The sequence below is a fragment of the Chromohalobacter sp. HP20-39 genome (assembly GCF_033052815.1).
Taxonomy (GTDB): Bacteria; Pseudomonadota; Gammaproteobacteria; order Pseudomonadales; family Halomonadaceae; genus Chromohalobacter.
On sequence record NZ_JAWHTP010000004.1, the window covers coordinates 228,160 to 285,830 of the forward strand.

The 57,671-nt window shown below is 63.2% G+C and carries 45 protein-coding genes (2 of these 45 only partly in view); 21 read left to right on the top strand and 24 right to left on the bottom strand.

What is annotated here, in order from left to right; translation table 11 throughout:
• The 3 genes in view from RVY79_RS10580 to RVY79_RS10590 are tightly spaced (at most 58 nt apart) and all read left to right on the top strand, a layout consistent with a single transcriptional unit that may run on beyond the window.
• Positions 1-329 carry the 3' end of a zinc-dependent alcohol dehydrogenase family protein gene (locus RVY79_RS10580; protein WP_317464098.1) on the top strand. Its footprint begins 700 nt before the window's first position, so 329 of the gene's 1,029 nt are visible here — the last part of the coding sequence; its start codon lies beyond the left edge, outside the window; it ends in the stop codon at positions 327-329.
• 35 nt (positions 330-364) lie between these two features.
• Positions 365-3,046, top strand: coding sequence for a bifunctional acetate--CoA ligase family protein/GNAT family N-acetyltransferase (locus RVY79_RS10585; RefSeq protein WP_317464099.1), 2,682 nt, complete (start codon positions 365-367; stop codon positions 3,044-3,046).
• A gap of 58 nt (positions 3,047-3,104) precedes the next feature.
• Positions 3,105-5,837, top strand: a complete 2,733-nt coding sequence (locus RVY79_RS10590) for an HAD-IC family P-type ATPase (RefSeq protein ID WP_317464100.1) — start codon at positions 3,105-3,107, stop codon at positions 5,835-5,837.
• Positions 5,838-5,922: 85 nt separating this feature from the next.
• Here the strand turns inward: RVY79_RS10590 and RVY79_RS10595 are convergent, their stop codons facing one another.
• From RVY79_RS10595 to RVY79_RS10605, 3 genes are all read right to left on the bottom strand, one after another.
• On the bottom strand, positions 5,923-6,354 hold the full coding sequence (locus tag RVY79_RS10595; protein ID WP_317464101.1) for a hypothetical protein: 432 nt from the start codon (positions 6,352-6,354) through the stop codon (positions 5,923-5,925).
• A 110-nt stretch (positions 6,355-6,464) separates the two neighbouring features.
• The gene (locus RVY79_RS10600; protein WP_317464102.1) at positions 6,465-7,229 is read right to left on the bottom strand and encodes an anti-sigma factor domain-containing protein; all 765 of its coding nucleotides are present in this window, start codon (positions 7,227-7,229) and stop codon (positions 6,465-6,467) included.
• Positions 7,226-7,828: a sigma-70 family RNA polymerase sigma factor gene (locus RVY79_RS10605; RefSeq protein WP_317464103.1), complete on the bottom strand. Its 603-nt coding sequence runs from the start codon at positions 7,826-7,828 to the stop codon at positions 7,226-7,228. Before RVY79_RS10605 ends, RVY79_RS10600 begins: the two co-directional genes overlap by 4 nt.
• A gap of 392 nt (positions 7,829-8,220) precedes the next feature.
• On the opposite strand from RVY79_RS10605, the gene RVY79_RS10610 reads away from it, so the two are divergent.
• Positions 8,221-10,314: a methyl-accepting chemotaxis protein gene (locus tag RVY79_RS10610; RefSeq protein WP_317464104.1), complete on the top strand. Its 2,094-nt coding sequence runs from the start codon at positions 8,221-8,223 to the stop codon at positions 10,312-10,314.
• 149 nt (positions 10,315-10,463) lie between these two features.
• Here the strand turns inward: RVY79_RS10610 and RVY79_RS10615 are convergent, their stop codons facing one another.
• Positions 10,464-11,858: a PLP-dependent aminotransferase family protein gene (locus RVY79_RS10615; RefSeq protein WP_317464105.1), complete on the bottom strand. Its 1,395-nt coding sequence runs from the start codon at positions 11,856-11,858 to the stop codon at positions 10,464-10,466.
• A 99-nt stretch (positions 11,859-11,957) separates the two neighbouring features.
• Here RVY79_RS10615 and RVY79_RS10620 point away from each other — a divergent pair, with 99 nt between their 5' ends.
• The 3 genes from RVY79_RS10620 to RVY79_RS10630 all read left to right on the top strand — a co-directional run bounded on the left by RVY79_RS10620 (position 11,958) and on the right by RVY79_RS10630 (position 14,156).
• On the top strand, positions 11,958-12,557 hold the full coding sequence (locus RVY79_RS10620; RefSeq protein ID WP_317464106.1) for a LysE family translocator: 600 nt from the start codon (positions 11,958-11,960) through the stop codon (positions 12,555-12,557).
• A gap of 140 nt (positions 12,558-12,697) precedes the next feature.
• On the top strand, positions 12,698-12,943 hold the full coding sequence (locus RVY79_RS10625) for a hypothetical protein (protein ID WP_317464107.1): 246 nt from the start codon (positions 12,698-12,700) through the stop codon (positions 12,941-12,943).
• 223 nt (positions 12,944-13,166) lie between these two features.
• Entirely contained in the window at positions 13,167-14,156 is a 990-nt protein-coding gene (locus RVY79_RS10630) for a TerC family protein (protein WP_317464108.1), read from the top strand.
• A 27-nt stretch (positions 14,157-14,183) separates the two neighbouring features.
• Here the strand turns inward: RVY79_RS10630 and RVY79_RS10635 are convergent, their stop codons facing one another.
• Complete coding sequence (locus RVY79_RS10635; protein ID WP_317464109.1) at positions 14,184-15,770, bottom strand: alkaline phosphatase; 1,587 nt, start codon at positions 15,768-15,770, stop codon at positions 14,184-14,186.
• A gap of 120 nt (positions 15,771-15,890) precedes the next feature.
• Here RVY79_RS10635 and RVY79_RS10640 point away from each other — a divergent pair, with 120 nt between their 5' ends.
• The 4 genes from RVY79_RS10640 to RVY79_RS10655 all read left to right on the top strand — a co-directional run bounded on the left by RVY79_RS10640 (position 15,891) and on the right by RVY79_RS10655 (position 19,473).
• Entirely contained in the window at positions 15,891-17,660 is a 1,770-nt protein-coding gene (locus RVY79_RS10640) for an SLC13 family permease (protein ID WP_317464110.1), read from the top strand.
• Positions 17,661-17,781: 121 nt separating this feature from the next.
• Complete coding sequence (locus RVY79_RS10645) at positions 17,782-18,456, top strand: alpha/beta hydrolase (protein ID WP_317464111.1); 675 nt, start codon at positions 17,782-17,784, stop codon at positions 18,454-18,456.
• Positions 18,456-19,088, top strand: a complete 633-nt coding sequence (locus RVY79_RS10650; RefSeq protein WP_317464112.1) for a DUF938 domain-containing protein — start codon at positions 18,456-18,458, stop codon at positions 19,086-19,088. Before RVY79_RS10645 ends, RVY79_RS10650 begins: the two co-directional genes overlap by 1 nt.
• A 142-nt stretch (positions 19,089-19,230) precedes the next feature.
• Positions 19,231-19,473: a hypothetical protein gene (locus tag RVY79_RS10655; protein WP_277811894.1), complete on the top strand. Its 243-nt coding sequence runs from the start codon at positions 19,231-19,233 to the stop codon at positions 19,471-19,473.
• A 123-nt stretch (positions 19,474-19,596) separates the two neighbouring features.
• Here RVY79_RS10655 and RVY79_RS10660 read toward each other — a convergent pair whose 3' ends face one another.
• The 4 genes from RVY79_RS10660 to RVY79_RS10675 form a co-directional block, all read right to left on the bottom strand.
• Complete coding sequence (locus RVY79_RS10660) at positions 19,597-21,009, bottom strand: PhoH family protein (protein ID WP_317464113.1); 1,413 nt, start codon at positions 21,007-21,009, stop codon at positions 19,597-19,599.
• Between the two features lie 234 nt (positions 21,010-21,243).
• Positions 21,244-22,152 (bottom strand): NAD(P)-dependent oxidoreductase, encoded by a 909-nt coding sequence (locus RVY79_RS10665; protein WP_317464114.1) that lies wholly within the window; start codon positions 22,150-22,152, stop codon positions 21,244-21,246.
• A 145-nt stretch (positions 22,153-22,297) separates the two neighbouring features.
• Positions 22,298-24,340, bottom strand: a complete 2,043-nt coding sequence (locus RVY79_RS10670) for a CocE/NonD family hydrolase (RefSeq protein WP_317464115.1) — start codon at positions 24,338-24,340, stop codon at positions 22,298-22,300.
• 39 nt (positions 24,341-24,379) lie between these two features.
• The gene (locus tag RVY79_RS10675) at positions 24,380-25,681 is read right to left on the bottom strand and encodes an acetyl-CoA carboxylase biotin carboxylase subunit family protein (RefSeq protein ID WP_317464116.1); all 1,302 of its coding nucleotides are present in this window, start codon (positions 25,679-25,681) and stop codon (positions 24,380-24,382) included.
• Between the two features lie 350 nt (positions 25,682-26,031).
• On the opposite strand from RVY79_RS10675, the gene RVY79_RS10680 reads away from it, so the two are divergent.
• Genes RVY79_RS10680 through iadA form a run of 3 tightly spaced genes read left to right on the top strand, consistent with a single transcriptional unit; the run spans position 26,032 to position 30,688 of the window.
• Entirely contained in the window at positions 26,032-26,886 is an 855-nt protein-coding gene (locus RVY79_RS10680) for a cyanophycinase (RefSeq protein ID WP_317464117.1), read from the top strand.
• The gene (gene cphA, locus RVY79_RS10685) at positions 26,883-29,522 is read left to right on the top strand and encodes a cyanophycin synthetase (protein ID WP_317464118.1); all 2,640 of its coding nucleotides are present in this window, start codon (positions 26,883-26,885) and stop codon (positions 29,520-29,522) included. The genes RVY79_RS10680 and cphA overlap by 4 nt, the downstream gene beginning before the upstream one ends.
• Entirely contained in the window at positions 29,519-30,688 is a 1,170-nt protein-coding gene (gene iadA, locus RVY79_RS10690) for a beta-aspartyl-peptidase (protein WP_317464119.1), read from the top strand. Before cphA ends, iadA begins: the two co-directional genes overlap by 4 nt.
• 36 nt (positions 30,689-30,724) lie before the next feature.
• On the opposite strand, the gene nirD is transcribed toward iadA, so the two are convergent.
• The 3 genes from nirD to RVY79_RS10705 all read right to left on the bottom strand — a co-directional run bounded on the left by nirD (position 30,725) and on the right by RVY79_RS10705 (position 35,041).
• The gene (nirD, locus tag RVY79_RS10695) at positions 30,725-31,087 is read right to left on the bottom strand and encodes a nitrite reductase small subunit NirD (protein WP_317464120.1); all 363 of its coding nucleotides are present in this window, start codon (positions 31,085-31,087) and stop codon (positions 30,725-30,727) included.
• A 26-nt stretch (positions 31,088-31,113) separates the two neighbouring features.
• Positions 31,114-33,663 carry a nitrite reductase large subunit NirB gene (nirB, locus tag RVY79_RS10700; RefSeq protein ID WP_317464121.1) on the bottom strand — a complete coding sequence of 850 codons (2,550 nt, stop codon included), beginning with the start codon at positions 33,661-33,663 and terminating at the stop codon, positions 31,114-31,116.
• Between the two features lie 136 nt (positions 33,664-33,799).
• Positions 33,800-35,041, bottom strand: coding sequence for an NAD(P)/FAD-dependent oxidoreductase (locus tag RVY79_RS10705; RefSeq protein WP_317464122.1), 1,242 nt, complete (start codon positions 35,039-35,041; stop codon positions 33,800-33,802).
• A gap of 592 nt (positions 35,042-35,633) precedes the next feature.
• On the opposite strand from RVY79_RS10705, the gene RVY79_RS10710 reads away from it, so the two are divergent.
• Positions 35,634-38,330, top strand: coding sequence for a nitrate reductase (locus RVY79_RS10710; RefSeq protein WP_317464123.1), 2,697 nt, complete (start codon positions 35,634-35,636; stop codon positions 38,328-38,330).
• Complete coding sequence (gene cobA / locus RVY79_RS10715) at positions 38,296-39,195, top strand: uroporphyrinogen-III C-methyltransferase (protein WP_317464124.1); 900 nt, start codon at positions 38,296-38,298, stop codon at positions 39,193-39,195. Before RVY79_RS10710 ends, cobA begins: the two co-directional genes overlap by 35 nt.
• Before the next feature lie 312 nt (positions 39,196-39,507).
• Here cobA and RVY79_RS10720 read toward each other — a convergent pair whose 3' ends face one another.
• Both RVY79_RS10720 and RVY79_RS10725 read right to left on the bottom strand, forming a co-directional pair.
• Positions 39,508-39,732 carry an addiction module protein gene (locus tag RVY79_RS10720; protein ID WP_317464125.1) on the bottom strand — a complete coding sequence of 75 codons (225 nt, stop codon included), beginning with the start codon at positions 39,730-39,732 and terminating at the stop codon, positions 39,508-39,510.
• Between the two features lie 78 nt (positions 39,733-39,810).
• Complete coding sequence (locus tag RVY79_RS10725; RefSeq protein WP_317464126.1) at positions 39,811-40,746, bottom strand: LysR substrate-binding domain-containing protein; 936 nt, start codon at positions 40,744-40,746, stop codon at positions 39,811-39,813.
• 139 nt (positions 40,747-40,885) lie between these two features.
• On the opposite strand from RVY79_RS10725, the gene RVY79_RS10730 reads away from it, so the two are divergent.
• Complete coding sequence (locus RVY79_RS10730; RefSeq protein ID WP_317464127.1) at positions 40,886-41,788, top strand: DMT family transporter; 903 nt, start codon at positions 40,886-40,888, stop codon at positions 41,786-41,788.
• Here the strand turns inward: RVY79_RS10730 and RVY79_RS10735 are convergent.
• Positions 41,772-42,716, bottom strand: coding sequence for a LysR family transcriptional regulator (locus RVY79_RS10735; RefSeq protein WP_317464128.1), 945 nt, complete (start codon positions 42,714-42,716; stop codon positions 41,772-41,774). The two genes, RVY79_RS10730 and RVY79_RS10735, sit on opposite strands and share 17 nt — an antisense overlap.
• A 169-nt stretch (positions 42,717-42,885) precedes the next feature.
• On the opposite strand from RVY79_RS10735, the gene RVY79_RS10740 reads away from it, so the two are divergent.
• Positions 42,886-44,229: an aspartate aminotransferase family protein gene (locus RVY79_RS10740; RefSeq protein WP_317464129.1), complete on the top strand. Its 1,344-nt coding sequence runs from the start codon at positions 42,886-42,888 to the stop codon at positions 44,227-44,229.
• Positions 44,230-44,433: 204 nt separating this feature from the next.
• Positions 44,434-45,924 carry a CoA-acylating methylmalonate-semialdehyde dehydrogenase gene (locus tag RVY79_RS10745; RefSeq protein WP_317464130.1) on the top strand — a complete coding sequence of 497 codons (1,491 nt, stop codon included), beginning with the start codon at positions 44,434-44,436 and terminating at the stop codon, positions 45,922-45,924.
• Positions 45,925-45,980: 56 nt separating this feature from the next.
• Here the strand turns inward: RVY79_RS10745 and RVY79_RS10750 are convergent, their stop codons facing one another.
• The 4 genes from RVY79_RS10750 to RVY79_RS10765 all read right to left on the bottom strand — a co-directional run bounded on the left by RVY79_RS10750 (position 45,981) and on the right by RVY79_RS10765 (position 49,227).
• Positions 45,981-46,412: a GFA family protein gene (locus tag RVY79_RS10750; protein ID WP_317464131.1), complete on the bottom strand. Its 432-nt coding sequence runs from the start codon at positions 46,410-46,412 to the stop codon at positions 45,981-45,983.
• Between the two features lie 54 nt (positions 46,413-46,466).
• Positions 46,467-47,480 (bottom strand): serine hydrolase, encoded by a 1,014-nt coding sequence (locus tag RVY79_RS10755; RefSeq protein WP_317464132.1) that lies wholly within the window; start codon positions 47,478-47,480, stop codon positions 46,467-46,469.
• A 364-nt stretch (positions 47,481-47,844) separates the two neighbouring features.
• Positions 47,845-48,609, bottom strand: coding sequence for an SDR family oxidoreductase (locus tag RVY79_RS10760; RefSeq protein WP_317464133.1), 765 nt, complete (start codon positions 48,607-48,609; stop codon positions 47,845-47,847).
• Positions 48,610-48,750: 141 nt separating this feature from the next.
• The gene (locus tag RVY79_RS10765; protein WP_317464134.1) at positions 48,751-49,227 is read right to left on the bottom strand and encodes a peroxiredoxin; all 477 of its coding nucleotides are present in this window, start codon (positions 49,225-49,227) and stop codon (positions 48,751-48,753) included.
• Between the two features lie 183 nt (positions 49,228-49,410).
• On the opposite strand from RVY79_RS10765, the gene RVY79_RS10770 reads away from it, so the two are divergent.
• On the top strand, positions 49,411-50,031 hold the full coding sequence (locus tag RVY79_RS10770) for a TetR/AcrR family transcriptional regulator (protein ID WP_317464135.1): 621 nt from the start codon (positions 49,411-49,413) through the stop codon (positions 50,029-50,031).
• 66 nt (positions 50,032-50,097) lie between these two features.
• On the opposite strand, the gene preA is transcribed toward RVY79_RS10770, so the two are convergent.
• The 4 genes from preA to RVY79_RS10790 form a co-directional block, all read right to left on the bottom strand.
• Entirely contained in the window at positions 50,098-51,396 is a 1,299-nt protein-coding gene (gene preA / locus RVY79_RS10775) for an NAD-dependent dihydropyrimidine dehydrogenase subunit PreA (RefSeq protein WP_317464136.1), read from the bottom strand.
• Entirely contained in the window at positions 51,396-52,772 is a 1,377-nt protein-coding gene (locus RVY79_RS10780; RefSeq protein ID WP_411161724.1) for an NAD(P)-dependent oxidoreductase, read from the bottom strand. The genes preA and RVY79_RS10780 overlap by 1 nt, the downstream gene beginning before the upstream one ends.
• Before the next feature lie 82 nt (positions 52,773-52,854).
• On the bottom strand, positions 52,855-54,297 hold the full coding sequence (gene hydA, locus RVY79_RS10785; RefSeq protein WP_317464137.1) for a dihydropyrimidinase: 1,443 nt from the start codon (positions 54,295-54,297) through the stop codon (positions 52,855-52,857).
• 112 nt (positions 54,298-54,409) lie between these two features.
• A complete protein-coding gene (locus RVY79_RS10790) occupies positions 54,410-55,276 on the bottom strand; it encodes a nitrilase-related carbon-nitrogen hydrolase (RefSeq protein ID WP_317464138.1) in 867 nt (288 codons plus the stop codon).
• Between the two features lie 620 nt (positions 55,277-55,896).
• Here RVY79_RS10790 and RVY79_RS10795 point away from each other — a divergent pair.
• Positions 55,897-57,402: an NCS1 family nucleobase:cation symporter-1 gene (locus RVY79_RS10795; RefSeq protein ID WP_317464139.1), complete on the top strand. Its 1,506-nt coding sequence runs from the start codon at positions 55,897-55,899 to the stop codon at positions 57,400-57,402.
• A 98-nt stretch (positions 57,403-57,500) separates the two neighbouring features.
• On the opposite strand, the gene RVY79_RS10800 is transcribed toward RVY79_RS10795, so the two are convergent.
• Positions 57,501-57,671, bottom strand: the final stretch of a protein-coding gene (locus tag RVY79_RS10800; RefSeq protein WP_317464140.1) for an MFS transporter. It continues 1,185 nt past the right edge of the window; only the last 171 of its 1,356 coding nucleotides appear in the window; its start codon lies beyond the right edge, outside the window — the gene reads right to left on this strand; the stop codon is at positions 57,501-57,503.

A 57,671-nucleotide genomic window follows, 5' to 3' on the forward strand; every position in this document is an offset into this window, starting at 1 on the left:
ACGTGGCCATGGAGGCGGTGGGCATCCCCGAGTCGTTCGATACCTGCCAGCGCATCCTGCGTCCGGGCGGGCGGCTTGCCAACATCGGCGTGCATGGCCGCAGCGTCGAATTGCGCCTCGAGGAGCTGTGGATCAAGAACGTCACGGTCCGTACCGGGTTGGTGAACACCAATACCATTCCCGTGCTCATGCGCTTCCTCGAGGCCGGCGGCATCGATGCCGAAAGCCTGATCACCCATCGTTTCGCGCTGGACGAGATCGAAAAGGCGTACGAGGTGTTCTCGCGTGCCGCTTCGGAAAAGGCCATCAAGATGCTGCTGACCGCCTGATGGCCGCCGCTCGCTGAACGGACCGGAGAGGCCCGATGTCGATTCGCAATCTGGATGCGTTGTTCGCCCCGGCCACGATCGCCCTGATCGGGGCGAGCAACCGGCCGGGCTCGGTAGGGGCGGTGCTGGCGCGCAATCTGCTGGAGGCCGGTTTCGCGGGGCCCATTCTGACCGTGAACCCGCACGCGCGGGCCATCCGCTCGACCCTCAACTACCACAGCATCGCCGAGCTGCCGCTGGCCCCGGATCTGGCGATCATCGCCACGCCGGCGGAGAGCGTGCCGGAGCTGATCCGCGAGCTTGGCGAGCGTGGCTGCCGCGCGGCGGTGGTGATCTCGGCGGGCTTCGGCGAGGGCGCGCGCCCCGAGGGCATGGCGCTCAAGCAGGTGATGCTCGATGCCGCCAAGCCTTATCTGATGCGCATCGTCGGGCCCAATTGCCTGGGGATCCTGGCGCCGCACATGGGCATCAACGCCAGTTTCGCGCATCTCACGCCTGCCAAGGGCGATGTCGCCTTCGTGACCCAGTCCGGCGCGGTGGCGACGTCCATTCTCGACTGGGCCTCGGCGCGCGGCATCGGTTTTTCGCACGTCGTCTCGCTGGGGGCGATGAGCGATGTCGATTTCGGCGACATGCTCGACTACCTGGCCCTGGACCCCAAGACCCGCTCGATCCTGCTCTACGTCGAGGCGGTGACCGAGGTGCGCAAGTTTCTCTCGGCGGCGCGCATGGCCTCGCGCAACAAGCCGGTGGTGGTGGTCAAGGCCGGCCGCAGCGCGGCGGGAGCCAAGGCGGCGCTATCTCATACGGGGGCGCTGGCCGGAGCGGATGCCGTCTACGACGCGGCGTTTAGGCGTGCGGGAATGCTGCGGGTGGCGACGCTGGACGAGCTGTTCCAGGCTGCGGGTACGTTGGCCACCGGCATCCGTGTGAAGAGCAGCCGGCTGGCGATCCTCACCAATGGCGGCGGCATCGGCGTGCTGGCGGTGGATGCGCTGGCCGCCGTGAACGGGCACCTAGCCGAACTCGCCGAGACGACGCGGGTGCGGCTGAACGGGGCGCTGCCCGAGGCGTGGTCGCATGCCAATCCCGTGGACATTCTGGGCGATGCGCCGGGGAGGCGCTACGCGCTCGCCCTCGAGGCCCTGCTCGATGAGCGCGGCGCGGATGCGATTCTGGTCATGAACTGCCCGGCGGCGGTCGCCGATAGCCTGGACGCGGCCCGAGCGGTGGTCGAGACGCTCGGCACGCGGCAGGCGGCGGTGCTGACCTGCTGGCTGGGCGAGGGCGCGCCCGACGAGGCGCGGCATCTGTTCGCCGCGCAGCGCCTGCCCACCTACGAGGCGCCTGAGCAGGCCATCCGGGCCTTCTCGCACCTGTTCAGCTATCGCCGCAATCAGCAGGCACTGATGGAAACGCCCCCGGCGCTGGCCGAGGCCGTCATCCTCGACTCCGCCAAGGCGGAGGCGGTCATCGACGGCGTGATCGCGGCGGGGCGGCGCGTGCTGACCGAGCCGGAGGCGGTGGCGGTGCTCGCGGCCTATGACATCCCCACGGTGCCCGCCATCGTGGCGCGGACCCCGGCGGAGGCCAGCCAGGTGGCGCAGCGGCTGGGTTTTCCGGTAGTGCTGAAGATCCTCTCGCCGGATATTTCGCATAAATCGGATGTCGGTGGGGTGCAGTTGAATCTGGCCTCGCCCGGCGCCGTGACGCAGGCCGCCGAGGACATGCTTGCGGCGGTGCGGCGTGCCCAGCCAGAGGCCCGCGTGGAGGGCTTCAACGTACAGCCGATGATTCGACGGCCGGGCGCGCATGAGTTGATCGTGGGCGTCGCCGAAGACAGCCTCTTCGGGCCGGTGATCGTGTTCGGCCAGGGCGGCACGGCGGTCGAGGTCATCGGCGACCGGGTGGTGGGGCTGCCGCCGCTCAATCCACTGCTGGCGCGGGACATGATCGCCTCGACGCGCGTGGCGCGGTTGTTGCGCGGCTATCGGGACCGCCCGGCGGCCGATCTCGAGGCAGTGACGTCGACGCTCATCAAGGTCTCGCAACTGGTCAGCGACCTGGCGCGCGTGGTCGAGCTCGACATCAATCCGCTGCTGACGGATGCCGACGGGGTGATCGCCCTGGATGCGCGCATTGTGGTCCGCGCCGAGGGTGATCAGCGAAAACCCTTGGCGATTCGGCCGTATCCGCAGCAGCTAGAGGAAGAAATAGAAACGCGGGCCGGGCAGCGCTACGGCCTGCGGCCCATTCGCCCCGAGGACGAGGGCGCGCTGGTCGAGATGCTGCGCCATTCCTCGCCCGAGGATGTGCGGCTGCGTTTCTTCGCGGCCATCAAGCCTTTCGATCATGCCTTCGCCGCGCGCCTGACGCAGATCGACTACGACCGCGAGATGGCCTTCGTGGCGACCGCGCCGGGGGAGTCGGCCATCGTCGGCGTGGTGCGGCTTTCCGCCGATCCCGACAAGGAAAAGGCCGAGTTCGCGATCATGGTGCGTAGTGACATGAAGGGCACCGGCCTCGGTTATCGGCTGATGGAGCAGATTATCGGCTACGCCCGCGAGAGCGGCATCCGTCAGATCTTCGCCGACGTGCTGCGAGAAAACCACGCCATGCGGCAAATGGCGGCGGAACTGGGCTTCGTGACGCAGCCCGCCGGCGACACCGTGGATACCGTGACGCTGAGTCTCGATCTGACACGACCCGCGCCGTAACGATCCGATCCATGGCGACAAGCGGCCGGGCGCCCTGGCCGATCCTCGAGGAGACAAGATGCAGGCACCTTCGGCGACGCGAGGCGGCACGACCTCGCCCGATGACACCCTCGCGGCGCCCCATGCGCAGGCGGTCGATGACGTGCTGGCGGCGTTGGCGAGTTCGCCCGAAGGCCTCGCGCCGGACGAGGCGGCCCGTCGCCTGGCCAGCCACGGCCCCAATCGGCTGCCCAGCGTGGCGGGTCGGTCGCCACTGGGCCGCTTCCTGGCGCATTTCCACAACGCTTTGATCTACTTTCTGCTGGCGGCGGCCGGGGCGGCGGCATTGCTGGGGCACCTGGTCGATGCGGCGGTCATCGTCAGCGTGGTGCTGGTCAATGCACTGGTAGGGTTCATCCAGGAAGGCCGGGCGGAAAAGGCGCTGCAGGCGATTCACGAGCTCATCGCCGCGCAGGCCCATGTGCTACGCGACGGGCGGCGCATGCAGGTGCCGGTCGAGACGCTCGTCCCCGGCGACATCGTGCTGTTGGAAGCGGGCGACCGGGTGCCGGCGGACGTGCGTCTGGTGCGGGTCAGGGCGCTGCGCATCGAGGAGGCGGTGCTGACCGGGGAGTCGGTGGCGGCGGAAAAGCAGGCGGCGCCGGCACCGGCGACGGCCGCGCTCGGCGAGCGGCATTGCATGGCGTACTCGGGCACGCTGGTGGCGACCGGGCAGGCTACCGGGGTCGTCGTGGCCACGGGTCGCGAGACCGAGATCGGGCAGATCAGCGCGTTGCTGGGCGACGTGGCGCCCTTGACCACGCCGCTGCTGCGTCAGATCAATCGCTTCACCTGGATCACCCTGGGCGTGGCCGCCGCCTTGTTCGCCTTCGCGGTGCTGGCGCGTGGCCTTGCCTGGCCGGAGGCCCTCATCATCGTGGTGGCCCTGGCGGTGGGAGCCATCCCCGAGGGCCTGCCGGCGGTCATCACCATCACGCTGGCGATCGGCGTGCAGCGCATGGCGCGCCGCAACGCGGCGATCCGGCAACTGCCCGCCGTGGAAACGCTGGGCGCCACCTCGGTCATCTGCTCCGACAAGACCGGCACCCTGACGCGCAACGAGATGACGGCGTGCCGGCTGGACGTGCCAGGTGGCGCGATCACGGTGAGCGGTGCGGGCTATGCGCCGGTGGGGCGGCTGACGACCGAGCCGGAGGCCGAGAACGTCGAGCAGTGGCGGGCGGATGCCGAGCGGCTCATCCTGGCCGGAGTGCTGTGCAACGATGCCCGGCTGCACCAGGTCGAGGGCGAGTGGCATGTGGTGGGCGATCCGATGGAGGGCGCGCTGGTGGCGCTGGCGCTCAAGGCGGGGCTGGCGCCGGGGGAGCTGCGCCGAGAGTGGACGCGCCTCGATGCGATTCCTTTCGATGCCCGGCATCGCTTCATGGCCACGCTCGACCGTCATGCGGCGGGCGGCTGCCGGATCTTCGTCAAGGGCGCACCCGATGAGCTGCTGGCGCTGTGCACGGCGCAGGCATCGGGGGAGCAAAGCGTGGCGCTGGACCGTGACGCCTGGGCCGCGCGCATCGCGCAAGCGGCCAGCGAGGGGGAGCGGGTGCTGGGGATCGCTGTCAAGCCGGTGCCGGCGGGGACCCATACGTTGCAGTTCGCCGACCTCGATGAGGGCCTGTGCTTTCTCGGCCTGGTGGGCTTCATCGATCCGCCCCGAGAGGAGGCCATCGCGGCCATCGCCGAGTGTCGCGCCGCCGGCATCGCGGTGAAGATGATCACCGGCGATCACGCCGCGACGGCGGCGGCCATTGCGCGCCAGCTCGGTCTCGGGGAGGCCCCGCACGTGCTGACCGGACGCGAGCTCGACACCATTCCGGACGACGCCCTGCCCGGCAGGGTCGTCGAGACCGCGGTCTTCGCCCGCACCACGCCGGCACACAAGCTGCGCATCGTTCGGGCGCTACAGTCGACCGGCGCCATCGTGGCGATGACCGGGGACGGCGTGAACGACGCGCCCGCCTTGAAGCAGGCGGATGTAGGGATCGGTATGGGCCACAAGGGCACCGACGCGGCCAAGGAGGCCTCGCGCATGGTGCTGCTCGACGACAACTTCGCCTCCATCGTGGCCGCCGTGCACGAGGGAAGGGTGGTCTACGACAACATCCGCAAGGTGGTGGCATGGACGCTGCCGACCAACGGCGGCGAGGTGCTGGCCGTGATCGCCGCCCTCGCGCTCAACGTGGCCATGCCGATGTCCGCCGTCCAGATCCTGTGGATCAATCTCGTCACGGCGGCCACGCTCGGCCTGGCCCTGGCGTTCGAGCCGGCCGAGTCGCAGGTCATGCGTCGCCGGCCCCGTCCCGCCGATCGGGGGCTGCTCACGCCCTTTCTGATATGGCGCGTGGCCTTCGTGTCGCTGCTGTTCATGGCGGCGGCGCTGAGCGTTTTCTTCTACTCCCTGGGCCGGGGCGACGAGCTGGCCATGGCGCGCACGCTGGTGGTCAACGTGATCGTGGTGCTGGAGGTGTGCTACCTCTTCAATGTGCGCTACCTGCACGGGAGTGCGTTTCATTGGCGCGGCGTGCTGGGCACGCCCGCCGTGCTGGCGGCGGTGGCGACCGTCGTCGTGGCGCAGCTCGCCTTCACGTACCTGCCCGTCATGCAGGCCGTCTTCGATACCCGCTCGGTCGCGCTTGCCGATGGCGCCGGAGTGATCGGCATCGGCATGCTCATGATGCTGGTGCTGGAAGTCGAGAAACTGGTGCGCAGGCGTCGGCCGAGTGCTGCGTCATCGTCCTGACGGGGCGGGCCGGGTCGGGCGTTGACGCGAGGCATGAAAAAGGGGCCCGCAGGCCCCTTCCGTTTCTCGGCATGCCGGAGAACGGTTACTGCGCGGTGATGGTGTCGGTGACCAGCTTACCGTCCATCTTGATGGGGCCGTCTTTCTTGGCGCCGAGGGTGTACTCGAACACGCCGGGCTCCATGCCGCCTTCCTCGCTGTGGACCATCAACATCAGGTGGTCGCCGGGCATGACGTCCTCGGTCAGCAGTGCGGTGACGTCCATGTTCTCGCCTTCCTGGAGCGGGGCGTGACCGACCACGGGGCCTGGTTTCATGCTCTCGTCGGTGCGGTGGACCACGAGCCAGCCGTTGCTGTTCGCCGTGACCTTCTCGGCGGACACCGTACCGTCCGCGACAGACTGATCGTCGGCCCAGACTTGTGGATGCATGTCACCGTGCATGTCCGCCTGGGCCAGGGAAGCGCCGGCGAGCAGGGTGGCGGATACGAATGCGCTTGCCATGAATTTGGTCATCATCATTCTCTCCTTGAGTTCCGAGCACGCCCCATCGTTGCGAAGTAGTTGGATGGGCGTGCTTCTAGTTACGAGGAGAGTGCGCACAAGGTTTCACCTCGGCGCGAAAAAAATCACAAGTGTTGCGATGTCGCTTGCCGATCGATGGGGTAGAGATAGCCATGAATCGCCGGGCCCGTCGGCTGACCGGTGGGTGAACCGCCCGGGGGCTCGATGCTGATGCCGAAGGTGGCCTGCTTGAGCAGATCGGAGTCGTAGTCGCTCAGGGCGTCGGCCGGCAGGCTCAAGTCGTCGTTCAACACGCCCACCGAGCGGGGCTTGGGTCCCAGCGAGTCGGCCTTGATCCATAGCTGGTAGGAGCGGTCCGGCAGTGGTTTAGCCGTCACCGGACGTACGTTGAGTCGGCGATTGTCGAGATTGACGGAGAGCATGAACGCCGGCTGCTGGTCGTCCTGTGAGAAGACGGCCACGAAGGGTGGTTCGTCCGGCGACTCGCCGAGTGGCGAGAGCAGAATCACCGCCAGCACCAGCGCTGCGGCCGTCGCCAGGGCGGTGCTCCCGCGCCAGAATCCCAGGCGGCGGCGCAGTGCGATCAACTGCGCCGTACCGTTGGCGTCGGTGTCCGGCGTAGGTTTTGTTCGAACAGGCGTCTCGAGCTCGTCGATGCGACGCTCGATCCTGGCCAGCAGGTCCGGCCCCGGGGAGACCGTGCGGACCTCGTCACCGAGTGGGGCGAGGCGCGCCTCCCAGGCGAGAATGCGCGCCTCCAGGTCGGCGTCGTGCTCCCGCCGTTGCGCCACCTCGGCGCGTTCGTCTGCCTCGAGGGTACCTAGCACGTACTCGGCAGCCAGCATGTCGATATCGTCGCGATCGGTCATGGTGCCAGGCACCCCTTGAGTTGCTTCAAGGCCCGGTGGAGCCAGGTCTTGACGGTATTCACCGGCTGTTCGAAATGCACCGCCAAGTCGGCGCGTGACCAGCCATCCAGGTATGCGCGGCGCACCATGTCCCGGCGGTCGGCCTCGAGCGCTTCCAGGCAGGCGTACAGCCGTTGGGCATCCTGCTCGTGTTCTAGGTGCTCGCGGGCACTGGGCGTGTCGGCGGCCATGTGCGACAGCGTCTCTTCCGACTCGTGTGGCGCTCGGGGCTGGCGGCGTAGCTCGTCGATGGCGGCATGGCGGGCGATGGCCACCATCCAGGCAATCGGCGAGGCGCGCTCGGCTTCGAATTGTGTCGATTTCTGCCAGATCGTGACATAGGCCTCCTGGACGACGTCGTCCGTCCGCCCGTATTCCTTCAAGATACGTAGCACCGTGCCGTAGAGTTTCGCCGAAGTGGCCTCGTAGAGTTGGGCGAAGGCCTGACGGTCACGCTGGGTCACACGCCGGAGCAGGTCGTGCAGGCGGTCTCCGGAGGCGGAGGGCGCGGACGCGTTGTCGTCTTGCGGGGTCGCGGAGACCCTGGAGGCATCGGACATACCACCTTCCCCGTCGTCGTTGTTGGGCATGCTGCCAGCGGCGCGTCTTGCATCAGCGCCAACGCGGGGCAGTTTGCAAAACCCCCGGGGCCATTACAAGCAGAGCATGTACGCCTATTGCTCGCGGCGGTGTAGGCCCAGGGCCACAACCGAACGTCCCTGGCGGAACGGGAGCGCCTCGCGCGTTGCCTTAAAGTCCGCGCTCGTGACGCCGATAGGTTAGGCACGGGGCATCGGTTCCATGCCTCTTCCCGTTCGAATCCTATCCCAAACGAGATCGTTTCCATGTTGTCTTGCTTGCCCATGTGCTACCACGTGGTGGGCGGTGCCGTATCGGCGTCGTTGCCTTTTGCATGTTTCCCCAACGAGCCGTCACGGCGGGAGGTGTGAGCATGCAATTCAAGTCTATTCGTACCCTGGTTGCGACGCTGGTCGGGGCCTGCATCGTGGTGCTGGTGGTGGCCTTGGTCGGCTATGCGACCTTTGCCAACTCCCGGTCGGCAGCGTTCGTCGAGAAACAGACTCGAGAGTTGCTCGAGGAAAACATCGAACAGCGTCTGGATGCCGTGGCCTCGACTCAGGCCGAGCGGATCAAGGCCCGCCTGAGTCAGGCGCTGAGCCAGGCACGCAATCTGGCCTCGCTCAACGAGCTGATGGGCGCAGAGCGAGGCGTCTCGATGTCCCGCGAGGAACTGTCGAACGTGATTCGCGATACCGTGGCGGAGAACCCCGACCTGCTGGATGCCTTCATCGGCTGGGAGCCCGACGCCTTCGGCGATGACAGCAACTACGTGGGGCGTGAAGACGAGGGCTATGGCCCCAATGGTCGCTTCATGCCGTGGTGGTATCGCACCGAGGATGGCGATATCGAGGTGCTGCCCCTCGGCGAGACCATGGAAAGCGAGACGCTTCAGGACAGCGGCGTGCGCGAGGGTGAATACTATCTGTGCCCACGCGAGACCCAGAAGCCCTGCGTCATCGACCCCGCGCCGTACGATTACAACGGCAAGACCTTGATGGTGACCTCGTTCAATGTGCCGGTAATGGTCGATGGCGAGTTCCGAGGCAGCGCCGGGGTCGATCTGTCGGTGGATTTCATCCAGACCTTGTTGAACGAGGCCAACCGGACGCTCTTTGAAGGTGCCGGAGAAATGGCGCTGATCGCGCCACGCGGTGGCGTGACCGCCTATACCGGGCATCCCGAAGCAGCGGGGAAACAGGCCGAGGCTGTCTTCGCCGAGGCGGTTCAGGCGCGGTTGAAGCGCGCGGGCACGGGCGATCCAGTGCGCGACGCTTCGGGCGAGATGATCGAGCTGTATTGGCCGTTCCGCCTGATGGAAGACAGCAAGCCGTGGACAGTGATGATTCGCCTGCCGGCCGATGTGGTCATGGCGGGGGCCGATAACCTTCAGGCGGCTCTCGAGGAGCAGCGTCAGGCCGATATGGTGGGCATGATCGTGGTCGGTGCGGTGATTGCGGCGTTGGGCCTGGTGGTGAGCTGGTTGCTGGGCGGCAGCTTGTCGCGACCGTTGCGCCAGTTGGCCGGACGCATGCGCGATATCGCGTCCGGTGGCGGTGATCTGACCCAACGCTTGCCGGTGCGTGGACGTAATGAGATCGCCGAGCTGGCGACACAGTTCAATGCTTTCGCCGACAAGATGAATGATGTGCTGTTGGATGTCCGCGATAGCAGCGACTCGGTCCGCGTGGCGTCCTCGGAGATCGCCTCGGCGAGCCAGGATCTCGCCAGTCGCACGGATACCACCGCTTCCAGCCTGCAGGAAACCTCGGCCTCGATGGAGGAGTTGACCAGTACCGTCTCGCATACCGCAGACTCGGCGAGTCAGGCCAGCGGCCTGGCCGAAGCGGCCAGTCAGTCGGCGACACGCGGTGGCGAGGTCGTCGGGGACGTGGTCAAGACCATGGACGAGATCGAGACCGCCACGCAGCAAGTCGCCGAGATCGTCACCACCATGGATGGCATCGCCTTCCAGACCAACCTGCTGGCCTTGAATGCCTCCGTGGAGGCGGCGCGTGCCGGCGAGGAAGGGCGTGGCTTCGCGGTGGTCGCCAGCGAGGTGCGCCAACTCGCCACGCGCAGTGCCGAAGCGGCCCGCGAGATCAAGTCGCTGATCGACAATGCCTCGAGCAAGACCCACAGCGGCGCCGAACTGGCGCGCAGCGCAGGCACGGCGATGAACGAGATCGTCGAGGGCGTGGCACGCGTCACGGACGTGCTCAACGAGATCAGCGCCGCGACCAGCGAACAGCGCGACGGCATCAGCCAGGTCAACGTGGCGGTGACCGACCTTGACAACATGACACAGCAAAACGCTGCCATGGTCGAGGAAAGCGCCACCGCTGCCGCCGAGCTCAAGGGTCAGTCGGAACGTCTCGCCGAGACGGTGGGGGCCTTCACACTGCGCGAGCGTGGCCAGAACACGAGCGAACCTGCCGCCTTGCCGAGTGCCTCCCACACGAGCTGATGCGTCACGGCAATGTGCCATGACGAGAAGCCGCCGGTATCAACCGGCGGCTTTTTCATTTTGCAGGGAGGGGCGACTTGCTGGGGGGTTGAGTGTCAGAAATATCATGCATGAGTGCCGCACCGTCGTCTGGCATTTGAAACCTGAGCTTAAAGGGTCTGCCAGGGGGAGGCCGGCACTTCTGCGAGGACCTCGTCGATGATCGTCAATGCTTGCGCTAGCGATTGGCTGTCGACGGGTGGCCCTAGGCACAGTCGCAGCGCTTGCGGCGCTGGTTCGCTTCCCATGCAGAATGGTTCTGGGGTGGAGACCTTGACGCCGCGTCGCGCCAGCAGGATTTGCAACTCACTGCTGCGCCGCCCTGACGGGAGTGGCAGCCATACTATCGACGAGCCCTCGTGGCTGAGCGGTCCATAGGCGGCCAGGCGCTTCAGCGCCAGTTCGCGGCGGGCGGCAAGCTCACCGATCTGCCAGTGCAATAGTTCTCGGCTGCCGGGATCCTCCATCCAATGACAGGCCGCCTCTACCATCAGTGGCGGTGTCATCCAGCTCTGGGCGCGGATCGCCGCCCCCAGGCGTTCCAGGAGGCGTTCTGGCACTGTAAGACTGCCGATGCGTAGCCCGCCGGCCAACACCTTGGAGGTGCTGAAGATGTGCAAGGTGCGCTCTGGCGCTAGCGTGACGAGTGGCGTGCCACGATTGGCCTCTGGCAGATACTGCACGGCGTCTTCGATCAGCCAGATGTCGTGCTCGCGGGCTAGGGTCACCAGCTGCTTGCGGCGTGTCTCATCGAGCTGGGCGCCTGTCGGGTTGTTGATATCCGGGGTGGTGTAGAGCACACGCGGTGGTTGCCGAGCGCACAGCCGGGCCAGGGCATCGACATCTAGACCGTTGGCGTCCATTGGCACTGCCATCAGGCGTAGATGGGCCTGTTGGGCGGCGCAGATGAACCCGGGGTAGGTGAGGGTGTCACTCGCGACCAGGTCGCCTGGCTGAGAGAGCGTTTGCAGTGCGAGCTGGATGCCGTGCTGGCCTCCCTGCGTAATCACCAGGCGGCTTGGATCGTCGGGGAAGCCAAGGCTGCCTTGCCAGGTGGCGATTCGCGCCCGTTGAGTCTCGTTGCCGGCCTCGGGCTGATATTCCGTGGCGGCCTGGAGGGCATCGGGCGAGACGGTGATGTGCTCGAGCGCGCGTTGCAGGCCCTGGGCTCTTGACGGGTGGGGTGGCGGCAGACTCATGCCCATGTCGATCATACCCCGGTCGAGAGGCTGGCCGGCGCGAAAGTTGGTAGGTGCTTCCTCGATCGACCGGCGCACATAGGTGCCGCTTCCAACTCGTGAGTCGACCCAACCCTGATGATGCGCCGTGGCGTAGGCGCGGGTAATGGTGCCGATGGTGACGCCCAGGCGATCGGCTAGCTGGCGTTGGGGCGGTAGCTTATCGCCGGGGGCGAGCTCGCCAAGTTCGATTCCCTTGGCGATGGCCTCGGCGATACGCCGGTAGCGTGGGCCGCCTTCAGGCAGCTCGGGTGTCCAAATTGTCATGGTGACAATAAAACCTTTGACGCCTTTATTGTACTCATTATGCTCAATATAGTTGGTAAATTGAAACCATGAATTCTAAATTGTAGGGGTACAATTAAGATGGAGACCTTGGCCGCTCTTGGGCCCGCCGCCCTGTTCATGATTTCCATGAGCATCACGCCAGGCCCCAATAACGTGATGCTTACTGCCTCCGGGGCCAATTACGGCTTCCGACGTACCCTGCCGCATCTGTTAGGCATCCTGGGCGGTTGCTTCCTGTTGTTTTCGGGCGTGGCGTTAGGCTTGGGGATGATCTTCGAGCGCTTTCCATTGGTACAGACGTCGCTACGGGTGATCGGCAGCCTCTATTTGCTGTACCTCGCCTGGGGGATTGCCACGGCGCCGCCACCCCGCCTCGGTGATATCCAGGGGCGGCCGCTTAGTTTCTGGCAGGCGGCGGCATTCCAGTTCGCTAATCCCAAGGCCTGGGTCATGGGCTTGACGCTAATGGCGAGCTTTTTGCCCGAGGATGGCAATACCATGGTCAATGCGTTCGCACTGGCGGGAGCGGCCGAACTCGTGGCCTTTCCTTGTATCGCGCTATGGGCGGGGTTTGGCATGGCCATTGGTCGCTGGCTCAAGGGACCGCGTGCCTGGAGAGTGTTCAATGGGACCATGGGGGCGCTCACCGCCGCCTGTGTGATCTTTATCCTCGGCTGAGACTAGGCGAATACGCTAAAGCGCGTCGTACGACTGCGTCGATGCAAGGCATCGCACGCGGCGCAACTTTGAACTAAAGTTGTATAGGCAAGTCGTGAGTTATCAGCAACACGCGAGACCAAGCGAGTGGAGGTCACGAGATGATTACCAAGGATGATGTGGAATTGGCGCGGCATGCGCCGTGGTTGGAAACCCCGCGCGTCGACGATACTAGCCCTGAAAACAGTGCACTGTTCACGATCGGGACCATCATCGAGGCGCAGGTGCGCGAGGCGTCGCGTCCGCTGCGTGACGTCGTCGACGAAATGGTACGTCGCTTCTCGCCCTGGGGGCTTGATTCGCGCCTGGCGGAAACGGCCTATCGCTACGTGCATTGCTGGGGTTGAGGTGATCAAGGCATGTCGCTGCGACGATAAACGTTGCGTTGCGGCATGCCTCGCCCCACAATGCGCCGCAGCGGAAGGGGAGTATTCCCGAAGCGGGTCGCACGACCTGTTCTTTGTGTTGTCATCGTCAGCACGGGCGCAACGCCCCGGTGACAGCGGCTCGGCACTCATGTCGAGCGGGAGAGACCTTCGGCAACGCTGACCGTTGACCGGAGGTAGACCTATGCACGTCCCCTTGTGGGTATGGCTGGCCACTGTGGCTGGCTTCACTGCGCTGTTCGTTTTCGATTTTTTCTCTCATGTCCGCAAACCGCACGAGCCGAGTTTCAAGGAATCGGCGGCTTGGACGTGTGTGTATATTGCCTTGGCCATGGTGTTCGGGGTAGGGCTGTGGCTGGTTTGGGGGCCGCAGCGCGGCGCCGAGTACTTCGCCGGCTTCATCACCGAGAAGAGCTTGTCGGTGGATAATCTGTTCGTGTTCGTGATCATCATGAGCAAGTTTGCGGTGCCGCGTATCCATCAGCAGAAAGCGCTTCTGATCGGGATTGTCATCGCCTTGATCATGCGCGGCGTCTTCATCGCTGTGGGCGCAGCGGCGATCCATCAGTTCAGTTGGGTGTTCTATATCTTCGGTGCCTTCCTGCTTTGGACGGCCTACAAGCTGGCCAAGGAAAGCTTCGAGGACCATGATGCAGAAGAGGAATACCGCCCCAATCTAGCGGTACGCCTGGCGCAGCGCTGGCTGCCTGTCACCAATGAATATCACGGCAAGAAGTTGCTGGCGAAAGTCGACGGCAAGCGTGTGGTGACGCCACTTTTCATGGTGATCGTGGCGCTGGGCTTTACCGATCTTTTGTTTGCGCTGGACTCCATTCCCGCCATCTATGGGCTGACGCGTGAGCCCTATATCGTCTTTACGGCGAACGCTTTCGCGTTGCTGGGATTGCTGCAGCTTTACTTCCTGCTGGGCGGCTTGTTGTCACGTCTGGTCTACCTGGGACTGGGGCTGTCGGTGATCCTGGGCTTCATCGGCGTCAAGCTGGTGCTCGAGGCGTTGCATGAGAATACGCTGCCGTTCATCAACGGTGGCCATCCCATCGAGTCGATTCCCGAGATTCCCATCTGGCTGTCGATGACCATCATCGTCGGCGCGCTGGTGGTTACCAGCGTGGCGAGCTGGATCAAGGATCGCCGCGACCGGGCCCGTGCCTGATCGCATGATGGCAAGATAAGTGCCGCGTTAGCTGGTGTCGGCCGTTGCGCCGTAAAGCCGGTGCAGCAAGCCGCGAAGTTTGGCCATCGAGCGCGCGGGCGTGTCGCGGGGCGGGTGCATACCGCGCTGGAAGCCATGCGCCAGGAAGGGGGCGATCAGCGCAGGGTCGCCACTGATGACGTGAACCGGCACCTCCTTGCTGGGCGTAAAGCCCAGCATGCCTGGCGCGGCCTGATGATCGCCAAGCAGAATCAGTAGGGTGTCGTCGTCCACGAAACGCGTGGCGTACTCGCCGGCGACCGCCAGTGAATATGCCAGTGCCGGGCCATAGCGTTGACGCATGCCGGCGTTGTCCCCCCAGAGTTCGTAAAAGTTGCTGCCGTCGCCTTCCCAGCGCGCGAACGCCTTGCCGTCGTCGAGTTCGTCCCAAGGCAGCGGTTCGATCACCGGCACCCAGGGTGCATGGCTGCTGATCAGGGCCAATTCGGCGAATACTGGCTCAGGGTGCGTGTTTCGCACCTGGCGCAGGCGGTGCCAGACGAACTGATCGGGAATCGTGACCCAGCCCAGGCGCGGCCCGCGATAGTCGAGCCGTGAATCGTCGTGAATCTCGTCGTAGCCGAGTCGCCGCCCTGCGGGCCAATCCCGATAGATTGCCGGCATCATGGCGACGCTGGTGTGTCCGGTGTTTTCGAAGTCGTTGATCAAGGTGGCTCGAGGACTTTCGAGGAAGAGGTCGTAGCGCAGTGTGGAGTCGATCCACAACCCGCTGAGCACACTGGCATGCGCCAGGCGTGACTGTCCGCCAAGCGTAGGCGACACGAGCCGGCCGCTGGCCACGCTGAGCCCGGCTTGCGCGAAGGCCTCGGTCATGGCATCGAGCCGGGCGTTCACCGGCCCGGCGAAGGGCTCATGGTCGAGCGCGGCCATGCCGTAGGACTCCACGAACGCCAGGATGACATCGCGGCCCTCGAGTCCGGGCAAGGGCTGCCCCTCGGGGGCGTCCAGCGGGGTCTTGCGCTGTGCCAGCCGTGCGTCGAAATCGCGCACCGCGACATGCGTTGCATAGGCACGCGAGGCTTGCCCGGCGAGGAGGCTGACGCCGGGCGTGCCGAGCCATGCCATGTGCCGCGTGAGGCCGAGCTGTAGCGCGCCTAGGCTCAAGATGAGCATACATATGACCCCGGTGCGTGCTGTTGCACGGCGTGGGCGTGGCAGGGTGGCAAGCAGGTGGGCGAGGCTGCAGCCGAGGGCGAGCAAGATGACAAGCGTTGCCGTCACCAGCACGAGGCTGAGTGTCATGCCCAAGTTGTCACGCAAGAGCTCCAGGAAGATCGGCAGTTGCGCGGGGTCGAGGTAGGGATTGAACAGCCGACCGCGAATTTCCTGGGTGACCGTGTCGCCTAATGCGCCGAGCAAGGCGATGGCGATGAGAGTGCCGCCTACGTGGCCCAGCCAGCGTCGGCTGCGGTGGCGTGGCCACAGGCTCAGCATGGCAATCAGTATCACGCCCTCCACGGCCAGCCATGGCATGTCGGCGATACCGAGGCGGGGGACCGCCGTGGCGATCAGTGCGAGGTTGACGAGTAACAGTGTCAGCCACCAGCGAACCATGGGCTTTCCTTGTCCGTATAGATCAAAAAGTATCTAAGGCCATTCCCACAAATAACTTCCTGGAATATTCGTGATTCGTCACAATGCGGGCATCGTATCTCTTGTTAGGACACTGGTGGTATGCCGTTCGATGCTTGGTTGACGTTGGCCACTGTGGCGGCGTCTTTTCTGTTGATGGCGACGAGTCGCCTCGGCCCCGATGTCATTCTCATGGGCGCGGTGATCGCGCTGTTCGGTGCTGGCGTCATCAACGCCGACGAGGCCTTGGCCGGCTTTTCCAACACCGGGCTATTCACCGTGGCCTTCATGTACATCCTCGTGGCCAGCATACGCGAGACGGGCGGGGTCGACCTGCTGATCCGCTATGTGTTGGGGCGTCCGCGTCGTGAGCTAGGGGCCCAGGCGCGTTTGCTACTGCCTGTGGCGGCGACCAGCGCTTTTCTCAACAATACGCCGGTGGTGGCGACATTTCTGCCGGCGGTGCTGAGCTGGAGTCGGCGACTGCGCTTGCCGGCACATCGTTTGTTGATGCCGCTGAGTTTCGCCTCGATTCTGGGCGGCACTTGTTCGCTGCTCGGTACCAGCACCAATCTGGTGGTCGATGGACTGCTGCGCGAGCGTTATCCCGAGCGGGCCCTGCATTTGTTCGATATCGCTTGGGTTGGGGTGCCCGTGGCTTTGGTGGGGCTGGCCTATCTAATGCTGGTAGGCCGCTGGTTGTTGCCCAAGCGCCGTACTGCGGCGGATGTGTTCGAGAATCCGCGCGAGTACACCATCGAGATGCAGGTCGACCCACAGGGGCCGATCGTCGACAAGAGCGTCGAAGAGGCCGGGCTTCGCCATCTGGACGGTTTGTTCTTGGTCGAGATCGAGCGCGAGGGCAACGTCGTCTCGGTGGTCGGGCGTGGCGAGCGTCTCAAGCCCAACGATCGGCTGGTATTCGCCGGGACTACGGAAGCGGCGGTGGAGCTGCAGCAGATTCGCGGCCTGCGACCCACCGGGCAGGGGCCATCGAGCCTCAAGAAATCCTTCGCCGAGCGGCGCTTGGTCGAGGCGGTAGTTTCAGAGCAATGCCAGTTTTTGGGGCGACGTCTGCGCGAGGGGCATTTTCGTACCTTCTACGGTGCTTCGGTGCTGGCGGTTTGTCGCCATGGCGAGCGGGTATCCGGCAATCTGGGGCAGATCCAGCTACAGCCGGCGGACGTGCTGCTCATGGAGGTCCGCCCGGCGTTCATCGAACGCCATCGCCAGTCGCGAGATTTCCTGCTGATCAGCGAGCTCAACGGCCAGGCGCGCCCGCACCACGAGCGCGCTTGGGTGGCGTGGTCGATCATGCTGGGCGTGGTCGCCCTGGCGGCGTTCGGCGTATTGAGCCTGCTCAAGGCGGCGATGCTCGGCGCCGCTTTGGCGCTGGTGACAGGCTGCTGCACGATTAGCGCCGCGCGGCGGGGGCTGGATACGCAGGTGCTGCTGACCATTGCTGCCGCGTTCGGCCTGGGGGCGGCGATGGAAAGCTCCGGCGCCGCCTCGGCCCTGGCCCAGGGCGCCCTGGCGTTGGCCGACGGCAATCCGTATTTGTTGCTGATCGGTACTTATCTGGTGGTGGCGCTGCTCACCGAAATCGTCACTAACAATGCAGCGGCGGTGATCAGCTTCCCGATCGTCACCGGTGCCGCGCAGCAACTGGGTGTAGATATCATGCCGTTCGTGATTGCGGTGATGTTCGCCGCCTCGGCGAGTTTTCTGACCCCCATCGGCTATCAGACCAACTTGATGGTCTATGGGCCCGGCGGGTATCGCTTCAGCGATTATCTGCGCGTGGGCGGTGGGCTGAGTGTATTGGTGGGCGGGGTGACGCTGGCGTTGATTCCGCTGTTCTGGCCGTTCTAGGTGATGTTCAGACGAGGCCTAGGCCGCGATGGCTAAACATCGTCGCGGCATGGACAGCGCTGTGCGTTTTGCACATCCTGTGTATTTTGATCCGCGCAAACCTTTTCAAGGAGCCGAGCCGATGGCCGATTCTTCGCCACTGATCATCGAACCCCACCAACGCACCGCCGATGCCACGGTGATTCTGCTGCATGGGTTGGGCGCCGACGGTCACGATTTCGAGCCGCTGGTGCCGGCGCTACCACTGGAAGACTCGCTGGCGGTGCGCTTCATCCTGCCGCATGCGCCGCGTTTGGCGGTGACGGTCAACGGTGGCATGGAAATGCCGGCGTGGTATGACATCCTCGACATGAACCTGGGCCGGCGCATCGACGAGGCCCAGCTCAAGGCGTCGGCGGATAGGGTACAGGCGCTGATCGATGCCGAGATCGCCAAGGGGATCGACAGCAGCCGCATCGCCATTGCCGGGTTCTCACAGGGCGGCGCGGTGGCCTATCACGCGGCGTTGACCTATCCCCAGCCGCTGGCGGGCCTGCTGGCGCTGTCGACTTACTTCGCGACGGCTGAGTCGATCCAGCCCAGCGAAGCCAATCGCGCACTGCCCATCGAGGTGCACCACGGTAGCTTCGACCCGGTGGTGCCTGAAACCTTGGGCCATGAGGGCGCCGAGCGGGCCGAGGCGCTTGGCTATGCGGTGAACTACCGTACTTACCCCATGCAGCATGCGCTGTGTCCCGAACAGATTGGTGACATTGGCCATTGGCTGAACGCGCGGCTAGGCGTAGAGAGGGCGTGATGCAGACCATGGAAGAACCTGAGCCCGGCGACGGCGTACGTCTGTCCACGCCTGCCGCGAAGCGCAATCGTGACCCCATTCTGGCGCTGCTGCGCGAGGTGTTGCCCGACTCGGGACGCGTACTCGAGATCGCTAGCGGCAGCGGCGAGCATGCGGTGTATTTTGCTCAACATTTGCCGACGCTCGTCTGGCAGCCCAGCGACCCGAGCGAGCGGGCGCGGCGTTCCATCGCCGCCTGGCAGCGTCACGCGGCGCTTGCCAACCTGCACTTGCCTTTGGCGCTGGACGTGACCCAGCCTTGGCCCGATGACGCCGGCTATCCGTCCGCCATGCTGTGCATCAACATGCTGCATATTTCGCCATGGGCGGCGACCCAGGCGCTGTTGCGCGAGGCAGGGCAGCGCTTGCCTGAAAATGGCGTGCTGGTTGTCTATGGCCCCTTCATGCGCGATGGCGAACACACCGCCGCGAGCAATGCAGCCTTCGATGCCGACCTGCGCCAGCGCGACCCCGCCTGGGGTATTCGTGCGCTGGAAGATGTCGAGGCCGAGGCTCGGCTAAACGGGCTTGCGTTGCAGCGTGTCGATGAACTGCCGGCGAACAACCTGGGCGCGGTCTTTCTGCGGCGCTAACGTGGGTTGGAAAGTGCCTGCGCTTGATTTCTCCGCCATGACCCCAAACACTGTAGACAGGCCATGGATAGATAGACACATGGATCGCGAGGGTCGCGGCGCGGCGCTCGTTCCGCCACTGCAGGCTCATGGAGGACAGGCGATGAACGAAGATTTTTCCGTCGAGTTGCGTTTGCCCAAGGGGTGCCCGAATTGCGGCAGTCACAAGGTGACGGTTTCCCAAGCACAACAACCCGACGATATCGTGTTCTGCAGCTCGTGCAATACCGAGATCTGCGATTACCAGACCGCCAAGAAGATGCTCGACGAGATGCCGCGCAGCGAGAATGAGCAGCTCATCGAGGACGTGGTCAACAACCGCAAACCGTCCTCTACCGAGGAGTAACTCCACCCTCAGGCTGACGATGCCTTGCACCTTTGCTTCCGCATGACACCAGCGCCCCGGCCTTGTGGTCGGGGCGCGCTACGTCGAGAGGGTTGAAAGGGACTTTACGTCAGCGAAGCGTTGTCAGAGCAGTTCCTCGGCGGCGAGGGCGAGGCGTGAGCGTTCGACGCTTTTCAGCGTCACGTGGCCGGCATGCGGCCAGTCGCGGAAGCGTTCCACGGCGTAGGCCATGCCGCAGGTGTTGGCGGTGAGATAGGGTGTGTCGATCTGCCCGACGTTGCCCAGCAGTACCAACTTGGTATTGCGCCCCGCCCGTGTGATCAGTGCCTTGAGTTGCTTGGGCGTGAAATTCTGTGCCTCGTCGATGATCAGGAAAGTATCGCTCAAGGTGCGTCCGCGCATGAAGCTCGGTGAGCGGATTTGAACGCGGGAGCCGATCAACTGGCGGGTGGCGCCGTCGCTCCAGCTTGAGCTGCCGTGTTGTTCGTCACGTAGCAGGTTGTCCATGTTGTCGTGGAAGGCCCCCATCCAGGGCGACATCTTTTCTTCTTCGGTGCCGGGGAGGAAGCCGATGTTCTCGCCCATGGGAATCGGTGCGCGGGTGAAGACGATACGCTCGAAGCGTTTGGTGTCGAGGGTTTGCTGGAAGGCCGCTGCCAGTGTCATGTAGGTCTTGCCGGTCCCGGCGTTGCCGGCGATGGTGACCAGGTCGATTTCGGGGTCCATCAGCAGGTTGAGGGTGAAGTTCTGGCGGCTGTCGTGGGCGTGCACGCCCCACACGCCGTCGTGATGGCGGTAGTTGGTCAGCAGTTGCAGCGTGGCGCGGTGCGGCGCTAGCGAGCGTACGATGGCCTCGAAATCGGCGCCATTATCGCTGTCCGAGACCAACATGCCGACGTGCCAGTCCTTGGGTAGCTCGCCGGCGAGGTGGTAGAAGGTGCCGTCTTCCGTGCGCTCGACATCGACCTCGACGTCAAGCCGGTCCCACAGTCCTCGGCCTTCCTCACCAGCCTCGGCATAGACCTTGGCGCCTTCGATCATGGCATCGAGGTCGTCGAAGGCACGGTCGTTGAGGTAATCCTCCACCGGAACGTTCAGCGCCGCCGCCTTGACGCGCAGGTTGATGTCCTTGGTGACCAGGATCACCGACGCGTCGGGACGCTCGTCACGTAGCCGGCAGGTCTCGGCAAGCAGGCGGTTATCGGGGGAATCGACCAACGGGTCGAGCGTCTTGAGGTCGGTGTAACACAGAAAACGCAGGCGGCCGCTGGGGCCGTGACTTACGGGTAGCGGAATGCCCTCTTGAATCTGCTCAGGGGTAAAACGGGAGGTCAGGTCGGACAAGGTACGGCTGATTTGCCGCGCGGTCTGGGCGATTTCACGAATCCCATTCTTGTGCTTGTCGAGTTCCTCCAGCACGGTCATGGGAATGACGACATCGTGTTCCTCGAAGTGGTATAGCGCTGCGGGATCGTGGATCAGGACGTTGGTATCCAGCACATAGAGCCGGGTCGCTTTCTTGTCGAGTCTCACCATCGGGGGAAGCACTCCTTGGTTAACGGCTTCTCCGACCCTGGCAGGATGATGTTGCGCCCATGTGGCGCCCGACTCACCCTGGCAGCGTCGCCTGCTAAACAGTCCGGTCAAGGTGGGGTGTCGGGCATTCTCCTTTCGCATGTCACATGACTTAAGCATGGCCGAGCGACCAAAAATTGCAATTTTTGGTCGCTGTTAGTTTTCTTGCGAAACCTGATAACACTGCAGCCGATTCTATTTATTTCGCGGATCGGCGACATATTGCCGCCAGGCATGTTCTTCACGGAAACCGAGCACGTCGTGGATCTTGCGGTTCGAGTACAGCGCCTCGTGTTCGCCCAGTTCGCGGTGCACGGGCACCTCGGGATAGAAGCGTTCGATGATCTCCCGCGTGGTTAGATTGACGGAGTTATCGTCGTTGCCGGCGTTGAATATCTGATAGCCGAGGCCGTCGGTTGCCAGGCAACGATCGACGATCTGGCCGAGATCACGGGCATCGATGTAGCAGAAGATATTGCGCCGCCGCAGCGCCGGGTCGGCAAAGTAAGCGGGGAAGTTCGCCGCGTATTCGTGGGGCTCGATGACGTTGCCGATCCGCAGCCCGTAGATGTCGAAGCCCGAGCGCTTCTGAAACGCCTGTGCGGTGCGTTCGTTGACGACCTTGGACATGCCGTAGCTGTCCATCGGCTCGGTCGGGTGCTCCTCGTCCACCGGTAACGCCTGCGGCTGGACGACACCGTCCGCAAAACAGATGCCATAGGTGGTCTCGGACGAGGCGAAAACGATCTTGCGAATGCCCAGCTTTACCGCGGCTTCAATGACGTTATAGGTGCCCATCGTATTGACACGGAACGTCTCGTTGTCCGGCTTGATGAGAATGCGTGGTATCGCAGCGAAATGCACGACGGCATCGAAGTGCGGCACACCGGTGCCTGGCTCGAGTTCGTCGAAGTCGGCATAGCTGCTCAACGCGTTGAACATCTGGCCGCTGTCGGTGACGTCGGCGATGATGTTATCGACACCGGGATAGTCCAATGGCGTCAGGTCGACGTTGACGACCCGGTGCCCACGTTCCAGCAGATAGGGCACGACATGTCGGCCTGCCTTGCCGCTACCGCCGGTAAACAGAATACGTTGGGTCATATCGCTCCTCCTCGAGATCGGATCAATATGCACTGTACTGCATGGCAGGTGGAAATTAGTAGGTGGGAATTAGTCGGTGGAGCGGCGCGTAAGGTATCGCGCCGCTTCAGATAGCGGAGGAATATGGTACGACTCAGGCAACCGACTAAACGAGGTCGCGCGGAATCTCCTCATCCCAGCTCTTGGCGAAGACTCGGCTGTCGTTTTCGTAGGCATCCAGTGTGGCACGCAACCGAAAGCTTTCCGCAGTGGAGGTCATCAAGGTGCGGGTCACGCTGCGCACCATCCAATCACCACGTCGGAAACAACGCTCCCACTGCGTCCAACCGCTGATGCTGTCGTAGTTGCCGTAGGCGTAGGTGTAGCGTTCGGTGATGCGCACCGAGAGTTCAAGATCGATATCGTCGAGTCGGAAGGTGCCCTCGTCGTTGATGACTTCGAGTGTGGTCTGGTCGTTGGCGAGATCGCGTATCACGCGCCACGTTTCCTGACTGGGCTGTATCAGCGTCTTGGCGAGCGGCGGGGCGGCCTCGGGTGGCGCAAATTCGGGCAACGCCGCTTCTTCTTGGGGCTGAGGCGAACGACACGGCAATAGCAATCGGCTGCCGGCGGGATGAATCGTCAGCTTGACCGGGGCCGGCGCAGGCCAGGCCAGCGGCCAGTAACTGCTCGAGATCGACAGCCGAATGGCGTTGCCTGCCGGGAACTGCTGGGCGATGTGCTTGAGCAGCACGCGCACGCGATAGCGCGTGCCCGGCTCGAGTGGCTGAGGATGCTCGTCGCTGTCACGGTGGGTCAGGTTGAGCAGGCCATAGGAAATCCGCGTGGCCTTGTCGTCCTCGGCGATGTCGCTGAGGCGTATGGCGACCATCGCCACCGGTTGGTCGGCCTCGATCTCGAGTTCGACCACGGGCTGCCCGCAGATCTCGATGTCCTGGTCGAGTCGCGCTGTCTGGAAGACCAGCGCGCCGCCGTCTTCGTCGCGTTGGTCGTGAGGCAGATCCGGCGGCGCGTTGTAGGAGCACCACTTGCCGGCGAAAAGCCCCACCGATAGCGGTGAGCGTATCGTCAGTGGCGTCTCGTCGTGGCCCTCGGCGAGAGTGGATGCCGTCGTCATCGGCAACAGGTCGTGGCCGCTGGTCAGGCCGAAGGGCTGCATGTCGATGCGTGGCGACGGCCAACTGGGTTCCGACACCCAGCGCCCCGGACGTGTCTCGTAGCGGGCCGAGGGCGGCACCGATTCCTGCATCCACACGCGCAGCATCGGCTCGTCCATGATCCCGGTGTCCTTGCCCTTGAGCCAGTGGTCCCACCAGCGTAGCGATTCCTGCAGAAAACCAATGGCGGGGCCCGGTACGCCGAGATGGGGATACTTGTGCGACCAGGGACCCACGAGGCCCTTGCGCGGCACGTCGAGTCCCGCCAGCAAGCGAAACACGGCATTGCAGTAGCCGTCGGCCCAGCCGCTGACGGCGTAGACGGGGCAGCGGATGCGCGAGAAGTCCTCGCACACCGAACCATGCTTCCAATAGGCGTCACGGCGTTGATGCTGAAGCCATTTGGCAAGCCACAGACCGCTTCCTTCGAGGCGTTCCTGCCACATCTCGCGCCAACGCTCGCCGACGAGCATTGGATCAGGCGGGCAGGTATTGGCATCGAACATGGTCGAGGCCCATGACAAGTTATCGCCGAGCAAACAGCCCCCCATATGGTGGACATCGTCGGCGTAGCGGTCATCGGTCGAGCACAGGGTGATGACCGCCTTGAGCTCGGGGGGTTGCAGTGCCGCGATCTGCAGGCCGTTGAAACCGCCCCAGGAAATGCCGATCATGCCGACATCGCCGGTACACCACGTTTGTTGCCCCAGCCACTTCAGAATTTCGATGCCATCATCGAGTTCCTGTTGCAGGTATTCATCACGCAGCACACCATCCGATTCACCACTGCCGCGAATATCGACGCGGATGCCGGCGTAGCCATGCCCGGCCCAATAAGCGTGCGACTGGGCATCGCGCATTGCCGTCAGGTCGCGTTTGCGGTAAGGCAGATACTCGAGTATCGCCGGCACGGGCTCGCGTTCGGCATCTAACGGGCGCCAGATACGCACGGCCAGCCGGCAACCATCTGCGAGCGTGATCCAGTCTTCCTCCTCGTGAATCTGGCGGGGAAAGTGGCGGACGATATGCATGCAGTGCTCCCGTGAATGAGGGTTAAGACGGTAAGAGCGCTAGCCGATGATCTCATCGAACTCGAAATGTAGCTGCTCGGCGAGCCGCGCGTAGTTTTCTTCCAGCGCGGTATCGTCGTCCGCACCCATCCATATATAGGCCAAGGCGTAACTGTAGCTATCCTGCTCGGGCAGGGAAGACAGTCGCGTGCCGATCTCGGCCTGCAGTGCGATCACGGTGCCGGGAAACGCTTTCTCCAAGGCATCTATTTCCTCTTCCGTGGGGACGCGGCTAACGGTGGCATCGACGAAGAACACCCGATAGAAGAATTTCGCCGCCACCTTGAACGTCCCTTCGCGATAGGGCATATCGGGCAGTTGGCCCAACGCCAGATCCACCGTTATCTGCTGGTGACTGACCCCGTCGACCTTCTCGAACAGATCGCAATGCGACTGGGCGACACGGGTATTGATCTCCAGAAGCCAGATACGGTCCTGTACCTCGTCCCAGAAATATTCGATGTTGAAGGCCGCATTGTCATAGCCGATGTGCTTCATTATCTGACGAGTGAGTTCCCGCATTTTTTCCTGAATATGATCAGGAAGACGCGACGGGTAGCGATAATAGAAGAAGCTCAATACCTGAGGATAACGAATCGAGTCGACGATGCCGTAAGGAACGACATCGCCCTGGAAGACATACCCTTCCACCGTGCATTGCCAGCCACCGATTATTTCTTCCGCCATGCAATGGCCACCATCGATAGCGCGTACTTCATCGGGTAGTTTGGCGTGGTCCAAAACGAAATTGAAAGGCTCTGAAATCGTTCCGATGTCTTCACAAAGTCGTGAGATGGCCTGTTCGAAATCTTCAGGACTTTCGATGCGAAATCCCAGCCGTGAGCCCGATGATTTGATCGGTTTGACGAAGAAGGGAAAGTAAAGACCCTCTTCGCCTATTTTATGAAGGGCATTAGGATCGAAAGGATCGAACGCTGTGAAACGCGGAATATAGTCGGCAATGACCTCGCGTTGGACACACCGGCTCCAATACTTGTGCTCGCATTTGAGCAGGCTTTCCAGGCTGGTGGAGCGCGTACCGAAACGCTCGCAGAGCAGGGGTAGCATGGTCGACACGGGAAAATCCATGTAGCCAACGATGGCGTCGATCGGGTCATGGAATTCATTCAGCTGCGATTCGGCCCGGGACAGCATGTCTTCGATGGGGAATATTTCCGTGTCGTAGACCTCCGATGGTTCTATCACACCATGGAATCGGTAGTGCTCGGCACCACGCAGATGTTCCAGGCGTTTCCGGTTGAGTGCATCCAACCCGACAACGAACACGTTCCTATCGCTCATAATCGCCTCCTGGCGCACGCTTGGCTGCTGGTGTCCTTTTAGCCGAAGCGCAATGGTTCGTACCGCTCTTGGTTGTCCTGCCCTTTTAGGCTGGGAATGGGAAGTGCCAATGTTTGAAGAATAGCGCGTTGTGGCGAACGCGCTGGACCAATATAGGTATAAACGGAAATCTCATTGTTTTACGGGAACAGAATGGTCCGGGCAGGAGGGTGGTCATTAATCTGGCGGGGATGAGGGAAGGCTGTTATAAGTGAAGAATCGGGTTCGATTGTCACGCGATACGACATTACCTGTAGAAGAGGTGATGGTTCAGCATTTCCTTAAGAGCGTCGCTAGGCGGCGAGAGGAATATGACGTCACGACCCCCTGCCGTATGCGGTCACATCGTAGCCATTGGCGGTGCCGAGGACAAAACCTCCGAGCTCGCCATTCTCAAGCGTGTCTTCGAGCTGGCGCCCGAGGACAGTCGCGAAGTGGCCGTTATTGCTACGGCGAGCAGTATTCCCGAGCAGCTGTTGCCCAGCTATGAAGCCGCCTTCAAGCGGTTGGGCGCGAGCCAGGTCCATGCGCTGGATATCCAGGATCGCCAGCAAGCCGCCGATGCCGATAATGTGCGTTTGATCCAGCGCAGCGGGGTGATCTTCTTCACCGGGGGTGACCAGCTACGCCTGACGACTGTGTTGGGAGGCTCCGCCACGCTGCGTGCCATCCGTGAGCGTTTGCGGGCAGGCGCCGTGGTAGCAGGCACCAGTGCGGGCGCGGCGGCGATGCCCAGCACCATGATCTACAACGGCGCGGCGGCGGATGCCTTGCGCAAGGGTGCGGTGAACATGACCTTTGGGCTCGGCTTCGTGCGCGGCATGGTCATCGATAGCCATTTCCTCGAACGGGGGCGGTTCACCCGTCTCATGGAAGTCGGCGCCAGCAATCCTGAGCAACTGGGCATCGGCCTCGGCGAGGACGCTGCCGTCATCATTTATCCCAACCGGGTGCTCGAAACCATCGGGCCGGGGCACGTCATCATCATCGATAGCCGCGATCTGGCGAGTTCCAATATCGCGGAGCTGGAGATGGGCGAGCCGGTCGCCATCGAGAACATGGTTCTGCACGCTATGGTCAGTGGCCATGGCTACGATGTCGATGCACGGCGTTATCTGGTAGCCGATGAGCTCGAAACGGTATTGGCAGGGAGGCGCAATACATGAAGATTCTCGAACACCGCGCGCTGCGCGGACCGAACTATTACAGTCGTTATCCGGCGATCTTCATGCGCCTGGATATCGAGGAACTCGAAGCGCAGCCAAGCGACACTGTGCCCGGCATCGTCGAGCGTACCTCACGGCTTTTGCCGACCCTGTCGGAGCATCGCTGCTCAGTGGGGCGTCCCGGGGGCTTTCTGGAACGGCTGACGCGTGGTACCTGGGCCGGTCATGTCGTCGAGCATGTGGCCATCGAGTTGCAAAACCTGATCGGCTTCTCGGTGGGGTATGGCAAGACGGTCGATTCCTACGAGACGGGAATCTATAACGTCGTCTATCGCTACCGCGACGAGGCATGTGGCCTGGCGGCCGGGGTCGAGGCGGTGGAGATCGTCACCCGTCTGTTCGCCGGTGAAGATAGCGATATCGATGCGATCATCGCCCGCCTCAAGGATGTGCGTGACGCACACATGCTGGGGCCATCGACCGCTTCGATCGTGGCGGCCGCGCAGCGCCGTGGCATTCCCTATGCGCGTCTCGACGAAGACACCAGTTACGTACAACTAGGGCATGGCCATCGCCAGCAACACTTTCAGGCGACGGTGACCTGCCGCACGAACCTGATCGGCCATGGCATCGCCCATGACAAGGATTGGACCAAGCGAATTCTCGGCGAGGCGGGCATCCCCGTACCGCGCGGACACGTTTGTCATTCACGCGACGAGGCGCTCGAAACGGCGCATGAAATGGGTTACCCGGTCGTCGTCAAGCCGTTGATCGGCAACCACGGTCGCGGCGTCAGCACGGACATCGAGGATGACCAGGCCTTGGAAAACGCCTTTGCGGTCGCGTCCGGCCACAACGATGCGGTCATTATCGAGCAGTATATCCGCGGAGAAGATCACCGGCTGCTGGTGATCGACGGCAAGCTCGTGGCAGCGGCCAGGCGGCGTCCGGCCCATGTGGTCGGTGATGGCAAGAGTACGCTGCGGGCATTGATCGACAACGAGAACCGCGACCCGCGCCGAGGCATCGGCCATGAAAACCTGCTGACGCAGATCGATGTCGACGCACAGACGCTGCGGCTGCTGGCGCAGCAGAAGCTGACGCTGGACAGCGTCATCGCAGGCGACGAGATCGTCTATCTCAAGCCCACCGCGAATCTGAGTACCGGCGGCACGGCGACGGATGTGACGGAAGACGTGCATCCCGAGGTGACGTACACGGCAGAGCGCATCGCCCGTTTGGTGGGGCTCGACATCATCGGCATCGATCTGCTCGCCGAGACCCTCACGCGTCCGCTGGAGGAGCAATCGGCGGCGGTGGTCGAGGTCAACGCGGGGCCGGGGTTTCGCATGCACCTTTCCCCGACCCACGGCACCGGCCGCGATGTCGGCCAGCACGTGGTTGATATGCTGTTTCCGGATAGCGAGGATAACGGCCGCATTCCCATCGTCGCGGTTACCGGGACCAACGGCAAGACGACCACTGTACGCCTGATCTCGCATTTGCTACGTCAGGCAGGACGCAGTGTCGGCACGGCGTGCACTGGGGCCATCGAGATCGACAATCACGTCATCATGCGTGGTGACTACAGCGGCCCGCAGGCTGCCGCGACCGTCCTGCGCGAGCCCACCGTGGAGTATGCCGTGCTCGAAGTCGCGCGTGGCGGCATCATGCGCCGGGGCTTGGGTTTCGATGAATGTCAGGTCGGCGTGTTGTTGAATATTGCCAGCGATCATCTGGGTGAGAGCGACATTCATACCCTGGACGAACTGGCGCGCTGCAAGAGCGTGGTGATCGATGCGGTCGGCGAGTCGGGGACGGCGGTGCTCAATGCCGACGATCCGCGCGTGCTGGCGAGTGGCGAGTGGGCGCGTGGCGAAATCGTCTACTTCTCGATGGACGCCGACTCGCCGATCATACGCGAGCATGTGAGCGACCATGGCGTCGCCTTCACGGTGCATCACGGCCACATCGTGATGCTGCAAGGCCAGGTGGTGGCCGAGGTGCTTCCCGTGGCGAACGCGCCGATCACCTTCGACGGGTTCGCGCGCTTCAATATCGCCAACGCCCTGGCAGCGAGTGCCGCCGCTCATGCGCTGGGGCTCAGCATCGCCGATATCCAGCGGGGCTTGGAGACCTTCCACCCGACGCCGGGGCAGAACCCCGGGCGCACCAACCTGATCGATGCCGGCGGCGTGAAGGTGCTGATCGACTATGGGCATAACGTGCCGGCACTCGAGGCCTTGAGCGAACTGGTGCGCCGCATCCCGGCGCAGCGTCGCATCGGCGTGGCCAGTGCTCCGGGCAATCGACGCGACGAGGATTTGTTCGAGCTGGGCGTTCAACTTGCCAACATGCATGACATCGTCTTTCTCTGCGATACTGCCCCGCGCGGGCGCCCCGAGGGCGAGACCGTCGACTTGCTGCGTGCGGGCGCGGCGTCGGTGCCAGACGCATGTCGGGTCGAGATCGTCATGCAAGAAATCGATGCGGTTAACCGGGCGCTCGATGAGGCCGCCGAGGGTGATCTGCTGGTGTTGCTGGTGGATGATGTCGACGCCGTCACCGAGCGTTTGCGCGGGCAGCGTTTCGAGCCTCCGGTATCTGCTAATGGTGGCGAAGGAGCCCGCCCATGAGCTCAGATAAGACACGCCCTGCCGACACGCTGACCCTGCTGCGTGTCGGCGAAGCGTTTGCTCCCGAGCGATGCGAGGCGACGGATATCCTCATGGCCGGTGGGAAAATCGTGGCGCTGGGGCATGATCTTGACGTCCCCCGTGGCTGGCCCATCCGGGAAGTGGATGCGCGCCATCTGATCGCCGTGCCCGCCTTCATCGACCAGCATGTGCATGTCACCGGTGGGGGAGGTGAGGGTGGTTGCGGTACGCGCTGTCCGCCGATCAGCGCCCATGACATCGCGTCGATGGGCATCGGCACGGTCGTCGGGGTGTTGGGCACCGACAGCATCAGCCGCTCGCCGGCCGATTTGCTGGCTTCGGTGCGCGGCCTCGCGGTCGACGGGCTAGCGGCCTACATGTACACCGGTGCGTATCGCGTGCCGCCGCCGACGCTTACCGGCGACATTCAGCGCGATCTGGCGTGGATCCCCGAGGTCATCGGAGTGGGGGAGATCGCCATCTCGGATCACCGCTCTAGCCAGCCGCGTCAGGACGAACTCGAGCGGTTGGTGAGCGAAGCGCGAGTCGGTGCCATGCTGGCCGGCAAACGGGGCATCTGCCATTTCCATCTTGGCGATGGCAAGCGCGGCTTGGCGCCTCTGCGCCGGTTGCTTGAAGATACCGAGATTCCGCCTGACCAGATCATTCCGACCCATGTGAATCGCCGCCCTGAGCTGCTCAAGGAGGCGGCGGATTACGCACTGACGTTCGGTGCGAGCGTGGATGTCACCGCCTTCGAAGATGCCGGCGATGGGCTTTCCGCTTACGAGGCGGTGATCCGGCTACTCGAGCATGGCGTGCCCGCGGCACGCATTACGCTGAGCTCGGACTGCAATGGCAGCCTGCCGGAATTCGATGCCGATGGTACCTATGTGGGCATGCAGGTAGCGCGCAATACGGCGCTGATCGCGGATTGGCAGCGGCTCGTGCATGACGAGGTATTGCCACTCGAATCGGCGCTGGGGCTGCTGACCACTAACGTTGCCCGCGTGCTGGGCCTGCATGCTCACAAGGGACGCTTGGCGCTGGGCTTCGACGCCGATATCACCTTGCTCGATCGCGCCCTGCGTCCCCAGCGTACTTTCGTCGCGGGACGCTGCGTATACGGTGATATTGCTGAATAGGCATCGTCCGAAAAGTGCCTAGGTCATTGTCCTTCGTCATGCCCTGATCATGACGTCATCGCCTTCGAGCTTGACCTCCCAGGTACGTAGGTGGACGTTTTCGTCCTCTACGCACACGCCGTCAGCGAGGCGAAAGTGCTGCTTGTAGATCGGCGAGGCGATGACCGGTTCGCCTTTTATATCGCCGACGATACCGCGTGCGATGACGTTGGCATTGGAAAACGGGTCGTGGTTGTCCACGGCGTAGACTTCGGGCGTTTGGCCGGGGAGATACAGGAGCGCGACTTGCGTGTCGGTGCTGGCCAGCCAGGCGGCGACGCCGGAGCGGGCCACCAGATCGGCCCTTGAGCACAGCGTCTTCCAGGTCACGTCGCTTTTGAGGGCTGCTGCAGTGTTCATGGTGTTCTCCTTTTTTGTCTGATAGCTCATGCAGGCCTGAGCTGGCCGCGCTCCTCGGTCACGATAATGTCCGGGTCGGGGCTGTCATCATTGACGAAGGTGCGGAAGCGCTTGAGTTTTTCCGGATCGGACAGGGTGTTCGCCCATTCGCATTCGTAGGTGTCGATGACGTGCTGCATCTGGGCTTCGAGTTCGTCACCGAGGCCGAGGCTATCGTCGATCACCACCTCCTTGAGGTAGTCGAGTCCTCCTTCCAGGTTCTCGCGCCACACCGAGGTGCGCTGCAGGCGGTCGGCGGTGCGGATGTAGAACATCAAGAAGCGGTCGATGGTGCGAATCAGCTGGGCGTCGTCGAGGTCGGTGGCGAAGAGTTCGCCATGGCGCGGGCGCATGCCGCCGTTGCCGCAGACATAGAGGTTCCAGCCATGTTCGGTGGCGATCACGCCGACATCCTTGCTCTGCGCCTCGGCACATTCGCGCGTGCAACCCGAGACGGCGAACTTGAGTTTGTGCGGCGAGCGTAGCCCCTTGTAGCGCTCCTCGAGATAGATCGCCATGCCCACGCTGTCTTGCACGCCGTAACGGCACCAGGTGCTGCCCACGCAGGATTTCACCGTGCGCGTGGCCTTGCCGTAGGCATGACCAGTCTCGAAGCCGGCCTCGATCAGCTCGCCCCAGATATCCGGGAGCTGATGGAGTTGTGCGCCGAACAGGTCGACACGTTGACCACCGGTGATCTTGGTGTAGAGCCCGTACTTCTTGCCGACTTCGCCCAGTACGATCAGCTTCTCGGGGGTGACCTCGCCGCCGGGGATGCGTGGAACGACCGAGTAGGTGCCGTTCTTCTGCATGTTGGCCATGAAGGTGTCGTTGGTGTCCTGCAACGGCACGTGGGCGGCATCGGTAATCGGTTCGTTGAAGCAGGCGGCGAGTATCGAGGCCACGGCGGGTTTGCAGATATCGCAGCCGAGCTTCGGGGCTGATGAAGAGCCAAGCTGCGGGGCTGATGAAGCGCCCAGGCCATGACCGGATGACGTGCCGTGCTTCTCGATCAGCTCGCTGAAGGTCTTGATGCCTTCCACGCGGACGATGGAATAGAGCTCTTGGCGGGTGTGCGCGAAGTGCTCGCACAGCGATTGGTCGACCTCCACGCCGCGCGCTTCCAGTTCATGATCGACGACGCTCTTGAGCAGCGCCGCGCAACCGCCGCAGCCGGTGCTGGCCTTGGTCTCGCCCTTGACGCTGGCCAGATCCAGGGCGCCGGCGTCGAGCGTGGCGCAGATATCGCCCTTGGTGACGTTGTGGCACGAGCAGATCGTGGCCGTCTCGGGCAGCGCGTCCGGCCCCAGGGTGGGGGCGCCGTCACTGGAAGGCAGGATCAGTGAGGCTGGGTCCTCGGGGAGTTCGAGGCCGTTGGCATAGTACTGCATCAGGGTGTCGTAGCTGGCGTTGTCGCCGACCAGCATGGCGCCGAGGAGTTTCTTGGCGTCGCTGGACACCACCAGCTTGCGGTATTCCTGCTTGATCTCATCGAGGTAGCGGAAGGTGCGTGCGCCGGGCGTGCGTTCGCCATGGGCATCGCCGATGGCGCCGACATCCACGCCCAGCAGCTTGAGCTTGGTGCTCATGTCCGCACCGCTAAAGGTCACGTCGCCTTCGGTCAGCGTGGCGGCGGCGGCCTTGGCCATCTGATAGCCCGGCGCGACCAGTCCGAAGATGCTTTCCTGCCACAGGGCGACTTCGCCGACGGCGAGGATCGCTGGGTCGCTGGTCAGGCAGCGATCGTCGATGACGATGCCGCCGCGCTCGCCTATCTCCAGGGCGCAGTCACGCGCCAGTTGATCACGCGGCCGGATGCCGGCGGAGAACACGATGAGATCGGTTTCCAGCACTTTGTCGTCCTGGAAGACCATGCGGTGAAAGCTGGCCTCGCCGTCTTCGATGCGCTGTGTAGCGCGGCCGGTGAGTACTTGTACGCCCAGTGCTTCGATCTTCTCGCGCAGTAGCGCACCGCCCTCGGTATCGACCTGCATGGGCATCAGGCGCGGCGCGAATTCGACCACGGCCGTGTCCAGGTCCAGCCCACGCAGCGCGTTGGCGGCTTCCAGCCCCAGCAAGCCGCCGCCCACCACCACGCCGGTATTGGCATCGGTGGCGGCGTCGCGGATTGCGTCGAGGTCGTCCAGGGTGCGGTAGACCAGACACTTCTCACGCTCGTTGCCGGGAATCGGCGGCACGAAAGGATAGGAGCCGGTTGCCAGCACCAGCCGGTCATAGGGGTAGCGGGCGTGATCGGTCACCACTTCGGCGGCGTCGCGGTCGATGGCGGTCACGCTGTCGTGAAGGCGCAGTTCGATGCCGTGTTCGGCGTAGTAGTCGGCACTCGAGAGCGCCAGTGACTGCGCATCGCGGCCGCTGAAGTATTCGGAAAGGTGGACGCGGTCATAGGCCGGGTGGCGTTCCTCGCCGAACACGGTGATGGCGTATTGACGATGGGCGCCGAGCTCGACGAGTTGCTCGATCAGGTGATGGCCGACCATGCCGTTGCCGATGATAACCAGTTGTTGTTTGCTCATGGATAATAACTCCTATCCCAATGTCGGCGATGAAACGTGACGGCCCGGGGCAAGGCCATTGCGAAGGCGCTGTATGCTACGAATGACCTTCGCGCCGGCCAGCCCTCGGGCCGCATGAAAAATGTCTTGGGGAGCACTAGGCGGCCTCCTCGAGTAGCGGTTGCGCGTCGTGCTCGCCGAACAGCAGCGCCTGGCGGCAGGTGCTCAGGTCGCGCTGGGCGAGGGATTGTTGGAAGTACCATGGGCCGGCGGTGGTATCGCCGTAGAGCACGGCGCCTTCCAGACGGCCATTGCGCAGCAGCAGGCGGCGGTAGTCGCCGTGCTGCGGGTCGTGATAAGTGAGTACGTCGTGCTCGGGTGCGGGCGTGATGGGGCCGAAGGCGTACAGCGAGATCCCGCTAACCTTGAGCTTGGTGGCGCAGGGCCGTTCGCGGTAGGGCTCGGGGGTGTCGCCGCACAACCGTGCGGCGAGGACCTCGGCCTGGCGCCAGATGGGCTCGATCAGGCCGTAGGTGGTGCCCTCGAACTCGCAGCATTCGCCCAGCGCCGAGATGCGCGGATCATGGGTGCTCAGATAGGCGTTGACCTGGATGCCTCGCCCGGTCGCGAGGCCCAGGGTCTCGGCGAGGGCGATATGCGGGACGATGCCGATGGCCTCGACCACGCCATCGGCCGCCAGCGTGGTGCCGTCTTCAAGTGCCACGCCGGCCACATGGCGGCCCTCGGCATCTGCTTCGTAATGGGCGAGCCTTGCGCCGGTGATGACGTCGAGCCCGCGTGCGCGGAGTTCGTCGGCGAGCATATCGGCGGCGGTGACGTCGAGCTGGCGGTTCATCAGGTGCGGACTGCGATGCAATACACTCACCGTCATGCCGCGCTTGCGTAGTCCTTCGGCAGCCTCCAGGCCCAGCAGGCCGCCACCGAGTACCACGGCGCGGCCGCCGGTATCGGCCAGACGCGCCAGCCGCTCGCCGTCACGCAGGTCGCGAAAGGTGTGGATGCCGTCGAGGTCGTCGCCCGGCACGCCGGGGCGCGCCGCTTGCGAACCGGTGGCCAGCACCAGTCGGTCATAGCCGAGGCGGCGTTGCCGGTCGGTGGTCAGGGTGCGCGCTTGGCGATCGATGTCGGCGACGCGTTCGCCAGCGATCAGGGTCACGCCGTGCGTCGTGTACCAGTCACGTTCGCGCAGCGTCAGCGCCTCACGGTCCATCTCGCCGGCCAGCCATGGCGAGAGCAGGATGCGGTTATAGGCCGTCTCCGGTTCATCGCCGAGGATGGTGATGTGACGCGGCCGATGGGGATGCGCCAGCACGCGCTCGAGCAAGCGATGCCCGGCCATGCCGTTGCCGACGATCACTAGATGTTCGTCTGCGCTCATGCCCCTTGCCTCCCTGAAAATGTACAGCAGAAACGCAAAGGCGCCTGACACCCGATGGGGAAATCGGATGCCAGGCGCCTTTGCCTGAAGGTAATCGTGTTGTCATGAGCCGTGTGTTGGCTCCGGCGGCGCGAGATGGTGCATCTCAAGCCCAAGGGGTCGACGTTGACCCGCCTTGTCCTGATGTATGCCAGAGGTGTGCCAATCGCCCGCCAAGGCTTTCTTTTCAGACGCTTGGGTGATTTCGACAGGGTGTGCCGGTGGCGGTGCATGGTGAGACGTGCGCGCTGGCTGTGCGCATGGCGAGCAAATTGCACCAGGCTGGTGCCTTTCGATGTCGGGAGGGGAATGCAAGACAACCAAGTACCACTGCAAGTGGTTGTTTAAAAGGCATTAGAACAAAGGTGGCGCTGGATTTGCAGACGTGGCGTACGTCATTTTTTCGGCCACGGCGCGCCGAAAACGCCAACGGCGGCGAGACGCAATTCATCATTGGCGGGCGGCCTGCACGGTCGTCCTACCAGGCAAAGAGGCCTGATCCTGCTGCGGCGGGGTCGGGCCTCTTGCGTTTGCAGGCGGAGGGCGAGATAGCATGCAGCAGCACACGACCTGCCCCTATTGCGGCGTCGGTTGCGGCGTCACGGCAACCCTCGAGGACGGCGTCGTGACCGGCGTCGAAGGCGACCGGGAGCATCCCGCCAACTATGGGCGGCTGTGCGTGAAAGGCTCGGCGTTGCATGAAACGCTGGGCGATCACGGGCGTCTGCTTGCACCACGCGTGGATGGACGCGAGGTGAGTTGGGACGACGCGCTCGCGCAGGTGGCGAACCGCCTGGTGGCGGTGCGCGAACGTCACGGCGGTGAAGCGATTGCCGGCTATCTCTCCGGACAGTTGCTGACCGAGGACTATTACGCCGCCAACAAGCTGTTCAAGGGCTTTCTGGGCTCGCCGCATCTGGATACCAATTCACGGCTGTGCATGGCCTCGGCGGTGGCGGGGTACAAGCGAGCCTTCGGGGCCGATGCCGTACCGTGCAATTACGAGGACCTGGAAGAGGCCGAGCTGGTGGTGCTGGTGGGCTCCAACCTAGCGTGGAATCATCCGGTGATGTTCCAGCGTTTGCGCACCGCCAAGCAGCGCAACCCGTTATTGCGCGTGGTGGTCATCGATCCGCGCGTGACCGATACCTGTGAGGTCGCCGATCTCTATCTGCCGCTCAAGCCGGGCAGCGATGCGCGGCTCTTCAATGGCTTGCTGGCCTTCATGGCCGACAAGGACAAGCTGGATGCGGTCTATCTGGAACGCCACACCCAGGGGCTGGACGAGGCCTTGGCGGCGGCCCGGAACGAAGCGACGACGCTTGCCGCCATCGCCGACGATTGCGAATTGGATGCCGAGGCGCTGGAAACCTTCTACTACTGGTTCGCCTCGCAATTGCACGTGGTGACGCTGTATTCCCAGGGCGTCAATCAGTCCTCGAGCGGCACCGACAAGTGCAACGCCATCATCAATTGCCATCTGGCGGGCGGTAAGCTCGGCCTACCCGGTGCGGGGCCGTTTTCGATCACCGGCCAGCCCAATGCCATGGGCGGGCGCGAGGTGGGGGGCCTGGCGAACCAGCTCGCCGCGCATATGGATTACCACACCCCAGGGGCCCAGTCGCTGGTGACGGAATTCTGGCATGCGCCTCATCTACCGGACGGCCCGGGGCTCAAGGCCGTCGAGCTCTTCGAGGCCATCGAGCGTGACGAGATCCAGGCTTTGTGGATCATGGCCACCAATCCCGTGGTCAGCCTGCCGGATGCCGACCGTGCCAAGCGTGCCCTGGCGAAATGCCCGCTGGTGATCGTCTCCGAATGCATGGCGGATACCGACACTCTGGCGTATGCCGACATCGTGCTGCCGGCCAGTTCCTGGGCAGAGAAAGACGGCACCGTGACCAACTCCGAGCGGCGGATCTCGCGCCAGCGTGGCATGTTGCCGCCGCCCGGTGAGGCGCGCCACGACTGGTGGATCATCACCCAGGTCGCCAGATATCTGGGGTATGAGGAAGCGTTCGCTTACAGCCATCCCCGCGACATCTTCGTCGAGCACGCGCGACTTTCCGGCCACGCCAACCGGGCCGATGGTGTGCCGCGTGTGTTCGATATTTCCGCCCTGGCGGGGCTGGATCGCGCCGCCTACGATGCCCTGGCGCCAATTCAGTGGCCGGTGACCGAGGCCGCGCCAGACGGTACCGCGCGGCTGTTCGAGGACGGCTGCTTCGCCACACCGGATGGGCGCGCGCGACTGGTCGCGGTGACGCCGCATGCGCCGCGCCAGGCCGTCAGTGGCGCGCATCCGTTGCGCCTCAACAGCGGACGCGTGCGCGATCAGTGGCACACCATGACGCGCACCGGCCGTGCCCCACGCTTGCTCAATCATCGCGCCGAGCCCTACGTCGATCTGCATCCCGATGATGCCGAGGCCGCCGGCGTCGCGGATGGCGGCCTGGCACGGCTTTACAACGCCCACGGCGAAGCCCGGGTGCGGGCGCGCGTGGCGACGGCGCAGCGTCGGGGAGAGGCCTTCATGCCGATCCACTGGAACGCGCAGTTCAGCAATGCCGGGCGCGTGGGCACGCTCTTTGCCGCGCATACCGATCCCGTCTCCGGACAGCCCGAAACCAAGCATGGCGCCGTCGCGTTGGCACCGCTGGCCATCGCCAAGGAAGCGACGCTGCTGGTGGCGAACGATAGCGGCGCGTTGTCCGAGCGCGCATCGCTCGCTTATTGGGCGCGCATGCCGCTTGAGCATGCCGAGCGCTGGCAATTGGCCAGCGAGGCGGACGCCTCACCGCGTGACTGGCCGGCCTGGTGCGCCGAGCAGTTCGGGGTGGCGGCGACGCTCTGGAGCGAGGACGCCGCAAGCGGGCGGCTGCGCGCGGCAGGAGTTCGCGACGGGCGCCTGGTGTGGTGGCTGATGGTTGGCCCACCCAGCGAATTGCCGGGGTTGGCCTGGCTCGATGCCCGCTTCGGCGATATCGCGCTGGAAACCGAGCAGCGGCGTCGCGTGCTGGCAGGATGTGCCTCCGGCGAGGCCGACACGGGGCCGGTGGTGTGCAGTTGCCATCAGGTCGGTGCCACGGCGATCCGCGAGGCGATTCGCGGTGGCGATACCGATGTCGATGCGCTGGGCGCGCGCCTGGCCTGCGGGACCCAGTGCGGTTCCTGCATTCCCGAACTCAAGTCATTGCTCGAAGAGGAGGTGGCGCATGTTGGGACTGATGAAGCACTGGAAACGGCCTGATACATCCATCGCAAGCGTGAGCGCCTTGCTGGCGCGCTGGTGGCCCGGCACGCGGGAAGATCGCAGCGCGGCGCCGCCCACCCACACGTCGGCGGCGGGACGCGCCACGCGACCCGGCCATGTCTATCTGGTGGGGGCCGGAGCGGGTAGCGCGGATCTACTCACCTTGCGTGCCTGGCGTCTGCTCACGCAAGCCGATGCCATCGTCTACGACCGCCTGATCGGCGACGACATCCTGGGCATGATTCCACCCCGGCGCGAGCGTTATTACGTGGGCAAGGCGCGCGGGCATCACAGCGTGCCGCAAGCCGAGATCGGTAGCTTGCTGGCGCGCTTGGCGCGCGAAGGCAAGTCGGTGGTGCGTCTCAAGGGCGGTGATCCGGGCATCTTCGGGCGCATGGGCGAAGAGCTTGCCGTGCTGGCCGAGGCGGGGCTGCCCACCGAGATCGTCCCCGGCATTACCGCCGCCTCCGCCACGGCCGCCAGCCTGGGGATGCCGCTCACCGACCGCGCCCATGCCCAGCAGCTACGGCTGGTCACCGCCCAGCATTGCCGCGCCGGTGGTGAGCCGGACTGGTCCGCGCTGGCGCGCCGCGACGAGACGCTGGTGTTCTATATGGGGCTCTCGAAGGTCACCGAGATCTGCCAGGGGCTACGCGACGCCGGCATGCCCGACGACTGGCCGATCATGCTCGCCGCCAATGCCTCGTTGCCCGACCAGCAAACCCTGATCGGCACGCTCGGCGACATGCCCGACAAGCTCGCCGCCACGCCGCTCCCATCGCCATGCTTGATCGTCGTGGGCAGCGTGGTGCAGATGGCCAGAGAGATGTCGAAAGAAGCGCGTGTCGCAGGGGAAGTGTGAGGGGCATTGTGCTGTATCGCTTTTAAAGCCTGTACAGCCAGTACTGCGGGCGTCGTCGATCATGAGCAAATGCCAGGACCTGAAACCCTTCCGGTGTGTCGCGATAAACGATGGACAGTGGAAACCGGTGCAGAGGCGCTCGACGAATATTTGGCTCGTGAGCGATTTGCCAGCCTGTCGGTGATGCATCAATCAGGTTGGCGAGAGCCTCGAACTCCTCTATCAAAGAGGACCCTAAGCCGGGAATTTTCGACTCGTAATAAGCTACGGACTCTAACAGTTCAGCTTCTGCTGCTGGATGGAATGAATAATTCATCGGGTCAGGGCGCGGGCTTTCCTCATGACGTCATCACTGGATACTGCCTGAACCGAGCCATTATCCAGCTCATCAGCTCTATGTTGGGCTTCGAGCAGCCAGTCTGATCGAAGCTCCTCTTCCGAAGGGGACTCCAGACTCAGGACCAGACGTTGAATCAGCCGCGCTCTTTCCTGTTTGGGCAAATGGAGCGCTTCGTCCTCGATTTTCTGGAAATCCATGGGACACCCCCTGTCTGTTGCGTATTCTGGAATTTTGGCACGGAGGCGCGACAAGTGCCATGCCATTAGTTTAAGCGTCTAACCGTTTTCGTGCCGAAATCGTTCGGCCTCGGCGATGAGCCAGTCGATGAAGTGCTGGATGGCGGGTGGGGCTTGGCCGGTGGCGGGGAGGATCAGGTCGTAGGTGAACGGCGAGTCGATCACGTGGCGCTCGCCGAAAGGACGTACCAGCACGCCGCTGGCAAGACGGTCGGCGACGACGGCCGGGCTGGCGAGTATCACGCCGCGTCCGGCGATCGCTTGGTCGAGGGCCAGGCCGTAGAGGGAGTAGCGTTGCTGAATCGGCAGTGTCTTGCCCGGTAGCCCGGCGGCGTCGAACCAATCTCGCCAGCCGGGGAAGTCGACGTTCTGCCGCGATTGCCAGACTACCTCGAGCAATGGGTGGGCGAGCAGGTCGGCGGGCGTGTCGATAGGTGAGCGCTCCAACAGGGCGGGGGAGCAGACGGGGAACAGCGAGTCCTCGAGGAGCCGTATGCTTCTGACGCCGGGCCAGGGACCGCGCCCGTAGCGCAGGGCGAGTCGTGCGCTGTCGCCTTGCCATATCGGGTCGCTCAGGTTCTGGTCCGCGTCCAGAGATATCTCGATATGGCTTTCCAGTGCCTCGAATGCCGCCAAGCGTGGGAGTAGCCAGAATTGGGTGAACGATGGTGGAGCGCTGAGGGTCAGCGTGGTGGCCGCATGGGCATGTTCATGCACGGCTTGTACGCCGTTGGCGATGCGCGCCAGGCCGGCATCGACATCTTCGGCCAGCAGATGGCCGGCCTCGCTGATGCGCACACCGTTGGCATGACGCTCGAACAGCGCTACGCCCAATCGGTCTTCGAGCTGCTTGACTTGACGGCTGACCGCGCCGGGCGTGACGCCGAGGCGCTTGGCCGCCGTCTTGAAGCTACCGGCGCGCGCAGCCTCCGAGAAGGCGCGTAGCGCGTTGAGGGGCAGTCGTTCGATCTTCATGAGTTGAGTTTTCCTGAGCCTGAGGGGGCAGATTAATCGTTTGGATCGCCGCGCGGCAAATGCTCCACTGAGTCGTGATTCAAGAAGGGATGCGATCATGACGAAATCTTCCTCAGGTACTGTGACGTCTCGTGCCCGCATGACATCGACTCACGCGCGGCGCGGTCTCGACATACCCGCTGGCGTGGCGATGACCGGTTTTTGTGTGGCGTTGGGACTGCAGCAAGTAGCCATCAAGGCCGTGGCCGGGGATATCCCGCCGCTGGCTCAGATCGTCGTGCGATCGTTGTTGGCGGGAATATTGGTGCTCGGTATTGCGCGCTGGCGGGGTATTCAGCTGGCGGATTTCCGTGCGCGCCTGGGCGCGGGCGTGCTGGTCGGCCTGGGCTTTGCAGGCGAGTTTGCCTTCGTCGCGTGGGGGCTCAATTACACCCTGGCATCGCATATGTCGGTCTTCCTCTATACGGCGCCGGTGTTCGCGGCATTGGGGCTGCATCTCTGGGTGCCGGGCGAGCAGTTGGTGCGCTCGCAATGGTGGGGGATCGGCATGGCGTTTCTGGGCATGCTCATCGCCATGGTGCCCTCGGCATCTCCCGATGGAGGCATCGGCGTGATACTGCTGGGTGATTTCCTGGGCTTGTTGGCCGGGGTTTCCTGGGCCGCGACCACGTTGGTGGTGCGTCGCTCTTCACTCTCCGAGGCGCCGCCGCTTCAGACGCTGACGTATCAGCTTTTGACCGCAGGCGTGCTGCTGTTGCCTATCACACTGTGGTTGGGCGATTGGAAAGACGTCACGATCAGCGGCATGGCGGTGGCCAGCTTGAGCTTCCAGACGCTGGTCATCTCGGTGGGGGCGCTGCTTCTGTGGTTTGCCTTGCTGCGCCGTTACTGGGCTTCGCAACTCGGCGTGTTCTCGTTCTTGTCACCGATCTTCGGGGTGCTGTTCGGGGCCGTGCTGCTCGACGAACCCTTGTCCTGGAATTTCGTGCTCGGCGGTGTGGCGATTCTGGTGGGTATCGTGCTGGTCAGTCGCAAGGCTTGATGCTTGGTGCTGTCTGGATCAGGTACTCCAACGCCTCAAGATAGCTTTCCAGTATCAGGTTGGGAGGCGCGCCCTTGCGGGTGATGGCGCTGTAGTGGGTGAGGTAATGCCAGCGCTCGGGGTTCAAGGCACGCATGCGGCCGTCGCGTACCCAGCGCTCGGCGTAGTGGGTCGGCAAGTAACCGATATAGCGGCCGGAGAGAATCAAGAAAGCGATGCCTTCGCGGTCGGTCGCCGAGGCGGCGGCCTTGAGCGGGGCGTGGCACGCCTTGATCTCCGGCGTTTGTGCGTAGGCGGGCACCACGGCGTCATGCGCAGCGAGTCGTTCCTCGTTTACGTCCTCGGCGTCGAAGAGCGGATGATCGACGGCGCAGTAGAGCCTCGAGGCTTCCTCATAGAGGGGCAGATACGCAAGCCCCGGCAACGTCTTGAGCGCGGGGATCACCCCGGTATGCAGGCGTCCATCCAGCACGCCCAGTTCGATGTCGCTGGGCGGCATCATGCGGATGTTGATGCGTACCTCGGGGCCACGCGCCTTGAGCGCGCTGAGCGCATCGGTGATATACATCTCGGGCATGGTCACCAGATTATCGGTGATGCCGATGCTGAGCTCGCCCTTGAGGCGGGCATGCAGGCCATTGACGCGTGTTCGGAATCCTTCCACGGCGCTCTGTAGCTGGAGGGTGGCAGCGTAGACCTCGGCGCCCTCGTCGGTGACGGAGAAGCCGCCGCGCCCTCGCTGGCAGAGTCGCAGGCCGAGCCGCGTCTCCAGGTCATTCATTGCCATGCTGATCGCCGCACGGCTGATGTTGAGTTCTACCTCAGCGGCGGAAAACCCACCGCACTCCACGACCTTGCGGTAAATCCTCAGCAGCCGGAGGTCGGCATCGCTGGGCTGGCCCATCAATGTCTCGCTGCGGGACGGCATGGCGGGATTCCTCTTCTCGATGACGGGTGCCTTCGAGGATAGCCCCGCCCGTGCATAAAGTTAACCAGTGACTTGCATGAGATTCAGTATTTATGGATTTAACTTATCGACGACCCCGCCTAGCTTTTCCGATAGAACAACTTATTACCGTCTAGCGGCAGGAGGAGAGATGTCGGATCGCGCGTTTCCACCTATGGCGGGCTTGAGCCCGGAACAGTTGGATGCCTACTGGATGCCGTATACCGGCAATCGTCAATTCAAGCGCGACCCGCGTCTCATCGTGGGCGCCAAAGGTAGTTACTTGACCGATGCCCAGGGGCGCCAAATCTTCGATGCGCTCTCGGGGCTATGGACGTGCGGTGCGGGGCACTGTCGTCCCGAGATCACCGAGGCGGTTAGCCGCCAGCTCGGGGAGCTGGATTACTCACCGGCCTTCCAGTACGGCCATCCCAAGGCCTTCGAACTGGCCCATCGCCTCCGGGAATTGACGCCTCAGGGGCTCGATCACGTGTTTTTCACCGGCTCCGGATCGGAGAGTGCGGATACCTCGCTGAAGATCGCGCGTGCCTACTGGCGCAAGAAGGGCAAACCGAGCAAGACTAAGCTGATCGGACGTGCCAAGGGCTATCACGGGGTCAACTTCGGTGGTTTCAGCCTGGGCGGCATCGGCGCCAATCGCACCTTGTTCGGTCAAGGTGTGGATGCCGATCACCTGCCGCATACACTGCTCAAGGAGAACACCTTCACCAAAGGTATGCCCGAGCAGGGTGCCGAGCGCGCCGATGAATTGCTGGAGCTGATCGCGCTGCATGACGCTTCCAACATCGCGGCGGTGATCGTCGAGCCGCTGGCCGGTTCCGCCGGAGTGATTCCGCCGCCCAAAGGCTATCTCAAGCGTTTGCGCGAGATCTGCGATGCGCATGAAATCTTGCTCATATTTGACGAGGTCATCACCGGCTTCGGTCGCATGGGGGCGATGACCGGCGCCGAGGAATTCGGCGTGGTGCCGGATATTCTCAATGTCGCCAAGCAGCTGACCAACGGCGCGGTGCCCATGGGGGCGGTGATCGTGCAAAGCGAGATCTACCGGACGTTCATGGAACAAGGCGGCCCCGACTATATGCTCGAGCTGCCCCATGGCTATACCTATTCGGGCCATCCAGTGGCCTGTGCCGCGGCGCTGGCCGCGCTGGATGTACTCGAGAACGACCGCCTGATCGAGCGGGTGCGGGAGATGAGCCCGGTCTTCGAAGAGGCGCTCCATGGTTTCAAGGGCACGCGCTACGTCAGCGACATCCGCAACTACGGCCTCGCCGGCGCCCTGCAGATCGAGCCGTATCCCGGCGAGCCGGGGCGGCGTCCCTTCGAGATCGCCATGAAGTGCTGGGAGAAGGGCTTCTACGTGCGCTACGGCGGCGACACCATTCAGCTTGGCCTGCCCTTCATCGTCGAGCGCGAAGAGATCGATCGCCTCGTCAATGTGCTGGGCGATGCCATCGGCGAGTTGGACTGAACGGAACAATATTAGTGGAAGACGCGGGGCACCGGGGACGGGGCGAAGAGGAGGTCTTTTGCCATGGATGGCAAAAGTAGCCCCCATGGAAGGGTTAACGGCGCCTCCTCGGAGACCCGTCGACGGGTCAGCCCCGAGCCACCCGCCAGTCACCTTATTGGGCTGAAGACTTCAACCTACAACACTCCCTATGAGAGGTAGCATATGACCACACTCGGCCATCTAATCAACGGCTCACGCGTCGCCGGTGAAGGGCGCACCCAGGACATCTTCAACCCCTCCACTGGCGAGGTCGGCAGCCAGGTCAGCCTGGCCTCCAAGGCCACCGTCGAGGAGGCCATCGCCGCCGCCCAGGCTGCCTTCCCGGTCTGGCGCGATACGCCGCCCGCCAAGCGGGCTCGGGTGATGTTCAACTTCAAGCAGTTGCTGGAGCAGAACGCCGACGAGATCGCCCGTCTGATCGGACAGGAGCACGGCAAGATCGTCCATGACGCCAAGGGCGAGCTGCAGCGTGGCATCGAGAACGTGGAATACGCCTGCGGTGTACCGGAATTGCTCAAGGGCGAGTACAGCAAGAATACCGGGCCGGGCATCGACTCCTGGAGCGAGTTCCACCCGCTGGGCGTGGTCGCCGGCATCACGCCGTTCAACTTCCCGGCCATGGTGCCGCTATGGATGTATCCCATGGCCATCGCCTGCGGCAATACCTTCGTGCTCAAGCCCTCCGAGCGTGACCCGACCTCGGCGCTCTATATCGCCGAACTGGCACTGGAAGCGGGCCTGCCCGCCGGTGTGCTCAATGTCGTCAACGGCGACAAGGAAGCCGTCGATACCCTGCTCGATGACGACCGCGTGCAGGCCGTGAGCTTCGTCGGTTCCACACCGATCGCCGAAACCATCTATCGCCGCGCCAGTGCCAATGGCAAGCGTTGTCAGGCACTCGGCGGCGCCAAGAACCACGCCATCGTGATGCCCGACGCCGATATGGATAACGTGGTCAATTCGCTGAACGGGGCGGCCTTCGGCTCCTCGGGCGAGCGCTGCATGGCGCTGTCCGTAGCGGTGGCCGTAGGCGACGAGGCGGCCGATGCCTTGATCGCCAAGATGCAGGAGCAGATGAAGACCTTGAAGGTTGGCCCCTTCCATGACGCCGAGAACGACTTCGGCCCGGTGATTACCAAGGCCCACCAGGAAAAAGTCTGCGGCTACATCGACGGTGCCGAGCAGCAGGGGGCCGAGATCGTGGTCGATGGGCGTGGCGTGAAGGTCCCGGGGCATGAGAACGGCTTCTACGTCGGCGGCACCCTGATCGATCGCGTCACGCCCGACATGACCTGCTATCGCGAGGAGATCTTCGGACCGGTGCTGCTGGTGATGCGTGTCGGCTCCATGGAAGAGGCCATGAAGCTAATCGACGATCATGAGTATGGCAACGGCACCTGCATCTATACCCGTGACGGCGAGGCAGCACGTTACTTCAGCGACCATATTCAGGTAGGGATGGTCGGCATCAACGTCCCCTTGCCGGTGCCAGTCTCCTACCACAGTTTCGGGGGCTGGAAGCGCTCGTTGTTCGGCGACCTGGCCGCCTACGGGCCGGATGCCGTGCGTTTTTACACCAAGCGCAAGACCGTTACCCAGCGCTGGCCATCGGCCGGTGTTCGCGAAGGGGCGCAGTTCTCCTTCCCCTCCTGAGATTCGATGGCCCCGCTGCGTGCGGGGCCATTACTGGTCTTCGCTGTCAGCGATTCCTAGCGGTCAGCGCTGCCTGCGAATTGCGCGAAGACCTCATCGCCGGTCAGGCGGGGAGTGTCGTTGGCGAAATCGTAGAAGGTGGGCTTTTCATCGATGAAGATCTGCTGGGCGACCGCCCAGGGTTCGCCGGCATCCAGCAGGCCCACGGGAAAGGCGTAGTGCTGGCCGTTGGCGAGACGGTAGAAGAGGTGCGTACCGCACTGCCGGCAGAAGCCGCGTTCGGCCCAGTCCGAAGACGCATAAACGTTGACGTTTTCCTCGCCCTCGAACGTCATGGGCTCATCGCTTTCGATGGCAAGCATCGGACCGCCACTCCAGGTTTGGCACATGCGGCAGTGGCATACACTCACGCCGTAACTGGCGAGCGACACGCGAAGGCTGACTGCGCCGCACAGGCAAGTGCCTTGGCTTTCATGAGAGGCTGACATGGTGGGCTCCTTGTTGGGGGATGGCTGTGTTGTCGGCAAGACATGATGCCGATATCAATCGATGGCTTCGATCAGTTCGGTCGCAGCTGCCTTGACACGATCCAGATAATCGCTGCCATTGGAAGGTGGCGTGGGGTCGGCGGTCATGACGATGGTAGCGTCATGTGCCGGTACCACGAACAGTAACTGCCCCCCATACCCCCAACCATAATAAACCGCCGTGTCGGCAAGCTGGGTAATGAACCACCCGTAACCGTAGTCGTCTTGATTGAAATGCGAGCGGGTACGCGTTTGCCAGGAGCGCTCTACCCATTCGGCGGGAAGCACGCGTTCGCCGTCGAACATGCCTCGTTGCCGATATAGCTCACCGATTTTCAACAAGGCACGTGGCGAGAGCCCCATTTCATTGCCCCCGAAATAGATGCCTTGTGGGTCGCGCGTCCAGGGCGGTATTGCGATCTCCAGGGGCGTGCCCAACCACTCGCGCATCAGCGTGAGGGTATCGCGGCCACTGGCCTTGGTGAGCGCGGCAGAGAGCAGATGGCTATTGCCGGTCGAGTACAGCATGCGCCCGCCGGGGTCGGCGACGAAGGGGCGTGACAGGGCGTTGCCGACCCAATCGTCGCTGGCCACCCAGCCACCGTAATTGGCGCCGGAGGTGCGCTCCAGCCCGGCCTGCATGGAGAGTAGATGGCCAACCTGGATGTCAGCGACGCGTGGATCGGCCTCGTTGGGGACGCGATCACCGAGCAATTCAGTGATCGGCTGATCGACGCCCTGGATGACGTCACGCGCGATGGCCGCGCCTACCAATGCAGAGATCAGCACCTTGGAGAGCGATTTGATGTTGGCTGTTTCGTCGACGTCGTGCCCGCGCCAGCCGCGTTCGATGACTGTGTCGCCGTCGACGGCCATCAGTAGCGTATGCGTACGGGGTAAATCCCCGATACGTTGTGCGGCTTCCTCGAGTGCCGGGCGATCGATGGCCGCCATGGCGGGCAGTGCCATGCCGGCGAGCGTGATGGTCAGTATCGATAAGCGCCAGGTGCGACGTGATAAGGGCAACATATGGCACGCATTCCATTGCAGCGAAAGGAGTAGTGTGGCCGATGGACGCAAGAGACCCCAAAAGATGATGAGCAAAAAAAAGTCCCCAAGAAGGGGACTAGGGGAGCACGCCAGCTCACTCGGTTCATCGCTGCCAGGCAACGACGCTAAAAAGGGGGGAAGAGGGCACCAGGTTCGATGTTTGGCGTTCTTCGTATCTTATAGATAGCGAAGTGCGTGCCATGTTTGTTAATTCTCTTTAAATACAATCCACTAGATTGTCTGACGGGGAGTAAAGGTGTGCCGTGACGTGGCGAAAAGGGGGAACGCTGCCCCAGGACGGGCATTTTGCCCGTCCCGTTGCACCATGGAAGGGCGGTGCGGCCTAAATCACCGAGAGCAGGCCGCCGTCGACATAGATGATCTGGCCGTTGACGAAATTCGAGGCGGGCGAGGACAGGAAAACGACGCTGCCAACCAGGTCTTCGGGTGTGCCCCAGCGGCGCGCAGGCGTTCGGTTGATGATCCAGTCGTTGAATTCGGGCTTGTCGACGAGTGGCTGGGTCATCTCGGTAATCATGTAGCCGGGGCCGATGGCGTTGGCCTGAATGCCATGCTCGGCCCACTCTGCGGCCATCGATTGCGTGAGTAGCCGTACCCCGCCCTTGGCGGCAGTGTAGGCACCCACGGTAGGGCGGGCCACCGTGCTCATCAGCGAGCCGATATTGACGATCTTGCCGCCCTGGCCGCGTGCGATCAGCCGTCGGGCGACGTGGCGTCCCACAAGAAAGGCGCTGCTGAGATTGGTGTCGAGTACGGTCTGCCACTCTTCGCGCGGTGTATCGATGAGCGGTTTACGTAGCTGGATGCCGGCGTTGTTGACCAGGATGTCGATGTCGACGCCTTGAGCGCCCAGGTCGACAAGGGTTTGCTCGATGGCGGTTTCGTCGGTGACATCGAACGACACGGTGCGCACGTCGTGATGTTCTTCCGCGAGTGCCTGCTGGGCACGCTGCAATTTTTCGACATTGCGTCCATGCAAGATCACCTGGGCACCGGCGTCCGCCAGGCCCTTGGCCATGGCATAACCGAGACCGCCGGACGAGCCGGTGATCAGCGCCGTTTTGCCGGTGAGGTCGAATAGCGTCATCGCGTGTTATCTCCTTGTCTTGAATGGCGTTATCAGTCTAGCTCGAAAAGGCTGGCGAGGACGTCGCCACGAAAGCCGGGGAGGCGCTTACGAAATGGCCCGCCGAGAGGCGGGCCATGGGGACGGTGATGCAGAGCGGACTTACAGATTGGCGAGAATGGTTTCGGCGCTGCTTTTCTCGACGCCCTTTTCATCGACGCCCAGGTAGCTCACCACGCCATCGTCGACGATCATGGCGTAACGCTGGCTGCGTGTGCCCATGCCGGCGCCACTGGCGTCTTTCTCCATGCCGATGGCGCGGGTGAAATCGGCGTGGCCATCGGCGAGCATGGTGATCGCCTGCGCGTTTTGATTCTGCTGCCAGGCACCCAGAACGAAAGCGTCGTTGACGGCCAGGCAGGCGATGGTGTCTACCCCCTTGGCGAGGATGTCGTCGGCATTGATCACGAAGCCTGGCATATGGGTGTTGGAGCACCCCGGCGTGAACGCGCCGGGCACCGCGAACAGCACCACACGCTTACCGGCGAACAACTCACCGGTGTCGAGGTCTTCGGGGCCATTGGCACCGTTGGTCTTGAGGGTGACGCTGGGTAGCTTGTCGCCTTGCGCGATGGTCATAGTGAACTCCTTTAGGTGATCGGTCCTGATCATTCACAGTGCGCTATTAGATCGGTATATCGCAACCCTGACCCTCGAGTATTGGCAGGACGCGGGGGGTGGGGAGGGTTGCGTGGCGCCAGTGTGACGAGGGGGTGGTAGACTCGCACCATCGCGTGAGGATTCAACCGGATTGAGAGGACAATGGCCAGACGCAAGGGATGGATTCGTCAGCAGAACGTGGAGAAGATCCTGCTGGCGGCGGAGCAGGTGTTTGCCGAGAAAGGGTATGCCGGCGCCTCGATGGGGGATATCGCGCAACTAGCGGGGATCCCCAAGTCCAATGTGCATTACTACTTTTCCACCAAGGAAGAGCTTTACCGTGACGTTTTGCTCGAACTGCTCGAGGTGTGGAAGCAGGATGCGCTGTGCTTCGAGCTTTACGACGATCCGCGTATCGTGCTGTCTACCTATATTCGCGCCAAGATGAACCACTCGCGCGGCCGCGCGGCAGGGTCCAAGGTCTGGGCTGCCGAAGTCATGCAAGGTGGCGCGGTCATCGGCGATTCGCTGCGCGATAACCTTTATGAGTGGGCCAAGCTCAAGGAAGCGAAGATACGTGAATGGGTCGAGGCGGGGCAGATCTGGCCTGTGGAGCCTTCCTATTTGCTGTACATGATCTGGGCGTCGACCCAGCATTACGCCGATTTCGACTACCAGATCGCCTTGCTCAACGATGACGCCCCCCTCGACGACACCCAGTTCGAGCATGCGGTGCAGACAGTGACCAGCGTCATCTTGCGGGGGATTGGGCTATCGCCGTGAGGTGACCCTTGAGGGCGACACCCCCGGCGGCTGCCAGGGGCGCCGCTCGAACGGGCAGCAACGCGTTCAGGCGGACTCACGAAACGGATTGCGCGGGTCCTCGTTCCAGCTCATGTAGGGCTTGTCGCTTGGCTGCGGCACCATGCTGATGCAGTCCTCGACCGGGCAGGTGATCTGACACAGGTTGCAGCCCACGCACTCTTGTTCGATCACCTCGTAGCGCCTGGCGCCGGCGGCATCGATCAGCTTGGCGATCGACTGATGCGAGGTGTCTTCGCAGGCGATGTAGCAGCGCCCGCACTGGATGCACGAGTCCTGGTCGATGTGCGCGATGGTCTGGAAGTTCATGTCCAGATACTTCCAGTCGGTGGTGTTGGCCACTGCCTTGCCGGAGAAATCACTGAGACTGCGATAGCCCTTCTCGGCCATCCAGCGTGCCAGGCCGTCCTGCATCTCCTCGACGATACGAAAGCCGTGGAGCATGGCGGCGGTGCATACTTGGACCGCGCCGGCACCGAGCGCGGCGAATTCAGCGGCGTCGTGCCAGTTGGAGATGCCGCCGATACCGCAGATCGGCAGACCCTGGGTTGCCGGGTCCCGGGCGATCTCGGCGACCATGTTCATGGCGATGGGCTTGACCGCTGCGCCGCAGTAGCCGCCGTGAGTGCTCTGGCTGCCCACGGTGGGCCTGGCGACCATGTTGTCGAGATCGATCGAAGTGATCGAGTTGATGGTGTTGATCAGCGAGACCGCGTCGGCACCGCCGCGCAGTGCGGCCTGAGCAGCAACGCGAATGTCGGTGATATTGGGGGTCAGTTTGACGATCACCGGCTTGGAGTAGTACTGCTTGCACCAGCGCGTGACCTGTTCGATCAGGTCGGGATTCTGGCCCACTGCGGCGCCCATGCCGCGCTCGGGCATGCCGTGCGGGCAGCCCAGGTTGAGTTCGATGCCGTCGGCGCCGGTGGCCTCCACCAGCGGCAGGATCGCCTTCCAGCTCTCCTCGACGCAGGGCACCATGATCGAGACGATCAGCGCACGGTCGGGCCAACGCTTCTTGACCTCGGTGATCTCTTGCAGGTTGATCGCCAGGCAGCGATCGCTGATCAACTCGATGTTGTTGAAGCCCAGCACTTCGCGGTTCTTTCCGAAGTGGGCGGAGTAGCGCGACGATACGTTGACCAGTGCCGGGTCCTCGCCGAGGGTCTTCCAGACCACGCCACCCCAGCCGGCCTCATAGGCGCGCTCGACATTGTAGGCCTTGTCGGTGGGTGGGGCGGAGGCTAGCCAAAAGGGGTTGGGCGAGCGGATGCCGGCGAATTCGATGCTCAGATCGACGTCGGGCTTTTTCGCGGATGCCTTCATTACGCGACCTCCTGCTGGGCCATGATCTCATTGTGGATGGCCTGGGCGGCCAGCTTGCCGTGTTGCACGGCCTGGACGGTCAGATCCTGACCGGCCGCCACGCAGTCGCCACCGGCATACACGCCGCCGAGCCTTGTGCGGAAGTTACCGTCGACCTCGATCTTGTCGGCTTCCCGGCCGAGCTGCCCGGCACGAACGTCGCTCAGGCTGGCGTCGTCGAAGGCCTGGCCGATCGCCGTGAAAATCGCATCGGCGGGGACGTCCAGGCTTTCGCCGGTGGTAGCCAGCGCTCCGCCGCGGGACTCGGTGCGCGCGAAGCGCATACCGGCCACGCGTCCGTCGTCGTCGAGCAGCACTTGCTCGGGCTGGGCCCAGGTGACGATGCGCACGCCGTTGGCCTTGGCGATCTCCTGCTCGTGGCCGGTGGCGGACATCGACTCGCTGCCGCGGCGGTAGACGAGAGTGACCGCCTCGGCGCCCAGGCGGGCCATCTGCACCGCCATGTCGATGGCGGTGTTGCCGGCGCCGATCACCACGCAGCGCTTGGCCACGGCGAGCCGGGACAGGTCGTCGGTCTGGCGTAGCTCCTTGATGTAGTCGGTGGCGGGCATCAAGCCGGTAGCGTGTTCCCCGGTCAGGCCGAGCCGGCGGCTGGCGCCGAGGCCCAGGCCCAGGAACACCGCATCGTAGCCGCGCTGCAGGGTCTCGAGCTCGAGATTGTCGCCCAGCCGTTGGCCATGACGGATCTCGATGCCGCCAATCTCGAGCAGGAAATCGATCTCGCGCTGGGCGTAGTCGTCTACCAGCTTGTAGCGGGCGATGCCGTATTCGTTGAGCCCGCCGGGCTTGGTCTCGGCCTCGAAGATCGTCACCCGGTGGCCGAAGGTGGCCAGCCGGTGAGCGCAGGAGAGCCCGGCCGGTCCGGCGCCGACGATGGCGATATGCTTGCCGGTATCGGCGGCACGCACGAACGGATGGCCGTCGAAGTGCATGTGATCGACGGCGTGGCGTTGCAGCAGGCCGATCAGCACCGGCTGGCACTCGGCGTCGTGATTGCGCACGCAGCTCTGCTCGCAGAGGATCTCGGTGGGGCAGACCCGGGCGCAACTGCCGCCGAGAATGTTCTCCTCGAGGATGGTCTGGGCGGCGCCGTTGATATTGTCCTCGGCAATCTCGCGGATGAAGCGCGGGATGTCGATATCCGATGGGCAAGCTTCCACGCACGGGGCATCGTAACAGTACAGGCAACGTTGGCTTTCAATGAATGCCTGGCGCTGGGTCAGCGGCGGATGCAGGTCACTGAAATTGGCCTCCAGCGCTGCACCGTTGAGATCACCATCGCCGGCTCGAGGCAGGTGGTTGAGAGGGTGGGTCACGGTAGAACTCCTTCGCTCGACCGCCAGCGGACGGAGTCTACTGGCGGGAGTCGCTCATTATTATTGGCTTGAACGTAACGGCTCAGCGCTCGACGGCGGTGGCCGCGTTGCGCTCGGCGCGCTTCTTGAGTACGTCATAGACGCCGGGGTAGGCGGGCCGCTCGATGTAGCGACCGGCGCCTTTCTCGGCGTGCAGCTCCTTGCCGTCGCGCCACACCCACTTGCCCTGGCTGATGGTGTGGCGCGGGATACCGCGCACCGTCTTGCCCTCGAAGATGTTGAAATCGACGTTCTGGTGGTGGGTCTCGGCGGAGATGGTGCGCGTGGCGTTGGGGTCCCAGACCACCAGGTCGGCGTCGGCGCCTTCCTGTATCGCGCCCTTGCGCGGGTACATGTTGAAGATCTTGGCGGTGTTGGTGGAGGTGACGGCGACGAAGTCCTGCATCGAGATGCGCCCGCCGTTGATGCCCTCGTCCCAGATCACCGCCATACGGTCCTCGATCCCGGCGGTGCCGTTGGGGATCTTGGTGAAGTCGTCCTTGCCCATCGCCTTCTGGTCGTTGCAGAAGCAGCAGTGGTCGGTGGCGGTGGTCTGCAGGTTGCCGGACTGCAGGCCGGTCCACAGCGCATCCTGATGTTCCTTGCTGCGAAACGGCGGGCTCATCACGTGGGCGGCGGCCTTGGCCCAGTCCTTGTCGCGATAGACGCTGTCATCGATCATCAGGTGCCCGGCGAGGGCCTCGCCGTAGACCGGCTGGCCCTGGCGGCGGGCGTAGGTGATTTCGTCGAGCGCGTCGCGGCACGAGACGTGGACCACGTAGATCGGCGCGCCCAGGGTGCCGGCGATGCGGATCGCCCGGCTGGCGGCCTCGCCCTCGACCTGCGGCGGGCGCGACAGCGGGTGCGCCTCGGGGCCGGTGAGGCCCTGGGCGAGCAGCTTCTGCTGCATGTGATAGACCAGCTCGCCGTTCTCGGCATGCACGGTGGGCACCGCACCGAGCTCCAGGCAGCGGGTGAAGCTGGCCACCAGGATGTCGTCGGTGGCCATGATGGCATTCTTGTAGGCCATGAAATGCTTGAAGCTGTTGACGCCATGCTCGCGGACCAGGGTGCCCATGTCTTCGTGGACGCTGTCGTCCCACCAGGTCACCGCGACGTGGAAGGCGTAGTCGCTGGCGGCCTTCTCGGCCCAGCCGCGCCAGGTCTCGAAGGCCTCCATCAGCGGCTGGCCGGGATTGGGAATCACGAAGTCGATGATCGTGGTGGTGCCGCCGGCGAGCCCCGCCGCGGTGCCGGTGTAGAAGTCCTCGCTAGCCACCGTGCCCATGAACGGCAACTGCATGTGGGTGTGCGGGTCGATGCCGCCGGGCATCACGTAGTGGCCGCCGGCGTCGATCACCTCGGCGTCGGCCGGGGCTTCGAGGTCGACGCCGACGGCGGCGATCTTGCCATCCACGCAGAGCACATCGGCGCGGTAGGTATTGTCATGGGTGACGACGGTGCCGCCACGGATCAGGATGGTCATGATTTCAAACCTCTTGGAATTGTTGTCGGAACGAAAATGCGAATGTACTTCGTATCCTTGTTGTGCCCCGGGTCGTCCGCCGGAATGAGCGCAGTCAGTTCCGGCAGCCCGATTATTCGCCGTCGGTGAGCCGTGTATAAGTCTCGGGTCGGCGGTCGCGGAAGAACTGCCAGGTATTGCGAATCTCTCGGACTATCGCCAGATCGACCTCGTGGATCAGCAGTTCGTCTTCGCTGGCACTGGCCTTGGCTTCTATCTCCCCGCGCGGATTGGCGATGTAGGAGTTGCCGTAGAATTCGCCGATGTTCCATGGGGCTTCGGTGCCGACGCGGTTGATGGCGGCGACGAAGCAGCCGTTGGCGGCGGCCGAGGCGGGTTGTTCGAGCTCCCACAGGTATTGCGACAGGCCGGCGACGGTGGCCGAGGGGTTGAAGATGATCTCGGCGCCGTTGAGGGCCAGTGCTCGCCAGCCTTCGGGGAAGTGACGGTCATAGCAGATGTACACGCCGATCTTGCCGTAGGCGGTGTCGAAGACTGGCCAGTTCGATTTGCCCGGCTTGAAGAAATACTTCTCCCAGAAGCCGGCGACCTGCGGGATGTGCGTCTTGTGGTACTTGCCGAGATAGCTGCCATCGGCATCGAACACCGCGGCGGTGTTGTAGTAGATGCCAGGGGCGGTTTCTTCGTAGATGGGCACGATGATCACCATGTGATGCTTGGCGGCGAGCTTCTGCATCATCTGACAGGTCGGTCCTTCGGGGACTTTCTCGGCGGCGGCGTACCACTTCTTGTCCTGGCTGGGGCAGAAGTAGGGCTGGTTGAAGACTTCCTGAAAACACAGCACTTGAACGCCGGCATCGGCGGCTTGCTCGATGTAGGGCAAGTGCGCTTCGTTCATGGCATCGCGGATGGCGGCCGGCTCGAGGTCGGTCTCGGTCTTCAAGGCCATCTGAATCAAGCCAATCTTCACTTTTTCCATCAATCAATCCTCATGTTGTGCTTATTGTTAACGGTTGTTGTAAGCCTTCCTGCATTGATTCGGTTTTTCTAAAACCTGTCTTCTGAGTCAGGATAATAGAAACCTAGTCGCTAATAAGACATTATTTCAAGTTGTTTTTAAATTTTTTGGAATGACTTTGAATGGTCGTAACTTATTAATTTACAAAGAATTCCCTATAAGGCTGCAAGGTGTGCACCAACTTTTTTATTTAAAAAATACAAATTTTTCTATTTTAAAACAGATATTTATGACCTTAATCAAGGTGCGCGAGTAGGCTGGGAAGCGTTGTTATGCACCATTGTGGAAATTGTCTAGAGTGTCAGGATGCTTGCCACCCAGCCCGGCGAGGCATGCGTGATATGCGTAGTGGCGGTATGGAATAAAAGTTGACGATGTAGGCAGGATTTATTGATTTATTGAAATCAATGACTTGTTGGAAATGGACGAGACCGACGAGGCGGCTTTCAAGGAGGCCTCTTCATCAAAACGCCAGATTGGGCATGCTTTTTGCGGGAAGGTGGCAAGCGACAGTCAGTATTCAACACAACGCATGGCTTCCCGATGCGGGGAGTCGGCGGCCGCATGAGGAGACAACAACAATGACGGCAAACACTTCACGCTCGGTGCAGCGTGGCGAACTCGTCGAACTGGAGGTGGGTGACGACGTTCGCGAGAGTTCACGTTTCAACGAGGATATCGCTCCGACACGGCTTGATGAGCGTACCTGGTCGCGCTGGAACGTCGCCGCGCTATGGGTCGGCCTGTCGATCTGCGTACCGACCTACACCCTGGGCGGTATCCTGACCGCTTATTTCGGCCTCTCGGTGAGCGAGGCGCTGATCACGATCCTAATCGCCAATATCGTGATCCTGGTGCCGCTGACGCTCAACGCCTATCCGGGCACCAAGTTCGGCATCCCGTTTCCGGTGGTATTGCGTTCGTCGTTCGGAATCCGTGGCTCCAACGTGCCCTGCTTGATCAGGGCGTTGGTCGGGTGCGGCTGGTTCGGCATCCAGACGATGTTCGGTGGATTGGCGATTCATCTATTGCTGGCGGCGGTCTTTCCACCCTGGCGTGCGCTGGAGGGCCTTGGCGAGGTAATCGGCTTCTTCCTGTTCGGTGCCATGAACCTGTATGTGGTGATCCGTGGTGCCGAGTCGATCAAGTGGCTGGAGACGCTCTCGGCGCCGTTGCTGCTGGCGGTCGCCGTGGGGCTTATGGTGTGGGCCGTGCCACACGTGTCGATGACCGAACTGTTGAGCCAGCCGCCGTCGCGTCCCGAAGGCGCACCGGTGTACGGCTACTTCTTCGCCGGGTTGACGGCCATGGTGGGCTTCTGGGCCACATTGTCGCTCAACATCCCCGACTTTAGCCGCTTCGCCAAGAGCCAGAAGGACCAGATCGTCGGTCAGATCATCGGCCTGCCATTGACCATGTTCTTCTTCGCCTCGCTGGGGGTGGTGATGACCGCGGCATCGGCGTCATTGGTCGGCGAGACGGTGTCCGACCCGGTCAGCCTGATCGGGCGTATCGACAGCCCCTTCTGGGTGGTCATCGCCATGATCTTCATCATCGTTGCGACGATCTCGACCAATACCGCCGGTAACATCGTCTCGCCCACCAACGATTTTCAGAATATCGCCCCCAAGCTGATCAACCAGACACGCGGCACGCTGATGACCGGCCTGGTCGGGGTGCTGCTGATGGGTTACGACCTGCTGCAGAAAGCCGGCGTGATCGTTTCCGACGTGACCCTCGAGAGCCTGTACTCCAACTGGTTGTTGGGCTATTCGAGCCTGTTGGGTCCGATCGCCGGGATCATGATCGTCGACTACTTCCTGATCAAGCGCCAGCAACTCGACGTCGCCAGTCTGTACAAGGATGGTGCGGCGTACCCGGCCTACAACCCGGCGGGGTTCATCGCCTTCTTCGTGCCGGTGGCGCTGACTGTGTTCTCGTTGGCGACGGGCGCCTGGACCTGGTTCTACGATTACGGCTGGTTCACTGGTTCGGCTCTGGGGGCGGTCATCTACTACGTTGCCAGCCAGGTACTTGCCAAGCCGTTGAGCCAGGATGACGCGGTAACCGATAAAGTAGGCACCTGAGCGAGCACAGTGCGGCAATCGTGATGCCCTGTTCCCTACATGCAAAAGCCACCGCCCTTAGGCGGTGGCTTTTTCGTTGGCCAGTAAGTAGGTGCGGTTTAGCGTGCCGTAATGGCATCGACGGGGGTTGCGTTGCCTGCTGCGGCGTTGCGGTAGGCGGCATCTTCTTCGGCGAGCACCTGCGGCGAGAAGCGGATGAGCAGGGTACAGAAGGAGGCGAGCATCACCGCGACGCCAAGGAAGAAGAGGCCTTGCTGATAGGAAAGAGA

Bases quoted from the DNA above. Each gene is read 5' to 3' on its own strand.
- RVY79_RS10610 (WP_317464104.1), top strand. From the start codon at position 8,221: ATGCAATTCAAGTCTATTCGTACCCTGGTTGCGACGCTGGTCGGGGCC.
- RVY79_RS10605 (WP_317464103.1), bottom strand. From the start codon at position 7,828: ATGTCCGATGCCTCCAGGGTCTCCGCGACCCCGCAAGACGACAACGCG.
- RVY79_RS10650 (WP_317464112.1), top strand. From the start codon at position 18,456: ATGCAGACCATGGAAGAACCTGAGCCCGGCGACGGCGTACGTCTGTCC.
- RVY79_RS10675 (WP_317464116.1), bottom strand. From the start codon at position 25,681: ATGAGCGATAGGAACGTGTTCGTTGTCGGGTTGGATGCACTCAACCGG.
- RVY79_RS10720 (WP_317464125.1), bottom strand. From the start codon at position 39,732: ATGGATTTCCAGAAAATCGAGGACGAAGCGCTCCATTTGCCCAAACAG.
- cobA (WP_317464124.1), top strand. From the start codon at position 38,296: ATGTTGGGACTGATGAAGCACTGGAAACGGCCTGATACATCCATCGCA.
- RVY79_RS10765 (WP_317464134.1), bottom strand. From the start codon at position 49,227: ATGACCATCGCGCAAGGCGACAAGCTACCCAGCGTCACCCTCAAGACC.
- RVY79_RS10740 (WP_317464129.1), top strand. From the start codon at position 42,886: ATGTCGGATCGCGCGTTTCCACCTATGGCGGGCTTGAGCCCGGAACAG.
- RVY79_RS10630 (WP_317464108.1), top strand. From the start codon at position 13,167: ATGCACGTCCCCTTGTGGGTATGGCTGGCCACTGTGGCTGGCTTCACT.
- RVY79_RS10615 (WP_317464105.1), bottom strand. From the start codon at position 11,858: ATGACAATTTGGACACCCGAGCTGCCTGAAGGCGGCCCACGCTACCGG.
- RVY79_RS10710 (WP_317464123.1), top strand. From the start codon at position 35,634: ATGCAGCAGCACACGACCTGCCCCTATTGCGGCGTCGGTTGCGGCGTC.
- iadA (WP_317464119.1), top strand. From the start codon at position 29,519: ATGAGCTCAGATAAGACACGCCCTGCCGACACGCTGACCCTGCTGCGT.
- RVY79_RS10760 (WP_317464133.1), bottom strand. From the start codon at position 48,609: ATGACGCTATTCGACCTCACCGGCAAAACGGCGCTGATCACCGGCTCG.
- RVY79_RS10655 (WP_277811894.1), top strand. From the start codon at position 19,231: ATGAACGAAGATTTTTCCGTCGAGTTGCGTTTGCCCAAGGGGTGCCCG.
- RVY79_RS10735 (WP_317464128.1), bottom strand. From the start codon at position 42,716: ATGCCGTCCCGCAGCGAGACATTGATGGGCCAGCCCAGCGATGCCGAC.
- RVY79_RS10590 (WP_317464100.1), top strand. From the start codon at position 3,105: ATGCAGGCACCTTCGGCGACGCGAGGCGGCACGACCTCGCCCGATGAC.
- preA (WP_317464136.1), bottom strand. From the start codon at position 51,396: ATGAAGGCATCCGCGAAAAAGCCCGACGTCGATCTGAGCATCGAATTC.
- RVY79_RS10755 (WP_317464132.1), bottom strand. From the start codon at position 47,480: ATGTTGCCCTTATCACGTCGCACCTGGCGCTTATCGATACTGACCATC.
- RVY79_RS10625 (WP_317464107.1), top strand. From the start codon at position 12,698: ATGATTACCAAGGATGATGTGGAATTGGCGCGGCATGCGCCGTGGTTG.
- RVY79_RS10665 (WP_317464114.1), bottom strand. From the start codon at position 22,152: ATGACCCAACGTATTCTGTTTACCGGCGGTAGCGGCAAGGCAGGCCGA.
- hydA (WP_317464137.1), bottom strand. From the start codon at position 54,297: ATGACCATCCTGATCCGTGGCGGCACCGTCGTCACCCATGACAATACC.
- RVY79_RS10585 (WP_317464099.1), top strand. From the start codon at position 365: ATGTCGATTCGCAATCTGGATGCGTTGTTCGCCCCGGCCACGATCGCC.
- RVY79_RS10620 (WP_317464106.1), top strand. From the start codon at position 11,958: ATGGAGACCTTGGCCGCTCTTGGGCCCGCCGCCCTGTTCATGATTTCC.
- nirD (WP_317464120.1), bottom strand. From the start codon at position 31,087: ATGAACACTGCAGCAGCCCTCAAAAGCGACGTGACCTGGAAGACGCTG.
- RVY79_RS10770 (WP_317464135.1), top strand. From the start codon at position 49,411: ATGGCCAGACGCAAGGGATGGATTCGTCAGCAGAACGTGGAGAAGATC.
- RVY79_RS10645 (WP_317464111.1), top strand. From the start codon at position 17,782: ATGGCCGATTCTTCGCCACTGATCATCGAACCCCACCAACGCACCGCC.
- RVY79_RS10795 (WP_317464139.1), top strand. From the start codon at position 55,897: ATGACGGCAAACACTTCACGCTCGGTGCAGCGTGGCGAACTCGTCGAA.
- RVY79_RS10705 (WP_317464122.1), bottom strand. From the start codon at position 35,041: ATGAGCGCAGACGAACATCTAGTGATCGTCGGCAACGGCATGGCCGGG.
- cphA (WP_317464118.1), top strand. From the start codon at position 26,883: ATGAAGATTCTCGAACACCGCGCGCTGCGCGGACCGAACTATTACAGT.
- RVY79_RS10725 (WP_317464126.1), bottom strand. From the start codon at position 40,746: ATGAAGATCGAACGACTGCCCCTCAACGCGCTACGCGCCTTCTCGGAG.
- RVY79_RS10635 (WP_317464109.1), bottom strand. From the start codon at position 15,770: ATGGTTCGCTGGTGGCTGACACTGTTACTCGTCAACCTCGCACTGATC.
- RVY79_RS10595 (WP_317464101.1), bottom strand. From the start codon at position 6,354: ATGATGACCAAATTCATGGCAAGCGCATTCGTATCCGCCACCCTGCTC.
- RVY79_RS10680 (WP_317464117.1), top strand. From the start codon at position 26,032: ATGACGTCACGACCCCCTGCCGTATGCGGTCACATCGTAGCCATTGGC.
- RVY79_RS10670 (WP_317464115.1), bottom strand. From the start codon at position 24,340: ATGCATATCGTCCGCCACTTTCCCCGCCAGATTCACGAGGAGGAAGAC.
- nirB (WP_317464121.1), bottom strand. From the start codon at position 33,663: ATGAGCAAACAACAACTGGTTATCATCGGCAACGGCATGGTCGGCCAT.
- RVY79_RS10790 (WP_317464138.1), bottom strand. From the start codon at position 55,276: ATGGAAAAAGTGAAGATTGGCTTGATTCAGATGGCCTTGAAGACCGAG.
- RVY79_RS10730 (WP_317464127.1), top strand. From the start codon at position 40,886: ATGACATCGACTCACGCGCGGCGCGGTCTCGACATACCCGCTGGCGTG.
- RVY79_RS10640 (WP_317464110.1), top strand. From the start codon at position 15,891: ATGCCGTTCGATGCTTGGTTGACGTTGGCCACTGTGGCGGCGTCTTTT.
- RVY79_RS10600 (WP_317464102.1), bottom strand. From the start codon at position 7,229: ATGACCGATCGCGACGATATCGACATGCTGGCTGCCGAGTACGTGCTA.
- RVY79_RS10750 (WP_317464131.1), bottom strand. From the start codon at position 46,412: ATGTCAGCCTCTCATGAAAGCCAAGGCACTTGCCTGTGCGGCGCAGTC.
- RVY79_RS10660 (WP_317464113.1), bottom strand. From the start codon at position 21,009: ATGGTGAGACTCGACAAGAAAGCGACCCGGCTCTATGTGCTGGATACC.
- RVY79_RS10745 (WP_317464130.1), top strand. From the start codon at position 44,434: ATGACCACACTCGGCCATCTAATCAACGGCTCACGCGTCGCCGGTGAA.